Origin of the sequence: Streptomyces sp. NPDC051976, from assembly GCF_040680795.1 — a bacterium.
GTDB lineage: Bacteria > Actinomycetota > Actinomycetes > Streptomycetales > Streptomycetaceae > Actinacidiphila.
Genome location: NZ_JBFAXL010000034.1, coordinates 1 through 54,321, shown reverse-complemented (window position 1 = coordinate 54,321; position 54,321 = coordinate 1). Strand labels below are relative to the sequence as shown.

Below are 54,321 nucleotides of genomic sequence, written 5' to 3'. Positions count from 1 at the left end.
GAGATGATCCGCGCCCGCAGAGCCGGCATCATCACCGGACTGCCCGACGCCTACGGCCGGGGCCGGATCATCGGCGACTACCGGCGCGTCGCGCTCTACGGCACCGCGCGCCTCATCGAGGCCAAGCACGCCGACCGCGCGCTGCTCGACGGGGCGCCGTCCTCCGAAGACGTCATCCGCGACCGCGAGGAACTGGCCGAACAGATCCGGGCGCTGGGCGAACTGGAGCAGATGGCCGCCTCGTACGGCTGCGACGTCTCCCGCCCGGCGGCAACCGCGCGCGAGGCCGTGCAGTGGCTCTACCTCGGCTATCTGGCCGCGGTGAAGGAGCAGAACGGCGCCGCGATGTCGCTGGGCCGCACTTCGACGTTCCTCGACGTCTACCTCCAGCGCGATCTCGACCGGGGCGCCATCGACGAGAGCCGCGCCCAGGAGCTGATCGACGACTTCGTCATCAAGCTGCGGATCGTCCGGTTCCTGCGCACCCCGGAGTACGACGCCCTGTTCTCCGGCGACCCCACTTGGGTGACCGAGTCCATCGGCGGCATCGGCACGGACGGCCGCACCCTGGTCACCCGCACCTCCTTCCGTTTCCTGCAGACCCTGTACAACCTCGGCCCGGCACCCGAGCCGAACCTGACCGTCCTGTGGTCGCCGCACCTGCCCGACGGGTTCAAGCACTTCTGCGCGCAGGTCTCCGTCGACACCAGCTCGATCCAGTACGAGTCGGACGAGCTGCTGCGGCCGCGCACCGGTGACGACACCGCCATCGCCTGCTGTGTCTCGGCGATGGCGGTCGGCAAGCAGATGCAGTTCTTCGGCGCCCGCGTCAACCTGGCCAAGGCACTGCTGTACGCCATCAACGGCGGCCGGGACGAGATGACCGGAGAGCAGATCGCCCCGCCCAGCACGCCGCTCACCGGCGAGTACCTGGAGTTCGACGAGCTGTCCGTCGCATACGGCCGAATGCTCGACTGGCTGGCCGGGACCTACGTCAACGCCCTCAACGTCATCCACTACATGCACGACAAGTACGCGTACGAGCGGCTGGAGATGGCCCTGCACGACTACCCCGTGCACCGCTTCATGGCCTGCGGCGTCGCCGGCCTGTCGGTCGCCGCGGACAGTCTCTCGGCTGTCCGGTACGGCCGGGTGAAGGTGATCCGCGACGCGAGCGGGCTGGCCGTCGACTACGAGACCACCGGCGACTGGCCCGCCTACGGCAACAACGACGACCGCGCCGATGCGCTCGCCCGCGGACTGGTCGAGTCGTTCATGGCCAAGATCGCCCGGCATCCGGCGTACCGGGGCGCCGAGCACACCCAGTCGGTGCTCACGATCACCTCCAACGTCGTGTACGGCAAGCACACCGGCAACACCCCCGACGGCCGTCGGGCAGGCGCCCCCTTCGCCCCCGGTGCCAACCCGATGAACGGCCGTGACCGGCACGGCATGGCGGCCTCCGCGCTGTCCGTGGCGAAGCTGCCCTACGACCAGGCCCGCGACGGCGTCTCCCTCACCTCGACGATCACCCCCGAAGGGCTGGGACACGACCCCGCCGAGCGGGCCGGGAACCTGGTGGGCCTCCTCGACGGCTTCATGACCGCGGGCGGCTTCCACCTCAACGTCAACGTCCTCGACCGGGCCACCCTCGAAGACGCCATGCGGAACCCGGAGAAGTATCCGGACCTGACCATCCGCGTCTCCGGATACGCCGTCAACTTCGTGCGCCTGACCCGCGAGCAGCAGCTCGACGTGATCAGCCGCACCTTCCACGGATCGCGGTGACGCCATGACCACCGCTGTCGGCACCACCGGCCGGGTCCACTCCTGGGATCTGTCCACCGGGGTGGACGGACCGGGAACCCGCTTCGTGCTGTTCCTCAGCGGTTGTCCTCTGCGCTGCCTCTACTGCTCCAACCCGGACACCTGGCACATGCGCGACGGGCGGGCGATGACGGTCGACGAGACCGTCGCGGAGATCGAGAGGTACGCGGACTTCCTGATCGCCGCCGGCGGCGGGGTCACCCTGACCGGCGGCGAGCCGCTACTGCAGCCCGCGTTCACCGCCGAGGTGCTCCACCGCTGCCGTGCGCTGGGGTTGCACACCGCCCTCGACACCTCCGGCTACCTCGGCGCGCGAGCATCCGACGCCCTGCTCGCCGACACCAGCCTCGTACTGCTGGACATCAAGTCCTTCGACGCCCCGACGTACCGGGAACTGACCGGCGCGGCCCTGCCCCCCACCCTCACCTTCGCCACCCGCCTCGCCCGCCTCGGCATCCCGACCCGCATCCGCTACGTACTCGTCCCCGGCTGGACCGACGACGAAGCGGCCGTCGACGGCCTGGCCGCGTTCGTCGCGGGCCTGAGCAACGTCGAGCAGGTCGATGTCCTCCCCTTCCATAAACTCGGCGCCCCCAAGTACGACAAGCTCGGTATCCCCTTCCCGCTGCGGGACACCCCCGTCCCCGATCCGGAACTCACCCGTCGGGTCCGCGAGCAGTTCCGGTCGCACGGCCTGACCGCTCACTGAGCGGCCTTGCCGCCGTTCATCCGGGTACGGCTCTCGGCGATGGCCTCCTGGACCCGCAGCTCGACGTGTTCCGGGTCCAGTCCCAGCGCCCTGCCTATATGAACCGACCACACCTCCGCGCGGAGGTTGGTTTCGAAGTCCAGGTCGGCGCGGACGTTCTCACGGGCCGCCTGCCGGTTCTGGCTGACCATCACGAACGTGGACAGGAAGATGGCCTCCAGGCTCACGATCATCGTGAGCAGCCCGAAAGGGTAGGCGTCGAACACCGCCCGGCGGCCGAACAGCCCCTCGTTCAGGACGATCCAGGCGGTGAACCACAGCGCGTGCAGGTAGACGAACAGCATCGTCCCCGCGAATGCGGTGATGGCGTCGGCGACCCGGTCCTGAGTACCGCGCATGCGCGCGAAGACCACCCGCTCGTGCCGCAGCAGCACGGGCGGGTGGTGGGGCAGCGGGCGGTGGCCCGGAGAGGAGTTCATGCCGCACATGGTGCCTCAGCCCGCATGCGGCTCACGCGGGTGCAGTCGTCGAAGTGGGACCGATCACCGTGCCGGTGGCGCCCTGCAGGATGCCCACGGCGTTGTCCACGGGGCCGATCGCGGCCAGGCCTCCCGTGTGGGCCACGAAGTCCGCGGCTGCCTCGACCCGGGCGCGCACGTCCTGCGGCAGCCGTGCGTCGGGCGTCTGCTCCGCGGGCATCCGCAGCAGCGGCCTGGAGCCGTGCAACCGGTCCTTGGGGGTGAACACGTGCGTGGCGGCGGACAGGAAGAGGAGTGCGTCCGCGTCCACGGCGACGGCCAACGCGGCCGCCGTCGAGGCCGGATCGGCGACGGCGGCCACCGTCCGCAGCCGGTCGGTCCCCCGCTCGCGCACCACGCAGCCGCAGCCGCGCCCAGTCGCGTGACCGGTCCTTTCGTCCTCCGGGGTCATACGGTCGGCGGTACCGCCGCGTGGCGCGGGTCGGTGTCGTGGGTGAAGCTGGATGCACGGACGCGAGGAGAGCGAGGTTCTGCCGTGGGCGCGAGCAGCGAAGACGGCGCGCGGCGGACCGATCCCGGCGTTCTCGCGCGGCGCATCGCCGAACGGCGTGAGCAACTCGGTATGAGCGAGGACGATCTGGCGTCCGCGGCGAGCATGGCGCCGCGGTATCTGCAGTACCTGATGGAGGAAGGTCCCGACTTCGATCCCGGCGGCTTCGTGCGGATCGCCGCCGCTCTGCGGCTGACGTACCGGGAACTTCTCGAAGGGCGCGCCGACCTCCCGCCGGGACAGACCGGGCCCGGGGCCCAGCCGGTCCTGGTCCGCCTCACCGTGGCGGAGTGCTGGGACAAGCTCGGCGTCCGCGGGCTGGGCCGTCTCGCCCTGCCGGTGGAGCCGGGACCCGCGGTGTTCCCGGTGAACTACGGGGTGGACTCCCGGTCGATCGTCTACCGGACGGTGCCCGGCGGCGCCACCGCTCCCGAGCGCGGCGCTCAGGTGTCCTTCCAGGTCGACCGGATCGACGAACACCTGGCCCAGGGCTGGAGCGTCCTGGTGACCGGCACCGCGGAACTGGTGGAGGACCCCGCGGCGGTACGGCATCTCACCCAGGAGCACGCCGCCGAGCCCTGGGCCGGAGGCGAGCGCTCCCAGTGGATCCGCATCCGTCCCGACAGCGTCACCGGCCGCCGGATCTCCACGATCTGAGAGCAGCCGCTCAGCGGTCCCGCGGCGCCGCTCCGCTCGCACGGAAGTGCGTCGACCACACGTGCGCGGGATGGGCGGGGTCGGCGACCGGCGACGAGCCGTGCGGCCACTCCTGGGCGTGCACGATGTGCAACGGGATCCCGCGGGCCGCCGCCTCGTCCGCCGCCCACCGCACCACCTGCGCGTTCACCTCAGGACGGGTGGAGGAGACACCCGCCACCACCGTTCGGCCGGTCTCAGTCATAAGGGACTCCTTCGTCCGGAGGTCACATGCCCTGCCACCTCTCATCCTGGGCGCCGGTTCCGAGGGCCCGACAGGGCTGGCCGGGCCCACCCGTGGCCCTGTCGGCCCTACCGCGTCCGGCCGCGCGGGCCCGAAGGTGGCAGGGAACAGCGCGGCAGTCGCCCCGTCCAGCAGGACCGGGGCACGACGAGATGGTGGCTGGGATGACGAAGCATGTGGTCGTCGGAATCGACGGCTCCCCGGAGAGCATGGCGGCAGCCCGCTGGGCGGGCCGCGAGGCGGCAGTGCGCGGCGTGGGGCTGCAACTGCTCAACGTCTGGCAAGCCCCTGTGGGCAGCGTGCAGTTCGCGCCCGATCCCGAACAGCTCCGCTTCTGGGAGGAGACCAGGCTGCGCGACGCCGCCAACGAGCTCAAGGAACGGCACCCGTCACTGGCCGTCACCATGGAGCAGGTGGCCGGAATCCCGATGAACGTGCTGCTGGAGGCCGCTGCCACCTCCGAGATGGCGGTCCTCGGCTCGCACGGCCTCGGCGGGATCTCGGGATTCCTGTACGGCTCGGCGGCCCTGCACGTGCTGGCCCGTTCCGATCAGCCGGTCGTGCTGGTCCGGGCCGACGACCAGTCAGCCGACCCCGCCGGAGCTGCCGTCGTCGTCGGTGTGGACCTCGTCCGCCCCTGCGACGGCCTGCTGACGTTCGCCTTCGAGGAGGCGGCGGCACGGAACGTCACGCTGCGCGTCGTGCATGTGTGGAACGTGTACAAGGAGTACGGGTACGCGGCGCCCGCGCTGGACCAGCGGCTGGCACACGAACTACGGGCCGAGCGGGCGCGGGACCTGACACGGCTGCTGGCACCCTGGCGCGCCAAGTTCGACGGCGTCGAGGCGACCGAGACGGTGCTCGACGGCCCGGTGACCGCGGGGCTGGTGGAAGAAGCCAGACATGGGGCGGCCCTGCTCGTCGTCGGCCGCCGCAGGCCGCACGGGCCGGCTGCCGTACGTATCGGCCCCGTCGCCCACGGTGTCGTCCATCACGCGCCCTGCCCGGTCGCCGTGGTCTCGCATGCGTGACGGCCCGGCCGTCCGGCGGTGGCGCCGGGCGGGCGGCGGGGTGACGATCGAAGAGGGAACCGGCCCGGGCAGGGGCACGGTGCGTCGGGCTGAGGCCTGCAGGGCGTCGCTGCCCGACGGCGCGCGCTATCGACTGGATCCGAGTGCGGGAGAAGGTGCGGACGATGGAGTTCCCCCTGGTGGTCGGCGTCGACGGCTCGGACTCCAGCCTCGACGCGGTGGACTGGGCGACAGACGAAGCGGGCCGCCACGGGCTGCCGCTGAAGGTGGTGTACGCCTCGCTGTGGGAGCACTACGAGCGGATCAAGCCGTCGTTCAGCCCGGACCGGGCAACGGAGCAGGTCATCGCGGAGAACATCGTCGCCTCGGCCGCGGAACGGGCCGGGCGGCGCGCCCCTGATCTCAAGGTCTCGGCCGACGTGGTGCCGCAGGACGCGGTGACCGCCCTGCTCGACGAAGGCCGGCACGCGTTCGCCGTGGTCACGGGCAGCCGAGGCCGTGGCGAGATCACGGACCGGCTGCTCGGTTCCACCAGCCTGACCGTCGCGGCCCGCGCCCTGTGCCCCGTGATCGTCGTACGCGGGTCGTGGCCCGACCAGGACGCCGCCGCACACCGCGTCGTCCTCGGGGTGGGCGACCAGGGTGAGACGTCCGAGGCGGCCGCCTTCGCCTTCCGGGAAGCCGACCGGCGCGGCGCGGTCCTCGAAGCGGTGCGGGCCTGGCGCCACCCCGAGGGCGCCGTCGACGAGGCCATCGCCGACCGCGAATTCGACGAGGCGTTGCACGCCGGGGCCGCGGAACATCCGAAGGTGGCCGTCGAACGCCGCCTGATCGAGGGCCACGCACGCAAGGCCCTTGTGGCCCAGGCCGCCGACGCCGACCTCCTCGTGGTGGGCGCCCGCCACCGGCACGGCACCTTCGGGCTGCAACTCGGCGCGGTCAACCACGGAGTGCTGCACCACGCCCCCTGCCCGGTGGCTGTCGTCCCCCAGAGCTCCTGACCCGCGTCTCCCGCGACTCACTGCCCCGCAACGTGGCGAAGGGACGGCCGATGGCCCGGCACCGGACCTGGCGGTACCAGGGCTACGACCCCCGCGAGCGGAGGTCCTCCGCCCCGCCGGCGGCCGGCTCGCACTGGACCTGCCCAAGGACCGGCCGCCGCCCGATCCCGGGGACGACCGCGGCGGAACGGGGCCGTTCGGCCCACTCCAGGGACCTGCGGCCCCTGCTGCGGGCGGTTCGTCGGCAGCAGGCTGAGACCGGACACCCCCGAAGGAGAGGCAGCCACCATGCGCCGCACCGTGATCGCCGGTCTCGACGGTTCTCCGGAGAGCCTCGCAGCAGCCGGCTGGGCAGCCCGCGAGGCCGTGCGCCGCGGCGTCAACCTGCGACTGCTGCATGCCGTCGCACCACCGCCCCACGGCCCCCGCACCACCTCGGCCGACCTGGAAGCCCTGGGGGTGACGTCCCTCGCGCGGTCAGCCGAAGCACTGCGCGAGACGTATCCCGACCTGCCGATCACCGTTGACGAGATCCCCGGTCAGCCCCTGCCGGTGCTGTTCGACGCCACGGAGGAAGCCGAGTTGGTGGTGCTCGGCGCGCGAGGTGTGAGCGCCGCGGCCGGATTCCTGCTCGGCTCCGTCGCGCTCACCGTCGCAGGTCAGTCACCCGTCTCCGTGGTGCTCGTGCGAGCGGGTGAAGAGCCGTCCGACGAACACCGGCTGGACACCTCCGGCCAACCGGCCACGGCCACCCCGTACCGCGACGTCGTCCTCGGCCTCGACCTCACCCGGGCCAGTGACAGCGTCATCGCGTTCGCCTTCGACGCGGCCGCCCGCCGTGCCGCGAACCTGCGTGTCATCCACGGAGGGGACGAGACCGCGGCCGGCGGGCTCGCGGGCGTCGCAGCCGACCTGGGCCCCGGGTTCGCCACGCCCGGGAGCGACCGGCTGACGCGGGCCCTGGGCCCCTGGCAGGAGAAGTACCCGCACACCGAGGTGATCACCGAAGCCGTCGTCGGCGCCGCCGACCGCCACCTGATCGACGCGGCCACCGACGCGTCCCTGCTGGTCATCGGCCGACGCACGCACCGGTCCCGGGTCGCACCACACATCGGTTCCGTCGCGCACGCGGTCCTGCGCCACACCCTGGCACCCGTCGCCGTCGTGCCGCACGACTGACGTCAGCCAGCCGCCGTTCCCGCTGAGGAGAGAACCACGATGAAAGCTGCCGTTGTCCGTGCGTTCGGCGAGCCCCTGGTCCTGGAGGACCGCCCTGACCCACAGCCCGGCCCGGGCCAGGTACGTGTCCGGGTCGAGGCATCGGGGCTCTGCCACACCGACATCCACGCCGCCCACGGCGACTGGCCCGTCAAGCCCAGCCTGCCCTTCGTGCCCGGCCACGAAGGAGTCGGCATCGTCGAGGAACTGGGCGAGGGCGTCACCCACCTGTCCCTCGGCCAGCGGGTCGCCGTCCCGTGGCTGGGCAAGGCGTGCGGGCGCTGCGAGCACTGCCTGTCCGGCTGGGAGACCCTTTGCGCGGCCCAGATCAACACCGGGTACGGCTGCGACGGCGGATACGCGCAGAAGATGCTCGCCTGGGCCGACTTCGCGCAGCCCGTCCCCGACGGCATCGACCCGCGGGAGGCGGCTCCGCTGACGTGCGCGGGCGTGACCACGTACAAGGCGCTGAAGGTCGCCGGGGTGCGCCCGTCGCAACTCGTCGCCGTCTCCGGCATCGGTGGTCTCGGCCATCTCGCGGTGCAGTACGCGAAGATCGCGGGCGCCACCGTGGCCGCGATCGACGTCACCGACGAGAAGCTGGCGCTGGCGGCCGAGTTGGGCGCCGACCTGCTCATCGACGCCCGCAAGGACGACCCGTCGCAGGTGCTCAGGCGCCACGGCGGCGCCCATGCCGCACTCGCCCTCGCGGTGAACGAGGCATCGTTCTCCGCCGTCAACGCCGGGCTTCGGCGCGGCGGGAAGCTGGTCATGGTCGCCCTGCCCGCACACGGCACCATCGACATCCCGATCTTCGACACCGTGCTGAACGGCACCTCCGTCATCGGGTCGATCGTCGGGACCCGGCAGGACCTCGCCGAGGTCTATCAGTTGCACGCCGCGGGCCTGACCCGGGTGATCTACCAGACGCGGCCGCTGGCGGCCGTCAACGAGTCGATCGAGGAAGTTCTGCGCGGGCAGGTCAAGGCCCGCATCGTCTTCGAGATGTGAGTCCCGAAGGATCCGCGTGGTGAAAGGGGACGGCCCGTCATGCCGAAGTTCGTGTATGCGTTCGCCGAGGGCGACAGGTCGATGGCCGGGTTGCTCGGCGGCAAGGGAGCCAACCTGGCCGAGATGACCCGCATCGGCCTGCCGGTGCCGCCCGGATTCACCGTCACCACCGAGGCGTGCCGGGCCTACCTCGCCGACGGCGCGGAACCCACGGGGCTGGCGCAGGAGGTCGCCGCCCATCTCACGTCGCTGGAGCGGCGGATGGGACGGCGCCTGGGCGACCCGGACGATCCGCTGCTGGTGTCGGTGCGCTCCGGAGGGCGCTTCTCGATGCCGGGCATGATGGAGACCGTCCTGGATGTGGGGCTCAACGACGTCACCGTGGTCGGTCTGGCCAAGAACTCGGGCAGCGAGAGCTTCGCCTGGGACTCCTACCGGCGGCTCATCCAGATGTTCGGCACCACGGTGATGGGCGTCGACGGGGAGCTGTTCAGCGCCGTGCTCGCGCGGCCCGACGCGCCGCAGGGGCCGCTGCTCGCCGCGGAGTTCCAGGCGATCGTGCGCGACGCGGCGGACGAGGACTTCCCGCAGGACCCCGCCGAGCAGCTCCGCCGCGCGATCGACGCCGTCTTCGGGTCGTGGAACAGCGAGCGTGCCCGCCTCTACCGCAGGCGCGAGCACATCCCCGACGACCTGGGGACCGCGGTCACCGTCCAGGCCATGGTCTACGGCAATCTCGGCGCCGACTCCGGCAGCGGCGTCGCCTTCACCCGCGACCCTGCCACCGGCCTGCCCGGGGTGTACGGGGACTACCTGCCCGACGCCCAGGGCGAGGACGTCGTGTCGGGGGTCCGCAACGCCATGCCGCTGGCGGATCTGGCCGACCTCGACCGGTCCTCCTACGAGAAGTTGCGCACGTACATGCGCACCCTGGAGAACCACTACCGCGACCTGTGCGACATCGAGTTCACCGTCGAACGCGGCACACTGTGGATGCTGCAGACCCGGGTCGGCAAGCGCACCGCCGAGGCCGCGTTCCGGATCGCCGGGCAACTCGCCGACGAGGGCACGCTGTCCGCGGACGAGGCCCTGCTGCGGGTGGACGGCCAACAGCTCGCCCGGCTGATGTTCCCCCGGTTCGACGACTCCGCGGCGGGTACCCCGCTGGCCCGGGGCATCCCGGCCTCACCGGGAGCGGGTGTCGGCGCCGCGGTCTTCGACTCGGCCGAAGCGGTACGCCGGGCCGCCGCGGGAGAGGCCGTCGTGCTCGTACGGCGGGAGACCACCCCCGACGACCTGCCGGGCATGGTCGCCGCCCAGGCCATCGTGACCAGCCGCGGCGGCAAGACCAGCCACGCGGCGGTCGTCGCCCGCGGCATGGGCCGCACCTGCGTGTGCGGCGCCGAGGACCTCACCGTCGAGCAGGGCGCCCGCCGCTTCACCACCTCGGACGGCACCGTCGTCACCGAAGGGACCGTACTGTCCGTGGACGGCAGCGCGGGCACGGTTCATCTCGGCGCGCTGCCGCAGGTCGACTCACCGGTGATGCGCCACTTCGAGGCGGGCGCCACCGCCGGAACGGACGCCGGTACCGAGCCCGTCGCCCGCGCGATGCGGCACGCCGACGCCGTCCGCCGCCTGGAGGTGCGGGCCAACGCCGACACCCCCGAGGACGCGGCCCGCGCCCGCCGGTTCGGCGCGCAGGGCATCGGCCTGTGCCGCACCGAGCACATGTTCCTCGGCGAACGCCGCCCCCTGGTCGAGGCGATGATCCTGGCCCGGACCGACGCCGAACGCGAAGAGGCGCTCGCGGCCCTGCTGCCGCTGCAGCGGGCGGACTTCACCGGCATCCTCGCCGCGATGGACGGCCTGCCGGTCACCATCCGGCTGCTCGACCCCCCACTGCACGAGTTCCTGCCCGACCGCACCGACCTCGCCGTCAAGATCGCTGTCGCCGAGGCCCGGGGCGAGACCCCGGACCCGCGTGACCTGCGGCTGCGGGAGGCCGTCGAGCGCACCCACGAGCAGAATCCGATGCTCGGCCTGCGCGGGGTGCGCCTGGGACTGGTCGTACCGGGCCTGACCGCGATGCAGGTACGCGCGGTAGCGGAGGCCACCGCGGAGCGCCGCCGTGCCGGAGGCGACCCGCGCCCCGAGATCATGGTGCCGCTCACGGCCACGGCGGCCGAACTGCGTATCGTTCGCGACGAGGTGGAGCGGGTGCTCGCCCAGGTCGGCACGGAGACCGGTACCGAGGTGCACTGTCCCATCGGCACCATGATCGAGCTGCCCCGGGCCGCGGTGACCGCCGGACGCATCGCCGAGGCCGCGGAGTTCTTCTCGTTCGGCACGAACGACCTGACCCAGACCGTGTGGGGCTTCTCGCGGGACGATGTCGAGGCGGCGTTCTTCAGCGCGTACCTCGACCGGCACATCTTCGAGACGTCCCCGTTCGAGGTCCTGGACCGCGAAGGCGTCGGCCGGCTCGTCCGGCTGGCCGTGGAGGAAGGTCGCGCGGCCCGTCCCGGTCTGCAGACCGGGGTCTGCGGCGAACACGGCGGCGACCCTGACTCCGTGCACTTCTTCCACGACGCCGGCCTGGACTACGTCTCCTGCTCGCCGTTCCGCGTGCCCGTCGCCCGGCTGGAGGCCGGCCGGGCCGCGCTCCAGGGACAGCGGCCGACCGGCGGGTAGACAGCGGTCAGCGGCGGATCACCGGCGGGTCGCTGGACCCACCGGTGATCCGCCGCATCAGGCGGCGACGATCCGGCGTCCGGTGACGGTCGCGGGCTCGATCCGCAGCCCCCACCACCACAGCACGGCGGCTGGCATGAGCCCGGTGGTCGTGGTGGGCGGTACGTGGCGGGACGCCGGCGACGTCGACGGAGCCGGCGCGAGAGCCGCCGCGCGACTCGCTGTACACGCTCAGCACCGGCAACCTCACCACGCGAGGGGCGGTCGCCCACGGGCGCCCGTGTCAGCCGGCGGTGATGCGGCGCCCAGTGAGGCGCGCCGGCTCGATGCGCAGCCACACCGGGCGGTCGCCGCCCGCCCACGGAGCGGTGTGCGCCCGCGCCTGCAGCTTCAGCTCGGCATCCGCATCGGTGACCTCGACCGCGGGACCGTTGACGAGGACGCTCCAGCCCTCGCTGAGTGCCTCGTCGATCCGGTCGACTTCGAATGCCACCTGACGGCCCGCGGCCAGCGCTGGAGCGGAGCCGGGCGCCGTCCTGAAGACGACCGCCCCGTCCACGACGTCGTAGTTGACAGGCACGACCGCCAGGCCCGCGGCTGTGGTGACCGCGACCCGGCCCACACCGTGGTCCGCCAGCAGCACGAGGCACTCGTCGGGGCCGAGAGCGGTCAGGACGGGCTGGTCTGCGGCCTGGCCCATACCGGGTGGCAGACCGACATCGCCTCCGCGGAGCGCCTGCACGGTGGTCTCCAGCGCCTCGGAGATCTGCTGCAGGAACGCCAGCCCCGGTAGGGCGGTGGGCTGTTCCTCGACGTATTGCAGGTATCCGGGGGCGATACCGGCCCGCTCCGCGGCCTGCTCGCGCGAAAGGCCGAGCTCCTCGCGGCGCAGCCTGAGCCGCCGTCCGATGTCACCCGCCGACGTCGTCTCCTGGGGCATGATCACGCCTCCTCGCCGGTCCGCACGCTCACTGCCTCGTGGAGCGGTTCACCGAGCACGATCTTGAGTGCGCCGGTGTCGGCCGCACGCGCGAAGATGTCGTACGCCTCCTCCATCTGCCCCAGCTCGAAGGTGTGGGTGACCAGCGAGGACGCCGGGAGCCTGCCGTCGATGAGCATGCGCAGCAGCGTCGGGGTGGAGTAGGTGTCGACCAGTCCGGTGCGGATCGTGACGTTCTTGATCCACAGGTCTTCCAGATGCAGGGTGGCGGGCTTGCCGTGCACGCCGATATTGGCGATGCGGCCGCCCGGCCGGACCATGCGCGTACACAGTTCGAAGCTCTCCGGCACGCCGACGGCCTCCATGACCACGTCGGCGCCGAGCCCGTCGGTCAGGTCGGCGACGAGCTGCTCGCTCTCCTCGACGGTGGCGATCGCGTCCGCACCGAGGCGCTTGGCGGCCTCCAGCCGGGTCGCCGCCAGGTCCACGGCGACGATCCGGGCGGGCGAGAACAATCGCGCGGTGGCGACCGCGGCCAGCCCGATCGGCCCGGCGCCGACAACGGCGACGGTGTCACCGGGGCGCACCCGCCCGTTGAGGACGCCCACCTCGTACGCCGTCGGGAAGATGTCAGCCAGCAGGACGGCCTCCCGCGCGTCCACCGACGCGGGCAGCGGGTGCAGCGAGAAGTCCGCGAAGGGCACCCGCACGTACTCGGCCTGCGTGCCGTCGATCAGATGACCGAGCACCCATCCGCCGCCCTCGCGGCACTGCCCGTAGGCGCCCTCCCGGCAGAAGCGGCAGCGGCCGCATCCGCTGATGCACGAGATCAGCACCCGGTCACCGGGACGCACACCGCGCACGGCACCGCCCGTCTCGACGACCTCGCCCACGGCCTCGTGGCCCAGCACCGTGCCCGGTCGCACATCGGGCACATCCCCCTTGAGGATGTGCAGGTCCGTGCCGCAGATCGTGACGGCCTCGACGCGCACGATCGCATCGCCCGCGTCCTGGATTCCGGGGTCCGGTACGTCCTGCCACTTCGACCGGCCAGGACCGTTGAACACGAGCGCCTTCATGTCAGGGCCTCCCTCATCCCGGCGGAGCAGGCGTGGTCCCCGCCCGCCATCTCCAGCCTGGTGACGGGACGACCGCGGCACATGAGCCCTCCGGGCCACGGGCCCGGGGCCACTCGGCCCTCACAAGGGCTCACGCTCGCGCGATTGCCCGTGGCGCATCGCCCGGGTCCTGACCGCCATCGAAGCACGCTCTGGGTGTGCGCCTGGCACGCGCCGGCACCAGCTCTCCGGCGGAGGCGGACGGCCGATCCTGCTCTACCGGGTGGCCTTGCGGATCCCCCCGTAAGCTTGGAGGCGGAACCGCGTTCTCGGCCGTCACCGAACTCACCTCCTCCCCCAGCGAATCTTCCGTTGTCGAGGATCCCGGAGCCCAGTGGCTGTGCGTCGCCGTCGACTGGAGGTTGCCGCCATGGTCCTGATCGTTGTCATCCTGCTCGTCCGGCTCGGCGTGCTGATGGTCACGTGTACGCGCGCTGTCGCAGCTACGGCGCGTGCCAGGCGGCGTGACCGTGCACGTGCGGTGGGGGCCGGCGGCGGCACGGGTGGCGGTCAAGCAGAGGTCTCCGAACGGCAGCTCGTGGCTGACCGGTTGGCGGGGATCCTGGGGCAGCGCCCGTATCAGGAAGCGATGGAGGCCCTGGCCGGTGCGGAGGAGTCACTCGGTGCACTGTGGGTGCCTCAGCTTCGGGACGAATAGCGCCGCGACCCCGCAAGCCGGCGGTCACCGGGCGCAGCGAGGACTGGTGCATTTGCCCAGCACCTGCTCATGGTGATCTTGCTGGGAAATGAGTTCGGCGCAGGTGTCGATTTCGCGGATGGCTCTTCGTGTAGGGGGTGAAGCAGGCCGCGGAAGAGCGGTCCGCAAAAGCAAGGAGCCCGTTATGCGGCAGGTCAACGCCACCTTGTCCATCACTCTCGACGGAGTCGTCCAGGGGCCCGGCCGTGAGGACGAGGACACCCGCGGTGGCTTCACCTACGGGGGCTGGGGCGGCCCGTACAACGACCAGGTCATGGGCATGGAGATGTGCAAGAGCATGTCCAAGCCCACGGACATGCTCTTCGGACACCGGACCTGGACGGACTTCATCACCGCCTGGGGCACCCGCAAGGACGACAACCCGTTCACCACACACATGAACGCCGCGACGAAATACGTCTGCTCCCGGACGCTGGAGAACGCGGACGCCTGGCAGAACTCGATCCTGCTGAAGGGCGACGCCGCCGAGACGGTGGCCAAGCTCAAGGCGGAGGACGGCAAGGACCTCACGATCATCGGCAGCGCCATGCTGGTCCGCGAGCTGCACGCCGCCGACCTGGTCGACAACTACCAACTGCTCATCCACCCGCTCACCCTGGGCACCGGCACGAAGCTGTTCGAGGGCCCCGCCCCGCTCACCGAGTTCCAGCTCACCGACAGTGTCACCACCACCAAGGGCGTGATCATCGCCCGCTACTCCCGCACATAGGGGGAGCGAAACCGTGCGGTGTCCGGCTCGTTCACCGGTACGTGACCGCCTGCCCTTGAGGCGGGTTGACAAGACGACGAAGCCCCGGCCGCCTCATGGGCGCCGGGGCCGTCGTGCTGCTCAGTTCACTCGCTGGCCGGCGAAGCCAGTTCGGTTTCGCTCTCCGGCGCCGCCGTGTCCTCGGCGGTCGTGTCCGCCGCCCCCGGCGCCTCGGTGGCCTCGGTGGTCTCCTCGGCCGTGTTCACGCTGGCGCCGCCCTTGTCAGCGCCGCCACCCGTCCAGTCAGGCATGCGCTTCCCCTTCCGCGTGGCTGTTCAGGACCACGCCGGCGGGGCGTCGGCGTAGGCGGCTCCGCAGCCGCCCACCGGGCCGCCCCAGTCCTGGCCGCCGTACCAGTGGAGGGTTCCCCACTCCCGGCAGTTGTCGTTGTTGATCTCGGCACCGGCGCGCCAGTCGTCTTTCGGCTTCGCGGCGCCGTGGTCGAGATTGGTGCCCCACCAGGTGTCCCACGCATCCCAGGTGTAGACCCTCGCCAGCGCATTGGTAGTAAACGGGGAACCGTAATCTCCGTCGGGTGAGCTGAGGTACAGGTCGACGTAGGATCCGTAGTGGCTGGCTGCCCAGTTCTTGTCCCAGGTCCACTCCACGCCGAGGGTTCCGTCGCACGTGTTGTAGAGCTGTTCCACGTACCCCGCGACGGACGTCCCCTGCCAGCCGTAGACGCCCTCCTGACCGATCTGTTCCAGGCAGCCCGAGCTGCTCGCTGGACTCGCCGAGGACTCCAGCTTGGTCGCGGCGCTCGCGGTGTTGCTGGTGCCGAGTGTGGTGACGCCGGCCAGGGCCAGGGCCGCGGTGGCCATGGCGACGGCCCGCTGGTGCTTCCCAAGTTTCAACATGGGTTCCCCCCCATCGTTGATGCCCCATACAGGGGCAGCTGACTGTTCCCCCTTGCAGGGGCCGAGCGGTGGGATTTCCCAACTCGCGGCGACTCTCTCTCAGCCTCCACCCCACCCTGTTGCCCCCGCCCCACCAGACCGCGACGATACGGTCACGAGTCCTTGACCCGTCCTAGATTCGTCCTAGTGTCAGGTCAGCCAGGACAACACTGCCCGCATCCACGCCAGCCACCGTAACTAGCGGGTTCAACACCTCACCACAATGACCGGCTACTCAAAAAGCCTTGTGTCCAGTGCCTGTTCCTGAACCTCGACCCCGCTTCCAGGCCGGGACCAGCTGGGAAAAGCACTTGCGGCCCTGGGTACGCCGCCATTAGGCATGGGTCCGTGATCAAACACGGCAAGGTGTTGCTACGAGCGCGGCGAGACAGCGATGTGGACCTTCTGCACCGCGAGCTGTACGAGGACGTCGCCACGCGCGTTCGGGGTGACAACCGTCCGTGGAGGCCCTTGCCGACGGGGACTCAGTCGCCCTTTGCCGTCCCGCGACCTGATGATGAGACCCCTTGCTTCACTGTGGAGGACGTGGCCTCGGGAGAAGCAGCGGGCGAGGCGGTCGTGTGGGGCATAGACCTCCATAACCGCTGTGCCCACCTCGGACTGGCCCTACGTCCCGGTTTCCGTGGCCAAGGCCTGGCCACCGATGCAATGGTCGCCCTGTGCACCTACGGCTTCGCCGTCCGAGGCTTCCACAGACTCCAGGCAGAAACCCTCGCGGAGAACGCACCGATGCTCCGCGCCGCACAGCGGGCGGGGTTCACCGTCGAAGGAACACTGCGCCGCAGCTCGTGGGTCCTTGGATCATGGGCCGATGAGGTGATCCTCGGTCTCCTCGCGGACGACTGGGCTCATGAACGCGAAAGCGCACTTGGGTAGTCCGGCGCCCACCAGCGAGGACGTGCCGGACCCGCGTTCGTGTCGGCCAGGTCCACGCCGCGCAGGTGCGCGATGGCCGGATCCGTACGGTCAGGGTTGCGGAGGTCTGTCCTACGGCAACCGGGATGCCCGAAAATATGTCTCTCATCCCGTACTCGATGCTCCGGCGCGGGTGAGGTTCCGGGGCACGGCGGCCTTGGGGGGCGGACATGAGCACATGGGCGGTGCCGGGATACACCGAGTCGCTGGAACTCGGGTCGGGGGCGAGCGGACGGGTCGTGCTCGCCGTTCATGTGGACACCGGGGTTCCGGTCGCGGTGAAGTACCTCAGCGACTCCTTACGCACCCAGCCGGGCTTCATACAGGGGTTCCGCTCGGAAGCGCGGCTGCTGGGCGGGCTGGAGAGTCCGTACGTCGTCGGCTTGTACGAATACGTCGAGAGCCACGACGGGGCCGCGATCGTGATGGAGCTGGTCGACGGCATCTCGCTGCGCACCCTGCTGATCAGGCAGGGCCCGCTGGTGCCGGAGGCGGCGCTCACCGTCCTCAAGGGCTCGCTGCTGGGGCTGGCCGACGCGCACCGGGTCGGTGTCGTCCACCGCGACTACAAGCCCGAGAACGTCCTGGTCGGCACGGACGGGTCCTCCCGCCTCGTCGACTTCGGCATCGCGGTGGACTCCGGCGTCAGCGCGGGCATCGCCGGGACCCCGGCCTATATGGCGCCGGAACAGTGGACCGGCGCGCCCGCCTCGCCCGCCGCCGATGTGTACGCGGCCACGGCCACCTTCTTCGAGTGCCTGACCCGCCGAAAGCCGTACCAGGGCGAGAACTTCGCCGAGCTGGCATTACAGCATCTGGACGCGCCGATTCCGGTGGAACAGGTGCCGGAGGCGGTACGGGGTCTGGTGTCGCGGGGCCTGGCGAAGAACCCGGCCGTACGGCCCACACACGCCGCGGAGTTCGTGCGGGAGCTGGAGGTGGTGGCAGGGACGGCATACGGGCCCGACTGGGAGGAGCGCGGCCGCAGGGCGCTCGCCACGCTGGTTGCGCTGCTGCCCCTGCTGTTGCCGTCGGGGCGTACATCCCCGGCCTCCACGACGGACTTCGCCCGGACGGTGCTGCGTCAGCCCTCCGCGGGAGGCCGGCTGCGGCCGTGGCTGCCGGGCCGGGCAGGACTGCTGCTGTCGGCGGCCCTGGTACTGCTGAGCGCCGTGCTGGCCTACGGTGTCCCACCGGCCCCGACCGCTTCCCCGCGCGAGCCGGCGCGGGCGACGACCAGCGTGGGGCCCGGGGGCGACCCCGTCCCGGAGTTGAGCGAGTCGCCCCCGCCGTCGGTCACCACGACCGCCCGGACGGCCCCCGAGTCGCCCACCGATCCGGCCATGCCGTCGACCTCGCCTCCGCCGGTCATTTCGGCCGCGCCCTCGACCTCGCCTCCGCCGGTCAATTCGGCCGCGCCCTTGACCTCGTCCCCGCCGACCGATCCGGCCACGTCGTCGACCCCGCCCCCGCCGACCGTGAACGGCATCGGGTTGTCGAACCTCCGAAAGACCGGGTGGTCCACGGCCGCGGTGGAGGTGACCATCACCACGGACGGCACCGGACCTCTGTACCTCACGGTCAATTGGCCCTCGCGCCTGGCCCCGGACGAGCCGGGGCCGCCCGACAGGGCGCGCCGGTCATCCGAGCTCGAAGGACGCACCATCACGGTCCGGGACGAGCCGGGGCCGCCCGGCGGGACGTCCCAGCCGATCAAGCTCGAAGGACGCACCTTCTACCAGGGCACCATCGTCCATGACTTCCAGACCCCCCCAAACGCATGCGGCACGTGGTTGTGGACGGTCCAAGCAGAGACCGACCCCGCGAGCGCCGACGGCGGCGCGTCCCAGGAGATCAGCGTCGATTTCGGGCCGTGTGTGCAATGAACACCCCCGAAGACCAGGTTCCCGAGGAGCCCACCCGCGGACTCGGCCCCACCGAGGCCGAATACAGCGCCACAGTGCTGGCCAGCCAATGGTTCACGGGGCCTGAACAGGAGCAGGCCACGGCGACGGTGCCGGACCGCGTGGAGGGTACCGTCCTGCGCTTCGGCCCCGGTGTCCCAGCGGTGACGGCCCACCGTATCCGCACACTGCCCGTCACGCCCCCGCCCGTCCCACGCAGCGGCCCGCGCCGCTACGCGCTCCCGACGCTGGTCTTCGTCTGCGTCCTCGCCTTCCTGGCATGGCAGCGGCTCGGCCCCTCGGTGGAGGTACGCGACGTGTCCGTCACCGCCCGCCCGGCAGAGCTGGGCTGCGGCGAGACGACGCAGATCCTTGCCCAGGTCACGACGAACGGCCGCCCGGGCACGTTCACCTACCGCTGGTTCCGCAGCGACCGTACGTCCTCGCCCGTCCTGCGCGAACGCCTGCCCCGCGGCCAACGTCACACCACTCTCACCCTCCGCTGGACCTTCCAGGGCAAGGGCCACCACACCGGCCGAGCCGAACTCCGCGTCCTCACGCCGTCGATGCACACGGCGGTCACGAGGCTGACCTACGACTGCCGATGACCCGGCGGTGGCCTGTTCGGCCGAAGTGGCCACCGCAGTGGGCTTGTTCGGGGTGTTACCGGTAGGAGTCTGCGATCGGGTGATCTGACCCTTAAGCCTGTCTGTCTGCCTGTAGTCACCGATCGCGGTCGCCGGTGACGCACTTCTTCCAGAAGCTCCTGCCGCGGCGGCGGCCGGACGAACTCCACCACCTGCCCGCCCCAGCGGGTTCCCACCACCGACCCAGGCCGGCCTCCGGGGCAAGCACGCCCGCGTCCCGGCGCGGATCGTCACGAACAACACGCGCACAGTCAACGACAGCGCCGCGCATCGGCGGCAGCGTAGAACCAACCCCATCAAGCCCCAGGGGCACCAGCGCGGCGGGCACACATGGCACGTCTTCCGACGTGCGCAGGCCCCGCCGCGTCAGATCCCACGAGAACCGGAAGGACACGGAGTCTCAGGAGAACCGATGAACGTGAGGCCATTGAAGCGACCGAAACGCCAGGCGGAAATGGCCACGGGCCGAAGCCGAGGTCGTGAACTGCGGCGATAGCGGCTGCGATTCAGCCTTCTGGGGAGAGCACTCCTGTCACGCCCATGGCATTCCCACGCAAAAGGAAGGGTAGAGAATATGCAATTCCGCACCAAGAGAATCAACCTGGTCGCAGGCGTGGTCGGCGCACTGACCGCCGCCACCCTCGGGCTGAGCGCCACGCCGGCTTCCGCTGGCGGGAGCGGCCGGTCCGAAACCGCGCCCAAGACGGTTGCCGCCGAGGTCCATTGCGCCTCCTTCACCTGGGTGGCTATTGGTGGAGGGCTGTACCTCCACAGGCCGTCGACAAGCGCGAACTCAGGAAACTTCAACTGCGTCGTGGTCCGGGGGGACCACAACTACGCCGTGCTGGCCTTGCAGGAGAGCCTGAACGCCTGCTACACGCAGTCCCTCAAGGAGGATTCGGACTTCGGCCTCCTCACCGAGCAGGCGGTGAAGAACGCCCAGACAAGAATCAACTCGATCCATGGCCCGGTGCTGAGCGTGGACGGCCGTTTCGGCCCCATCACCAGCTCCTACTTCTCCTTCGAGATGTACAGGCAGGACGGCAGCCACACGGGCTTCTGCGTCTGAGTGCGCGCCTGGAACGCCCAGAACCTGCTTTCGAGCCCTCCGGCCTGGCGGGCACGGTAGCCCGGTATCAGGTGGGCTTCAGGGCAAGTCGGTGGCCACCAGCTTGAGAACGATCATGGCCGGTCGGTGCGCCGACCGGGTTCGCCGGCCTCCGGGGCACGGTCCCCAAGAGGATCGTGCCCCGGAGAACCTGCGCTGTTGCCCTCGGAGACCACCGGGCCGTGCTTGCCCAAGTCCGGCAGCGCGTTGCGGACCGGTCAGGCTGCCCGTCGTCGCCCCGGGCACTGACAACACGACCCTCGTCAGCCACCCGGGAGAGTCAGGAGCAACAGGAACTGCAGGCCCGTGCAGGCCGGGGTGAGGGCGCAGAAGATGATGCGGGCGCGTCGGAACGACAGTTGGCGGGGCAGGAGCCAGGAGGCGAGGACGGGGATGGGGGTGGCCAGGAACAGTGCGTTGCACGCGGTGAAGCGGTGGGCAAGTCCGGGCGGGCAGGCCTCGATACCGCACCTGGCGAGTACGGTGTGAGCCATCGCGAGCAGGGCCGCGCCCATGAGCAGGGGCAGCAACGCGGACACCGCCGCAGGCGCGAAGAACCAGTGGCGGTCCCTGTCCGGGTCCGCGAACGCAGGGCGACCCGGGCTTCCGGCTCCAGAACGCGTCGCTGTCATGGTTCCACTGCGCCACGACCGAGGTACGGCTGGAAGGGCACAAGTACTCAGGCGGTAGGTGTTGACGTACTCATGTCTCCTGGCGGCCTGCCGTTAGCGAAAGCGTCGCGGTGACGGCATCCCGAACGGACGGACGTCTTCCCGTACCAGCCGCTCAGGCCATGACCACCGCCGAACGGTTTCGAAAGCTGGCTCATGGATACTTCATCGCGGCCCGGCGCCGATGCCCAGGACGCGCATGAGGTGACACTGTGCTCTGCGGAGAGTCGCCCGTCCCGCGGCGGCCACGATGCTGGCGTCCGCGACACTCACCGCGGTTGCGGCCGGGCTTCCACGCCTGGCTACCGCGCCGAACAGGTGAGTGTGGATGTCATCGCCTATGCCGGTGGGATGGGCCGCAATCCGAGTCGTGGTGTGGTGACCAGGCGGTGGCGGGCGGAGGCGGCTTCGTTGAGGGGGTTGTTGAGGACTGCGGCGAAGTCGGGTCGGCCCGGACCGTGGTCGGTGGTGATCGATCGGTGTTGAGCGTCGAGTGCTTCTCTGATGAGCCGGTCGGTCAGGATCCGTGCGGTGGCGTCGGTGGCTTCTCGTAGGTCGGGCAGTCCGCTGATGACATCGGCGAACGCGCGGTCGGAGGCCGCGTCGTCGCGTCGTGTGGCGGTGCCGTGAATGAGCCGGTCGGAGGTGCGGAAGAAGCCGTCTTGGCCGATGTACCGCTCATACATGACGCTGACCAGGGCGAACAGCCGCGTGTAGGCGCGGCGGAAGGTGTGTTCGAAGAATCCCAGCGCTTCGGGCTCGGTGACTTCGCCCCGGTGCAGGGAGGCGACGCAGGCGGCTGCGGTGAAGGCGCTGAACAGGGCCAGGTGCACTCCGGTCGACAGCAGCGGGTCCAGGAAGCAGGCCGCGTCTCCCACGGTGAGGTACCCGGGGCCGCTGAACTCGTCGGCGATGTAGGAGTAGTCGGTCTCCACACGCACCGGGCCCAGGTGGCGCGCGGAAGCGGTGAGGCCGTTGATGAGAGGGGAGGCGCGGATGAGGTGGTGGTAGATCGCGTCGGTGGCGGTGTGGCGGCGGCGGTGGCGGGCGAAGGCGTCCTTGCTCGTGACGTATCCGATGCCGGAACGCCCCTGTGCAAGGGGGATGACCCAGTACCAGCCTTCGGGTGACGAGATGACGTTGATGCCGCCCGTCGGCGTGCCGGGCAGCAGATCCGCGTCTGCCCAGTAGCTCCACGCCGCGATGTTGCGGAGGTTCTCCAGCGGCCGGCGATTGCGCAGGGTGCGTGCGCTGAGCAGCCCGGTCCGTCCGGTGGCGTCGATGAGGAAGTCGAAGTCGTCGATGACGTACGACTTGCCGCCGCTGGGAACGCACCGGACGGACACGGGCCGTCCCCCGGTGAACGACACGTCGGTGACGGCAACCTCCGTCGTCACGTCGACGCCGTTGTCGCGGGCGTGCTCCAGCAGCAGGTGGTCGAATGCGGCACGGTCCACCTGCCAGGCCCGCGAGCCGACCTGCGTGCCCCAGTCGACGTTCCAGGTGTCGGCGTCCCAGTGGAAGGTGGCGCCGTGCTTGGGAAGGAACCCGTGGCGATCGAGCTTGTCCGCCACCCCGATGGCGTCGAGTATCGCGAAACACGACGGGGTCAGGGATTCCCCGACGTGGTAGCGGGGGAAGCGGGCCTTCTCCACTAGCACGACGTCGAGCCCTTCGCGGGCCAGCGCGGTCGCGGCAACCGACCCGGCCGGTCCTCCGCCGACGACCAGGACCTTCGTCACTGTGTGCTTTCCCATCAACCGCCCTCTCCTTGAGCTTCGGACACATCCGGCTCGCCCGGCGCGAAGGCCGCGGGCCGAGCCGCCGTGTACTGCTAGGGCACGCCGCATCGCGCTGCCGGCCGCCCGGCATGCCCGGAGCGTTCGCAGGCTGCCGGGGCGGATGACATGAGAGTGCCCGACCACGACCGGGAGGGATTTGGCCGGCAGCGCACAACACTTGGCCGTCAGCGAGGTGTCAGCGACTACGCCGGTTCCTGGGCCGCCGGGCGCCGCACCTGGCAGGCGGACTTGCGGAAGTCGCGGGGCGCCGTTCCGTACACGTCTCGGAAGGCGCGGCTGAGCGTGGCCTGCTCGGTGAAGCCCCAGCGTCTGGCCACCGTGTGGATCGGCACGTGGCCGAGAGCGGGATCAGCCAGATCGTTGCGGATGTTCTCGAGCCTCAGGCGGCGGATGTGGGCGGCGACGGTGGTGTCGCGCCGCTCGAAGAGGTGGTGCAGGTAGCGGATGGATATGTGGTGGGCGGCGGCCACCATGCGGGGGTTCAGCTGAGGGTCGCCGAGATGCCGGGCGATGAAGTCCTCAACGGCGAGCAGCACCACTTCGGCGTGCGACCCGAACGGCAGTGCGCTGTCGGCATCGAGGTGATGGCAGGCCAGAGTCGACAGCAGATGGACGAGAACAGTGCTGAGACGGCCGGTGTCGGTGGCCGTGAACCGCGGCATCTGCGTTCTTACGGTCAGCAGCGTCTGGGCCGTCAGCGCTCCGATCCCCCCGCTGCCGGATAATCGCATGGTCAGCAGGGGCTTCAGTCTGTCCGCGCTCGTCGGCAACAAGCTTCTCGGGACCTGGAGGGCCAGCAGTTCGGTCAGTCCGGGAGCGCCGGCGCCCGGCTGGAAGTAGAACGGCTGGGAGCTGTCGTAGAGCACCAAATCCCCAGCGCCGACGAGGTCTTCGTGCCTGTCGTGCCCGATGCCCAGGCAACCCCGCACCACCAGGGCGACGGTGCACACCTCGGGATCGCTGCGCCGGATGAGGGCGGGGGTCCGGATTCCCCGGTGGGAGCAGAACGAGAAGTTCAGCAGCGCGGCGGAGCCCAGCTCGCCGGCGCCGAGCTGCCCGATGAAGGACCGCGGTTCGTCCGTCCTGAGAGCCAGCGGCATCACCGCCTGCGAGCACATGTTCTCCCAAGCATCGAACCGCTCGGGCGCCTCCACGTCCTGTGCGCGGAACACCGTCATGACCATCGCTCACACCCCCACAAGCCTGTGCACGTCTCTTCCCGGCTCACCCTTGCCCCGTGCCAGTGCGTCACTGCAACGGCTCCCTTCACCATGGGAAACCACTGTCGCCAATATGTCGTGCTTCCTGTCGGTGTTCCTTCTCAAAGAATGCACTGTTCTTGGCACGATGCGCCCTGCTGGCACGGACCTGCATGGGCGTTGGCTGGCCACGGACTCCAAGGGGCGACCGGAGAAACCACCGAACTGGGGGCCCCGCTCGGGAATCCTCACCGGGCCCCAATCGCATCGACAGGCCGGGAGCCAGACCCGGTTCCGAGAGGCCCTGTCGGCACCGCTCCAGACGCCGGTGCCGGACCCATGAGCCGACAGCCCGGGATCAGACTTCCGGATCAGAGCGGCGGTACGGCGCGTGTGGAGTGCCGGGAACGACAGTTCGCACACCGGGAGCGGCCCCACATTCAGAAACACCCCTTCCGCACGGAGGTCATCCGTGTGCTCGGAGGTGAAGTGGTTCGGCGCCGGGCGACTGCTGACCATCTCAGACCAGTAGGCGAACCGCTCCGCGGCCGGAATGTCCTCGCTGCGAACGACGGTAGAAATCACTGCCACCCTCCCCAGGCGTGGGATCCACCAGGCCCATGCCGCCCTTTCCTTACGCGCCACCACGGCGCCACGTCAATGAAGGCTCCCCAGCCACCGCAGTGGCCGAAAGCCCCTTGCCTCCCGGCGCATCGCCGCGTAAGCGGCGGAGCGGACGCCCAGCAGGCCGCATCGACACAACATCAGCCGACGCCAACCGAAACACCCGGGTTAGCCTGACAGAGCCAACCCGTGAGCGGGTCCCGCCAGGTTGCGCGTCCGGAGGTGACGTGCGATCTACGGTGACAGGCACACAGTCACCATGCGACCGAAGGGGCGCGATCATGGCGTTCGGCATCATTCACCACTTCCCCGGCGGGACCGAAGAGCAATACGACGCGACCATCGCCGCGGTGCACCCGAGCCGTGACACCCTGCCGGAGGGTCAGCTCTTCCACGCCGCCGGCGCGTCCGGCGACGGCTGGACGATCATGGCCGTCCACGAGTCGAAGGCCAGTTGGGAGAGCTTTCGCGACAGCACCCTGCTCCCCCGCATGGAGGCCGGCATCACCGGCGGCTTCCAGAACCCTCCGCAGCAAACGGAAGTCGACATCTACAACCTTCAGCCCTGAGACTTCCCCGGATGAGGCAGTGAGCTGGGAGATCGACCGGCGGTACCGTCGGTCGATGGAATCCCAGACGCCGAACGGGTGCCCGTTTCATGGCGGTGGGGCGGCTGCGCAGCGTCTCGTGGGCCGCCCCCTTCCGCTACTTCTGCGTCACCGGCACCGTGCCTGCCGTCAACTCCCGTACCGCCGCCAGGATCTGCCGACACGGCACGTCGACAATATTGGGGTCGATCACGAGCACGCGGCCGTACGCCCTGGCGAACCTGGCGTTGGCCGCGTCGCGCGGGTTACTGCGGGCAGGACGAGGGAACAGCGGCAGGTCCTGGCCGGTCGGCGCGAAGAACATCACGCAGTTAGGACGAGCCCGCACTTCGGCCACTTCCGTCCAGGGCACGAGGGCGTGTCCGTGCACAGTGATCCCCGTCGCATCCAGCCGGACCAGGTATGCCGGCTTCCGCCACTCGCGCGCGTTGCAGATTCTCAACACGGTCCCCAGCGACAAGATAGTCGCCATGAAGGTCCACAGCGCGACCTGAATTTTACCCTCCGCCGTGACCACGCCGTCGCAGAACGAGACAGCTACGAGAAATTCGAGTAAAAGCGTCCCATAGCCGGGCCCCCTCAACTCCATCGCCCCGTCGGTCAAATCCTTTTCTTTCCGCACGGTTATCCCCCCTCAAAACCGCTCCCCCGGCTGAGACACACCGTCCCCAGAGAAGGTTGCAATCCGGTTAGCGCGTGTGCCGACGAGGAGACGCGCGAACTCGGCAGGCTTGGTGAACTTCGGTCAGTGACCGGAGTCGATGTCGACGAACCCGACGTGCGCGGCCCGTGCGAGTTCCGGCAGCCTGATGCGCTGAACTCCAGTCAGGTGTCATGCGCTGCCGTCATTGCCGGTCGAGGACTGCAGCGGCCCGGTCGAGGATGTGTCGCCAGTGCGCCCGCTGCTGTTCGCGCTCTTCGGCGCTCGCCAGGTGCTCTTGGTGGAAGCGGAGCATCGTCCGGGTCCCGTCGGCGGTGGGGGTGAGTGCGACCTGGACCGTGGTGGTGCCGTGGGTGACGCGGATGCGGTCTTCCGGGCGGTAGCCGCGCACCTCACCCGTCACCCCTGAGGCCGTCCGGTAGGGGGCGCCGCGTTCCGGAGTGAGGACCGCGCCGGCGCCGAGCCAGAGGGCGAGCCCTTCGGAGCTGCTGATGAAGTCCCAGACGACGGGCACTGGGTGGGGCAGCGTGCGGGACACGCCGATCTGCCAGCCTGCCTCTTTGGTGAGTCCGGTAGGCATCAGGGTCATCCTTCCTCGGAGTGGCGCGCGCGCAGCGCCCTCACCTTGTGGCGGTTGCCGCAGTGCTCCATGGAGCACCAGCGGCGGCGGCCGGGGCGTGAGGTGTCGACGTAGACAAGGTGGCAGTCCTCGGCGGCGCAGGTGCGGATGCGGTGCGCGAACGGGCCTGTCAGCAACTCGACGGCGTCCCGAGCGACGGCGGCCACCAGGTCGGTGCCGGTAGGGGTTCCGGCCCACTGCCGCTTCCCGGTCGGCGCGATAGCGGGTGCCAGGTCTGGACAGGCCGCTGCCTCGTTGATGGTCTCCAGGTCACCGGGCGGATGCGGCTCGCCGCGCGTGTGGGCGATGACCACCCGAAACAGTGCGTCGCGCAGCCTCCGGGCGTGCACCACCTCGGCTTCGGAGATCTCCAGCACGGGCGTCGGCGTCAGCCGCGACCGGTCCGCCCAGGCAGCCAGGTCGGCGGACTCGTGCAGGACCTCGTACCGGCGGAAGGGGCCGGGACCGCCGGTGGTCAGCAGTTCCAGGCACAGCGCGCCGGGGTCGAACCGGTAGGCGACGCCGGTATGGGAGTGCAGCGTCAGCCCCTTGGTTGCAGGGGAGTCCATGTAACCAATATAACTGGTTACATGGCAGTGAGTTGGAAGTTGGTCATCGACAGCACGAACGCGTCCGCCCTCGCGGACTTCTGGGCCGCGGCCCTGGAGTACGAGGTGGAGGACCCCAGCGCTCTCATCGAGCAGCTGCTGGCCGCCGGCCAGATCGGCGAGGAGGCGGTCGTCGAACATCGCGGCCGCAAGACCTTCCGCGGCTACGCCGCGATACGCCACCCCGACGACCCGTTCGATCAGACCAGCGGCGTCGGCCGCGGCCGGCGGCTGCTCTTCCAGGACGTGCCCGAGAGCAAAGTGGGCAAGAACCGCCTGCACCTCGACGTCCACAGCGAGCCCAGCGGCCTCGGCGAGCTGGTTGCCCGGCTGGAAGAACTGGGGCAACCGCGTCCGTGAGGTCGACAAGGGACCTGCCGGGCACTGGTGGATCATGCAGGACCCGGAAGGCAACGAGTTCTGCGCGGCGTAGGCCGGGCGTGATCGCCCTCGACATCTTTCAGGATGGCAGAACGGCAGCCCCGCCCACCTCAACGCCCCACCAGGCCCGTGTTCCGCTCAGCGGAACGTTGACTCCCATTGCCTCCCGGGTGCGGTGGCCGACCTCGTTCTGCCTGGCGCTGTCGGCCGGGCCAGAGGGACGGCCTCGCGGCGGTACCGGCTGTAAGTACCCCGTGGGGGTGACGGCATGACGCTGGATCACGCCTGGCGATCCGTTGCGACACCGATAGCCACGCCGAGGCGGCGCCGAGACCGACGACCGCTGCGGATCTCAGGCCAGAACAGCCGGCCTGAGTACCTCCTCGCACCACTGGCGGAAACCGGTCGGGGAGGGCTGCGCGCCCTGGTGCTCGGTGTCGTACGCGCCGTCGATCTGGGCCGCAGCCATGTCGACCAGGCCCTGTGCCCAGGCCTCGCTGGCCCCGCGCTGCAGGGCCATCTCCTTGTACGCGTCGAGGGGGACCTGTCGGCAGCGGACCGGCAGCTCCAGCACCTCGGAGATGATCTGCGCCATGTCGTCGGGGGATATGCGGTCGGGGCTGACCAGCGGGACGCCTTCCTGCCCCGTCCAGGAGTCGTCGAGCAGCAGTCGTGCGGCCGTCGCGGCGATGTCGCGGGTGGCGATCGTGGCCAGTACCCGGTCCGCCGCGGACGGGAGGAAGAACTCGCCCTGGCTCCTCATCGTCTCGGCCTGCCCGAGCAGGTTCTCCATGAAGGCGCCCGCCCGCAGGGCCCGGAAACCGACCCCCGTGGACCTGAGCAGCTCGTCCTTGGCCACGGACGCCGTCAGGTGCCCGGCGTTCTTCTCGATCCCGGTGCCCAGGGTCGATACGGCGACGACGCGCTTGACGCCGTGGCGGGTGATCGCCTCGCAGGCGGGGCGGGTCCAGTTCAGGTAGTGGTCTTCGACGTTGTCGGTCCGGGAGTCCGGCGGCACCAACCAGAACACGCTGTCCGCGCCCGCGAACGCCTCCATGACGACGTCAGGGTCGCCGTGTGAGCCGGTGAGGACGTCGACCCGCTCGCGCGCCCGGGCGGGAAGCCGGGAAGGGTCACGGGCTATCACGCGGACGGGCTGGTCACCGTCGAGCAGGGCCTCGAGGACTTGTCGGCCTATCTGGCCGGTAGGAGTGGTGATGACAATCATGGAAGAAGCATCTGATCCGGCCCGGCGGGACGGAAGGATCGCAGGGGTCGCGGTTGTTACCCTCAGGGACATACCAAATGGAGGTGCCAGACCGTGGAGTCCCGCCCGCTGCGCTACTTCGTCGCCGTCGCCGAACAACTCAACTTCGCCCGCGCGGCAGAACAACTCGGCATCTCCGCCCCGCCCTTGTCGCGCGCCATCCGAAACCTGGAATCGGAACTGGGCGTCACCCTCTTCGAACGCACCACGCACAGCGTCACGCTGACCCCGGCCGGCACCGTACTGCTCGCGCAGGCGCGCACCGCACTGGACGCCCTGGAGGCGGCCGGGCGCCGGGCACAACGCGCGGCCGAGCCGAAGCTGGTTCTCGCCGTGAAGGCCGACGGCGACGGGGGCCTGCTGGAGTCCATCCTCGTCCGGTACGCCGCCGAACCTGCGGCCGAGCCGGTCGCCATCCGCCTCTCCGGCTGGCGCGACCAGCCCGGCCTGCTGCGCCGGGGCGAAGCCGACGCGGCCCTGATCTACGAACCGTTCGACCGTACCGGCCTCGATACGGAGCCGGTGGCTGTCGAACGCCGCCGGGCCGCTCTCCCGGCCAACCACCCGCTGACCGCCAGGGACCACCTCGCTCTGGCCGACCTCGGTCTCCCGCGCACCGAGCACGACGCTCAGGGATGCCTGGCCCGCCACCTCGACACCATCGTCGACCGGTACGCGATCCAGGACCTCGCCCAACTGCTGAAGCTCGTCGAACTCGGAGACATCGTCACCCTGCTCCCGGAATCCGTGTGCACCCGATACCCGCGTCCGGGCATCGCGTACCGTGACGTCCCGGACGCACCTCCGGCCACCTTGTCGATCGCCTGGCCCCAACAGTCCCGTTCCAGGGCGACTGCGGCGCTGGTCCGCGTAGCGACGTCGGTGGGCGCAGCGCACACATAGTGGTGCAAGCCATCGAGGGCTGGAAGCGTTGCTGGGCCCGCGGCAGTGGGTTGCGGGGGGCCTGCCCTATATGTATCGCCGCGGGGGCCCGGCGGCGATACCCGTCGGGTCCCACCGTCAGGCCGCCGCACCCATAGTGGTGCCAGAGGTCCGGGGCCTGGGCAGCCGTGGTGTGCACCCGGCCCATCCTGGCGGCCGCCGGTCCCCACCCGTGCCGGTACCAAACCGCACCCGGATCGAGTCAACACCCGTCAGCACCTCCCCCTCCCCCAGGGCTGCCGCCTTGTGAGACTCACATGGCCGTGGAAAGTGCGACGTCGCGCCATTGGTCGAGTTCACGTCGCACCAGCTCCAGCTTCGCCTCGACGCGCTCGACCGCGTCCGAGCCCAACTGCAGGCGCAGCGGCGGCTCGGCGACCTCGGTGACGTCGACGATGGCTTTGGCTGCCTTCACCGGATCGCCTGGCTGGTGGCCGTCGCCTTGGGCCAGTGCCTCGCGTACCGGCCCCGCTCCGGCGACGTAGTCGACGATGGCGGCTGGTTCGACCTGGAGGCTGGAGCCGTTGAGGAAGTCGGTGCGAAAGCCGCCCGGCTCTATGATCGTGACGCGGATCCCCAGTGGGGCCAGCTCGCCGTGCAGTGCCTCGGAGATGCCCTCGAGGGCGAATTTCGACGCACCGTACAGGCCCGCCGCCGGAACGGTGGCGAAGCCGCCCACGGAGCCGATGTTCAGCACATGCCCGGATCGCTGCGCACGCAACGTCGGCAGAGTCGCCCGCAACGTGTTGAGCACGCCGAACACGTTGACGTCGAACAGATCCCGGACCGCCTTGTCAGAGGTCTCCTCGATCGCGCCCACGAGGCCGTAACCGGCGTTGTTGGCCACGATGTCGAGCCGGCCGAACTCCGCCAGGCCGGCCTCCACCGCAGCCGTCAACTGTCCCGGTTCGGTCACGTCCGCGTTCACCGCCAGCAGCCCGTCCGGCTTGTGCGGATGCGCTTCGAGGACCGCCGACGCGTCCCTCGCCGTAGCGATGACGCCATGTCCCCGATGCAGCGCCTCACGGGTGATCTCCGCGCCGAGCCCACGCGATGCCCCAGTGACAAACCAAACGCTCATGTTCTCCCCGATTCCGATCGCCGATTGGCCAACGCCTCCACGCTAGAAACTAGAGTCGGGTCTAGATCAAGAGCTGTGTGACGGGAGTCGCTCATGGACCTGAGTATCGGTGAGGTGGCGGAGCGCAGTGGGCTGAGCGTTCACGCGCTGCGCTTCTATGAGCGGGAGGGCCTGTTCCCCAACCCGGTCCGCCGCCTGTCCAACGGCCGTCGGATCTACCACGAGGAGGATCTGGAGTGGCTGGCGATCTGCACGAAGTTGCGCTCCTCCGGCATGTCACTGGCGACGATCCGGCAATACATGGAGCTGGTCGGTCAGGGCCCGGGAAACGAACATGAGCGCCTGGAATTACTGCGCCGGCACGAGCACCGTGTGGAGGCGCAGATCCGAGAGCTGCAAGAGACCCTGGACGTGATGCGGCACAAGGTCAGGATCTACGAGGACCACGTTCACCGCGGCGACGCCGACAGGCTCTGGAACCCGTCCCATCCGGACACGGAAGCTCAGAGCACCACTCACCAGGAGTGCCATCCGCGAGAGGGTCGGAGGTGAGCTGATGTCGCTCCCCCGACCACCCCCGCGTCTTCGGAGTACCCCTCGTGTTGAGGGATAGGAGTAGTGGGACGAAGGCGGCGGTAGTGATGGACGCGGTGCCGACGAGCGACGGGGGCTCGACGGATGACGCCCATACGTTGCGGGCCTCTGTTGCCCTGGACGGGGGCGGGGCCTGCATCGCCCAGGCCCGCCGATTCGCCACCGACTTCCTGTCCCAGGCACAGGACACCTTTGGGGTACCGGTGGCCGCCCGCACCTCGGAGCTGACACCGCTGATGGTCAGCGAACTGGTCACCAACGCCTGCAAGTACGCTCCCGGCCCCGTACTGATGGACTTGCAGATCACCGGCGGCTTCCTGGAGATCACGGTCTGGGACTCGGACCCGGTGCTGCCGGCGGCCCGGGCTGCGGATGCGCAGCGGGTCGGCCAGCATGGCCTGGAGATCGTGATGGCCGTCGCCGTCGGCTTCGAGGTGCAGCGCGAGGTGGTCGGCAAACGCATCACCGCTCGCCTGCCCCTGACCGAGCCCGGCCCGAAAGCCGGCGCCCAGGCCGCGGACAGCGGCAGGCCACCGGGTGCGGTCCCCACCAGAAACGGGACACAACCCACTTGACCTCATCCGGCGGTCGGTGTCCACAACAGTCCACTCCGCCCACCGATCCCGTACCGACGACGCCACCCCCGACCGGCGCACCAGGTGCCGGTACAGCGGCTCAGTCCTGCCGGGACCTACACGCGCGTGCACGCGCTCGGGCCCGGGCACGTCGCCGGGGTACCGCTGATACGCCTGGCGCTCGCGGCGGACGCGCGGCGCGGCCGGGCCGCCGTCAAACTGCTCGTCATCGGGTGGTCACTCCGCTCCTGTGCCGTCTCCCGCTACCCCTCGCCCGAGGGCGGCGTCCCGTTCAGGCGGCGGCATCGCCGCTGGCTTCCCTGGGCGCGACGAGAGCGAGCAGGCCGTTCAGACCGCCTTCGGCAAGGGCCTTCCGCTGCCGGGCGGCGCCCGTCCCGCTGTCGAGCAGCCGGTGGGCGCCCTCGGTGATCCGGTCCAGGTCGCCCAGGTCCTCCAGTGCCGGGCCGATGTGGTCCAGCAGGGCGCCGATCACGTCCGCTGCCGGGGCCGGAATGCCGCTGGGCGGGTGGACCAGGGTGCCGCCCAGACCGTGCCGGGCTGCGTGCCACCCCGCGGCGCGCAGCACGCTGCCCGCCGGGTCGAGCGGCGGTGTTTCGGCGCGGGCCTCGCGCAGCCCGGTCATCACCAGGCCGCGGGCGATCCCGGCGAGGGTCACCGTGCTCGCGGTGTCGAGCTGCACGTCGGGTGCGCGCACCTCAAGCGTCGGATAGGTCTCGGAGAGCCGCGCGTGCCAGTAGATCTGCCGTCGGTCCGGTATGACTCCGGTGGCCAGCAGCGCGTCGACCCGCTGCTCGTACTGCTTCTCGTCGGCGGTGAAGGGCGGTGAGCCGCTGACCGGCCAGCGGCCGAAGATCACGGTACGCCAGCCCGCGAACCCGGTGTCGCGGCCCTCCCAGAAGGGCGAGTTGACGCCCATCGCGACCAGCACCGGCAGCCAGGGCCGTACCCTGGCCAGCGCGGCGGCCCCGGCCGAGCGGTCCGGCACGGCAACATGGATGTGCATGCCGTTGATCAACTGCTCATCCACCAGCCGGGCGGCGTCCACCCGCATCTCCCGGTAGCGGGCCTTCTGCGTCACCGGCACGACCTCGTCCGAGGCCAGCGGCGCGCCGCCGGTGGCCGCGAGGCGGCATCCGGCGGTCTCCGCCGCGGCGGCCACGGACTGCCGGAACCGGTCCAGATGGGCGGTGACGTCCGCCAGGTCCACGCAGATCGGTGTGGCGGCCTCGACCTGCGCCTGGAGGAGTTCGTTGTCGACCTCCCCGCGGTCCAGTACGGGTTCCAGACGAACAGCGGCCTGAACGCGCGCGGCCCAGGGCGCGGGCAGACCGGCCTCGTCGAGCAGGAGGTACTCCTCCTCCACGCCGAGGGTCAGTGGGGAATCCGTAGGAGTCATGGTTCCCTCCTACCCCCCGCCCGCTGATGTACCTCGGCGGCCACCACCGAGCCGCCTTCCCTGGTCACAAGCCGTATAGAGGCCACCGCACCCAACAAGCGGGGCCGCCTCGCTCACCCTGATGGCCTAGTGTTCGAGGGTGGGATCGATTGATCCCCGCTGAGGAGGATGCCCCGTGGCCGGCAAGAGCGTTTCCGAGCGATTGATCGATCTGCTGTCGGTCCGGGGTGAGGATCTGGGCGCCCAGTGGGCGCAGAAGGTCACCGGCTCGCTGGGCGGGCGGGTCAGCCGTTCCGAGGTCGAGCGGGAGCTGCAGGAGATATACACCGCGTTGGTGGCCGCGCTCGGCGCGGGCACGGTGGACGGGCATGATGAGGCGTTCGGTGAGGTGCGTGCTCTGCTGACGGAGCTGTCGCGCAACCGGGCGATGCAGGGCTTTTCTCCTACCGAGACCGCGGTGAGCGTGTTCTCCCTCAAGCAGGTCCTGGAGCCGGAGCTGGCCGGCAAGGACACAGACGTGCAGGCGTACGTGCGGTTCGCCGCGCTGCTGGACACGCTCGGTCTGTTCACCATCGAGGTCTACACCCGTACCCGCGAGGAGCTGATCGCGGCTCAGGCCGAGCAGCTGCTGGAGCTGTCCACTCCGGTGGTCAAGTTGTGGGACGGGGTGATCGGTGTCCCGCTGGTCGGCACGCTGGATTCGGCGCGGACCATGGTGGTGATGGAGAAGATGCTCCAGGCGCTCATCGACACCGGCTCCGAGCAGGCCATCATCGACATCACCGGTGTGCCCGCGGTGGACACCGAGGTGGCCCAGCATCTGCTGAAGACTGTGGTGGCGGCCCGGCTGATGGGTGCCGAGTGCACGATCTCCGGCATCCGTCCGCAGATCGCGCAGACCATCGTGGCTCTGGGGATCGACTTCGGTGACATCGTCACCAAGGCCACGCTCGCCGATGCTCTGCGGCACGCGCTGCGCCGCTCCGGTGTCGCCCTGTCCCGTACGGCGCCTCAGGCCGCTGCCCTGTGAGCGGGCAGGTCCCCGTTCTGCGGATCGGGCAGGTACTGCTGGTTTCCATCCAGACCGACTTGGATGACCAGGACGTGATGCGACTCCAGGACGACCTGGCCGCCGCGGTGGTGAACAGCGGTGCTCACGGAGTGGTCATCGACATCACCGCCGTGGAGATCGTCGACTCGTTCGTGGGGCGGATGCTGTCCACCATCGCCTCCCTGTCCCGGTTGCTGGACGCGCAGACCGTCGTGGTGGGCATGCGGCCGGCCGTCGCCATCACCCTGGTCGAGCTCGGCCTGTCCCTCGGCGGCGTACGGACAGCCCTGACCTTGGACAAGGGCCTGCGGATGCTGGGACACGACAGTGCCGGGCACGGCTTGGAGGGAACTGTGCCGGATGCCGCAGCGGACGCATGAGCGGCCCCTCCCGTACCCCGGAGGTACTGGAGATCACGTCCACCGCAGGGGTGGTGCAGGCCCGTCAGCTGGTGCGCGGACTGGCCCAGGAGTGCCGGTTCTCCCTCGTGGAGCAGACCAAGCTGATCACCGCTGCCAGCGAACTGGCCCGCAACACCCTCGTCCACGGCGGTGGCGGCACCCTGACCGCCTCCGTAGTGGAGAAGACCGGGCGGCGCGGCGTACGGCTGGTCTTCGCCGACCGCGGGCCCGGTATCGCGGATCTGGAGCTGGCACTGACCGACGGATGGACCTCGGGCGGCGGCATGGGGCTGGGGCTTTCCGGATCCAAGCGACTGGTCGACGACTTCGTCGTGGACACCGCCGTCGGTGAAGGCACCACCGTCACCGTCACCAAATGGGCCCGATGATGACCGCCCGCCCGCTCCCGCTGGCGGACTGCGAGGACGTGGTCTGGTTCCGTGACGGTCCAGGCGCCGCTCGCGGCACGGCCGCCACGCTGGGCCGGCGCATAGGGCTGGGCGACCAGCGCACCGCCGAACTGGTCCTGGCCGTCGCCGAACTGGCGGCCAACCTCACCAAACACGCCACCGACAGCTCTATCCTGCTGCGCGTTCTGCGTCGGCGTCCTGAACCCGGAGCCGACGTGGTGGCCGGTGTGGAGGTGATCACCGTCGACGGCGGCCCCGGCATGGCCGATGTCACGGCCGCTCTGCGGGACGGCATGTCGACCACCGGCACCCTGGGTATCGGCCTGGGCGCGGTCCAGCGGTTGGCCGACACCTTCGACATCCACTCCCAGCCGGGCACCGGCACCATTCAGCTGGCCCGCTTCTGGCCACGCTCTGCTCCACCCGCATCGACCATCGAACCGGCCGTCGGGGGCATCACCAGACCGATCAGTGGCGAGCAGGTCTGCGGTGACGCCTGGGCCGCACGCGCCGACAGCGGCAGCGGCGATAGGGCAGCCCATCCCCCGCGCACATCACCCGCCGATCCGGGCCCGTCCGCCACAGGCGGCCCCGACTGGTCCGCTCTGACCGGCACAAGGAAGCCGCGGACGTACACAGGCGTACGTCCCGGCGCCAGCGCGCCGGTGGACGCCGCCGTACCGGGGCCGGGTGAAGGTCTGCTCGTCATGTCCTGCGACGGGCTGGGCCACGGCCCCCTGGCCGCCCTGGCGGCGCAGGCGGCCGTGAACGCCTTCCGTACCGGGACCGGACGCACACCCGAGCAGGTGATGGAGGAGGTGCACCGGGCGCTGCGCGGCACCCGCGGCGCCGCCGTGGCCATCGCCCGCCTGGAGCCCGACGGACGGGTCCTGTTCTGCGGCGTCGGGAACATCACCGCCGCCCTGGTCAACTCGACCGGCCGCGTGAACCTGCTGTCCCATCCAGGAATCGCCGGCCACAAGATGCACCGGCTGCGCACCCAGGAGTACCGCATGCCGGCCCAAGGGAATCTCGTGATGCACTCCGACGGGCTCAGCGACCGCTGGGGCGCCGCAGACCTGGCCGGCCTGCTGGACCACCCGCCCGCGGTGATCGCCACGGGCCTGCTGCGCGAGGCAGGAACCCGCCGCGACGACGCCAGCGCGGTGATCGCCAGGGCGCCCCGGTGAACCCGCCTGCCCCAGGGAACCGCGCCGCCCCGGCGTCCCTCCTGGCCACCTCGATCAGGACCCAGCAGGACGTGTTCGCGCTGCGCCGCCACGCCAAGACCGTCACCGAAGCCCTCGGCCTCGACAACCGCGACCAGGTACGGCTGGCCACCGCACTGAGCGAACTGGGACGGGACTTGCTGCGCCCCGCAGCAATGACCGCGCTCTTCAGCGTGCAGCAGGAGCCGGCCGTCCTCCGCACCGTGCTGTGGTGGGACGACGACCGCGCCCCCAGCCAGGAGTCACTGACGGCCGTCACCCGGCTGCTGCCCCAGACCCGCTACGAACCAGCCTCCGCGCGGCCCGGAGCCGCCTCCGGCGGGCGCATCGAGATCACCTGCCCGATCCCCGCGCTCGTGGCCCGGGACCTGAAAGTCGAACAGGTCCGCTCCCTCCTGGAAGCCGCCAGCCCGGCCAGCGCGTTCGACGATCTCCAGGCCCAAACCCGTGACCTGATCGCGTCACTGCAGGAAGCTCACACCCAGCGCGACGAACTGGAACGTCTCAACGAGGAACTGACCGAGACCAACGCCGGAGTCATGGCGATGTACGCGGAACTCACCGTCGAACACAAAGACGTCGTGGAACGCTTCAGCCAGGAACACGAACTCGCCCTGACCTTGCAGCGCACCTTCCTGCCCACCACTCTCCCCCAGACCCCCGGCGCCGAACTCGCCGTGCGCTACCTGCCCGCCGCGGCCACCGCCGAGATCGGCGGCGACTTCTACGAAGCCGTCACCACCCGCCAAGGGCTCCTTCTCGCCGTCGGCGACGTGGTCGGCCACTCCCTGCAAGCCGCCGTGGTCATGGGCGAACTCCGCCACGCCCTGCGCGCCTACGCCGCCCAGGACCACCCCCCGCACACCCTGCTGCAGCACCTGGACCACCTGCTGGGCCTGCACCAGCCCGGATGGACCGCCACCGTCTGCATCGTCCTCGTCGAACCCGGCAACACGCGCCTCCACATCGCGAACGCCGGCCACCTCCCCCCACTCCTGCTCACCCCCGACGGCACACATCGCTATCTGAACGAACACGGCCCCCTGCTGGGCCTGGGCCTGCCCCAACCCCCAGCAACCGTTCACCTCGTGGAACCGGGCAGCCGACTCCTCATGATCACCGACGGGCTCATCGAGACCCGCGACACCACTCTGGACGATCGCCTCGCGCTCCTGGCGGCCACCGCCGCAGCCGGCCCCGGAGAACCGGAGGCCCTGTGCGACGAACTCCTCGACGCCTTCGGTACCGAGCCCGAAGACGACATCATCATCTTCACCGCTCGTCTCAACCCACCCCGCCAGCCCTGAACCAAGCGACCCCGGCAGGACGTCGTGCGCCCGCCTACCGACGGAGACGGACCGCGGCGGTAGCAACACACTGGCCCCGCACCCCCGGGCGGGGAGGCGGGGCCGGTGAGGCGACGGGCGGGCGGGTCAGACCTGGCCGCGCCAGGCGCCGTCCGCGGTGCCGCGGGACTCGATATACGTCTTGAAACGCCCCAGGTCGCCCTTGGCCTGGCGACGGACGAACCCGAGCTTGTCAGCCACGGTGTCCGCGATGCCCTGAGGGTCGTGCTCGAGCTGCAGCATGACCTTGGTGCGGGTCGCGCCCAGACGGTGGAAGGTCACGACCCCGGCCTGCCGGACCTCCCCGGCCACAGTGGTCCACGCCACCCGCTCGTCAGGGATCTGCTCGGTGATCTGCGCGTCGAACTCCCGGCGCGCGCCGTCGACCGACGTGACCCAGTGGGTCAGGGTCGGTGTCCGCTGCTCGATCCGCTCCACCCCCTCCATGAACTGGGGGAACTGCTCGAACTGCGTCCACTGGTTGTACGCCGTGGTCACCGGCACCTCGACCTCTACGGACTCCTCCACTGAGGACATGATCCAACTCCTCCGGTACTGCTCGGGAACTGCGTACCCCAGTTCGCGTGCCCGCCCAGCAAACATCGACACACCTGTCCCGCGCCGGAGCCGACAACAGCGAAGATGGAGCACGCGGGGCGACGGGCACCGGGGCACCGGGGCACCGGGGCACCCAAGCGATCCGATCGTTCTAGGGGTGCGGGATCTGGTCGGAGTCGAGCGTCTGGTCGATGATCTGGCGGGCGCAGTGCGAAACCCGCAGCTGCTGGTCGCGAGCGTAGGCGCGCAGAGCTTTGTAAGCCGCCTCGGGACTGCCCGTCCAGCGCTCGGCGAGAATCCCCTTGGCCTGTTCGATGACGATACGGGTGGAGAGTGCGTGCTGAAGCTGCGTCTTTTCCCGCTGCTCCTGGCCGAGGTCGCGTTGTTGGAGTAGGGCGATGGTGGCGACGTCGGCCAGAGCTTGGGCGAGTGATGCGTCCTGCGGGCTCAGCGACTGCCGGCTGGTGTGGAAGAGGTTCATGGCCCCGACAGCGCGGTCACGCAGGCGAAGCGGGAAGACATGACTGGTCTGGAATCCGCTCCCACGGGCGTGTTCGGCGAACGCGCGCCACGCCCCGGTGGAGACGGTATCGCGCAGATCGATGTTGTGGCGCGCCGTGCGCGTGCGGTAGCAGTCCAAGCAGGGACCCTGGTCGTGCTGGACGGCAAAGAGCTCCAGCAGATGGGTGTTCTCGTCGGATGCCGCGACGGTGTGCAGGAGCCCCTGCTCGTTGGCGAGGAGGATGCCTGCCGCAGACACGTCGAGCAGGCTGACACAGTGGGCGCACAGTTCCTCGAGGAACTCGATGAGGTCGAAGTCATCGATCAGGGAGTCCGCGACCTGCACGAAGACATCTGACACTTGCTGCTCGCGGGACATGGCTGTCATCCTCTCGGCTCCTTGGGTGGATCGGGCTCGGCACTGTCGTCGTCCAGGCGAAGCCGGCGGGACACGACGTCCTGGGCGGCATCGATGATGGACCGGTCATGACCGTAGGCGTAGGCGCGCAGCCGGAGCAGCGCTTTGCCGAGGGGTAGCGCGAGCTGCACGCTGATCATGCCGGTGGCCTGGTGGACGACGGCGCGGTGGAGCTCGCCGTCCGACTGCTGGTCCAGCCAGTCGTCGAATCGCCTGCCCTCGCCGCCGAGGAACTGGACGGTCAGAGCCGCTGCGAGACCGAGTGCGTCGTCCATTTCCTGGCCGGTCATGGGGCCCGGGCGAGCACGCACGGCGGTGAGGACGCCGACCGTGATACCACCGAGGGCCAGGGGAAGGCAGAAGACCGCCTGGATCGGCAGGTGGGCCATCGCCGGGATGAGGGCGGGCCATCTCCCCGGACCTACCGCCGCCACATCGTGTTCCAGCACCGACTGCCCTGTGCGCAACGCGTCCGGCCCCGGGCCCTCGCCCAAGGCGAACTGGAGATCATCGAAGGAGGTACCCGTTTCGCCCGACGACCACAGCTGCTCGGTGATCTGGCCTTCGACCGCCAGGGACACCACGAGATGATCCATACCGAGCAGCGATACGCACCCGCCGTGGAGCCCTGACCCGCGTTCCGAATGCAGGACCCTCAGGATCTCGGTCATCTCAGAGCTGAGCACCGGCGGCCACCCTTCGTCCTCATCGTATCGGCCGAGGCGTCCGTCGATGCTCACACGGCGTCCTTGCACTGTCGCTGTTCGATTGTGCGGGACCGATGGCGCAGGAGAACGCTCCCACTCCGGGCGAGCAGGCAGGCGGGGCGGGCATGCGGGCCGAGCGTGGATTCGGTCGTTCAGCCGCGACGACGGCCCGATCGCAGGTCGCACCTGCGGGCGGCCCGCTCGGGCACAGCTACGCGATGGCGGCGGTGCCCTTGGGGCGCCGCAGGGGAGCTCCGGCCTGGTGGAGGCTGGCGAGCGCCTGTCGGTAGGAGGTGAGGAGGCCGGTCTCCAGGTACGTCACACCCAGCTCCTCGCAGTAGCGGCGGACGATGGTCTGGGCCTTGCGCAGGTGGGGGGTGGGCATGCTGGGGAACAGGTGGTGCTCGATCTGGTAGTTCAACCCGCCGAGCGCGATGTCGGTGAACCATCCGCCGCGCACGTTGCGGGAGGTGAGCACCTGGCGGCGCAGGAAGTCCGGGCGGTCCTTGCCTGTGAGGATGGGCATGCCCTTGTGGTTGGGGGCGAAGATCGATCCGAGGTAGAGGCCGAACAGGCACTGGTGGACGGCGAGGAAAGCGACGGCCGTCAAAGGCGGCAGGGCCAGGAACAGAGCGGTCAGATAGACCGCGCAGTGCCCGACCAGCAGCGTGCCCTCCAGTCGGCGGGCCTTCAGGGACCGGTTGGCCAGGGCTCGCAGCCCGGAGACGTGCAGGTTGAAGCCTTCGAGCATGAGCAGCGGGAAGAACAGGTACGCCTGCGAGCGCCCGAGCACCCGGGGCAGTCCGGTGGCGACGCGCGCCTGCTTCTGGGACCACACCAGCAGATCGGGGATGAGATCCGGGTCCAGTTCCTCGTGGTTGGGGTTGGCGTGATGGCGGGTGTGCTTGTCCTGCCACCATCCGTAGCCCATGCCGATGCCCGCGTTGCCGGCGATCCGCCCGGACATCTCGCTGGCCTTGCGCAGCCGGAACACCTGGCGGTGGGCGACATCGTGGGCGACCAGGGCGACCTGTCCGAAGACCACGGCCAGAAACGCGGCCACCGCCAGCGTCCACCAGCTCGCGCCGAGCAGTACGAACGCGGTCCAGCTACCCGCGTACAGGGCGCCCACCGCGGTGATCCGGGCGGCGTAGTAGCCGGGGCGGCGGGCCATCAGGCCGTGGTCGGCGATCTGCTTCGACAGCCGTGCGAAGTCACTCCCGGTCGTCTGCTCGGGACTGACGGAGGTATCTGCAATCACGGACGCGAACCTTTCGGTGGACGGCACCGGGGCATTCGGCTCCGGGCTCACTCCACGCAGCCGTCAACGCGGGGTCACGGCGAGGGCCGCCGCGTTGGAGGACGACGGCCCTTGAAGGTTGCGAGAGTGCCAATGCTACTCCCCGAGGACACGACGTGATGGGCGACCTGCCCCAGGTGAGCGTCGAAGTGGCCTGATCGCGCGGTGTATCAGTGCGTCGTCCGGGCGGTCGTGCGTTCTTCCCCATGGCGTGAGGCTGCTGTCGCCTGGCCTCTACCAGCGGTACCAGCGGGACCTGCCGGAGCCGGACCTGTCTCGGAACAGAAACCCGAGCAGCCACAGGACCAGCGCGGCCACAGCAATCCACCACAGGATGTGAAGGGCGAATCCGGCGCCGAAGAGCACCACGATGATGAGCAGGACGAGCAATAGAGCGAGCATGGCGTTCACCTTCCCGAAATGCGGCTTCCCCGGTTCGCGCCGACCATGCACGTCTCCGATGCGATTGTGCAGGTCGGGCGCCTCCGGGCAACCGATCCGCACTGCGCCGGGCCCCTTCCGCAAGCCCACGCGGACGAGGCGCACGAGCGTCCAAGGAAGCCATCCGGAGTGAGGACCGGCGCTGAAGCTGGCAGGATCCGGGGGCGCCACGCCGTACACCGGTCGACGTGTGGGGCGCGGGCGAATGCCCGTCGACGGTGGTGACTTCGTTCAACCGGCCAGCAGGTCGGTGAGGTCGTCGGCGTGCTCTTCCTCCTCTTCGAGGATGGTTTCGATCAAGCGACGGGTGGTGGGATCGTGGTCGCCGAGCCAGCGAGCGATCTCCTGGTCAGGTGGAGATCACGATCCGTTCGGCGAGCAGGTTGTGCTCCAACATCGCCTTCAGATCGGTGTCATCCGGCGTGGTGTAGTCGGTGTGGGCACGCTGGGCGAGTGTGGCAGGGTCGAAGTCGGGCTCGCCGCCGAGCTGCGAGATGCGTTCGGCGGCGCGCAGGCCGTGCTGCATCTCCTGAGCGGCGTGCTCGGTGAACTCGGCGGCGACTTGCGCGCGGTCGATACCGCTGGCGCTGATGGCGTGGCGGGTGTAGCGCAGCCAGCACACCACCTCGGTGGCGACGACGTCGTTCAGGACCTCGATCACCTTGGCCGTATCCAGACCGTAGGTGCCGGTGACAGCCCCGTCGGTCATCTTCTGACGGGCCTCGTCGCGGATTCGCGTCACGTCGATGACGAAATCGTCGGCCACCGGGCACTCCCTGCTCTCGGGTCGGCATGCTCTCCCGCACGTCTTCCCGAACCGACTTCCCGCTAACGTTGCCGCGGCCGGGGCCACCTGTTCGCAGTAGACCGCAGGAAGCCGACCGGTGCCGATCTGCCACCCCAGGGCATGCCGCCAAGGGGTCAGTTCGCCGCGTAGGGGGCTCCGCGCAGACAGCGCGCGAGGTGGGGCGCGGCTGGCTGCCCGGGTGGACGTCATCGAGGCCATCGAGTCCGGGGGGCTTCCCCGACCCAGTACGTGACCACGCCGGGAGCCAGCGAGAAACCCACGTCGTTGGGGGCCTAGAACAGATCGGCGCTCACCTTGTGCGCGCCGTACTCGTTGCCGACCACGCAGACGGCGGCGACCTTGCCGTACGTCAGCGGGCGGCCCTCGTCGTCGGACTGCGACAGTTCGCCGTCGAGCCGTACCAGAATGCGCTGGGCCATCCTGGAGGGATGGCCCAACCAGATCGCGGTGGACAGGGCCAGGATGTCGGCGGCCATGACCTTCTCGTGGATGGCCGGCCAGGCGTCGCCCTCACCCATGTCGATCTGCACGCCAGGACGTACGTCGTGAAGGTGCGAGCTGGAGCGGCGGGGGGACGGGTTGATGGCAGGAGTGGACATGATGACCAGGCCCGCCACCGATCCGTGAGTGGGAGACCTGCTGCACGTCCAGGTGCAGGGCCGCCGCGCCATCGTCGCCGACGGTACCGCGACAACACGTACATCCCCCGGCCACCCAACGGGTCCCGGCAGTGGCCTGTCGATTCGGAACCGCCCACGATCCACGAGCGCCTGGAGAACCGGCCCTCGTGGGCGCCCATGGACGTCCGCCCGCATACGGGTACCTGGAGGAGCTGCTGGAGTGAGATGATCAGCCCCTTCGGCGAGACTCCGCTGTTCGGCTGTCGCGTCTGGGCAGCCAACCTGATCTGCAGACACGACCAGGGCCCACGAGACCCCTGGACGCTAGTACACGCCTATCCCTTGTCGTCCTGCGTGGCCCATACGGCGGTTTCGCGCCACCGTTCCGCTTGCACTTCGTGGCGATGCCGCCGGACAAGCCGGGGACCACGACCGGCTGGGTCTCCGTGTCGAGCTGGAAGAACGATGCGTGCGGGCCGTCCCATCGCACGACATAGATTGCGTATCCCGTATGGACGCCGAACCCGCCCACCTCGCGGCCTGGCCAGTGGCCGAATGATCGACCCGCAGTCGGTGTGCGGCAAACGTCGCTCGGGTACCGGTCGGATCTTGCTCAAGTCGCTTCTTCGTCTTCCTCGTCCGGCTCTTCCTCGTACTCGTCGTATTCGCCTTCGTCCTCCAGTTCCTCTCCCTCCTCCGGCTCCTCGCCCTCTTCCAGCTCTTCCTCAGGTTGGTCGTCCTCGAGCCCTTCCTCATGGCTCCGGACGACTTCCCCGTCGCGGATCTCGCCGCGCCAGCCTTCGACGTCCTCGTCGTCGGTGAGGGTGGCGTACCGCTGGAAGTGCTTGAGGTCCAGGCGAAGTCGGCGTCCCTGGGCACGCCAGATGTTGCCGGTCTTCTCGAAGAATCCGGCCGGCGTGTATTCCACGACAGCGACAATCCGGGTCAGGCTGGGGGCAAGCTCGTGGAAGGTAATGGCGCCGCGCGTCGACCCTTTGGCACCTTCGGATGTCCAGAGGATGCGGTCGTCGGGGACCTGCTCCTGCACTGTCGCCTTCCAACTGCGGTTGGAAAAGGCGACCTTGAGCTTCCAGTCGCTCTCGATCTCATCCGACTTGGACACACTGTTGACGCCCTTGGTAAAGGAGCTGAACTCCTCTATCTCGGTCCAGCGGTCGTAGACCTTACGCAGGGGTTTGCCCACGTCAATGACTTCCACAATGTTGATGACCTTGGTGCTGCCTGATGTGCCGCCCCCGCCGCCGAAGGCGCTCTTGACCGTGTCCACGGCCTTGTCCTTCATCGCACCGGCCTTCTCGCCCACGAATGCCTTCGCCGGACTCTCGCCGCCGAGCACCCGCTTCCCGATGCCCAGGAGACCCCCGCCGTCCCCGTCATCCGAGTCCCCAAGACCCTCCGCGAGATCCGAGAGCTTCCCGCCAGCGGAATCCAACATCCGCTGCCCCCGGGCACCGACGTAGGCGGACAGTTGCTCCTTGACCTGATCGAGACCGGACGCGCTCTTCTCGGTGGCGCCGCTCTTCTCCTTGCCCATGAGAGCTACCTCCTCCGCCCGTCACGGCGCGCCGGCTTCTTCGCAGCAGCCTTCTTCGGCGGCGGCTTTTGGGCTGCGGTCTTCTTGGCTGCGCTCTTCTTCGCGGGCGCCTTCTTGTCCGCAGTCTTCTTCGCAGGCGCCTTCTTAGCGGGTGTCTTCTTCGCAGGTGCCTTCTTCGCCCCCGGGCGTTTCGCCGGACGACGGCGAGGACGCTCCTCTTCCGCGGGCTCCTCCTCGTACTCCTCTTCTTCGGGCTCCTCCTCGTCCTCGGGCTCGTACTCCTCGTCCTCGTCCTCGGGCTCGTACTCCCCCTCGGGTTCCTCTTCCTCGTCCTCTTCGTCCGACCCTTCAAGCAGGGCCTCGGTCCGTCGCTGGAGGGCATCGGCGAAGGCTTCGAGGCGACGATTCGCCGTCGCCGAAAGCGCTGCGCGCCCTACCTCAAGTACTTCACCCCGCGCCTGCTTCACCAGAGGCGCTATCGCAGGGTTCTCCGCCAACTTGCGGGTGCCCAGCGCGAGGGCTGCCCGTGGGTTGAGAGGCAACTGCTGCCCCGCGACGAGTGAAGCGACCCCCAGGGCGAACTTGCCCTTCTTGGTCCGGCCAAGGACATAGCCCACGGCCACGGCTGCGCCAAGTGCGACCTTCTTGCTGTTTTCCATGAGTGCCTCGAAGTGCTAGGAAAAAGGGGGCGTTCCCTTGGACGCGGCGAGAACGGTGCTACGAGACCTTCTCGCTCCGGTCACCGTCGGCCGCGTCGTCGCGTTCGTCATCCGAGCCGGGCAGGTAAACGTCGAGCAACTTGATGTTGATCTCTACGACCTCCAGACCGGTGATCGTCTCCACCGCGTCCGTCGCCCGCGAGTGAATCTCCTTCGCAGCGTCAGCGATGAGTTCGCCGTATTCCACGATCACGTCCAGATCGATCGCGGCCTGTTTTCTCGCCGACTACGACCTTGACTCCCCTGCTGAGATCCGACGACCTGGACATCCTGTCCCGTACCGATCCCAGCGCCCGCGAGGCGCTGCCGCCCAGCGCATAGATTCCCTCGGTCTCACGGGCCGCAATGCCTGCGATGGTGGCGACGACGTTGTCCGCGATGGTGGTCGTGCCGCGTTGTCCCCCGCCGTTGCCCGTGCCGAGAGCGGTACTGGCGCTGATGTCGGTGCTGGCCATCGAAGCTCCTCCAGCGAAGAGGGGGAAGTGTCCGCGAGCGGCAAGAGGCAGCTCAGCGAGCGCTGACAGGCATCGCGGCTTGCCTTCTCCTTCCAATGTCCTCCAGCCCGGAGCAAGCCGCCATTCGGGTGGTCGCCAACCGCAACCCGTTCGGTCCATCACCGCATGCGGTGCGCCTGCACCGTCAACAGACTGGCGACCATGGCAGAGCAGCGTGCCGGGCAAGCCCGGTCCTCCCGATCCACCCGTACCTCCGCGGGCAAGGAGCAGGTGAAGGGGGCGGAGGAGGCGGCCGAACGCGCGGCCCAGAGCCTGAGAAGGCTGATCAGGCACAGGACCGAAGGCGTCTCCGCTGTCTCGCGGACCGACGAAGGCTGGCACGTCGATGTGGATGTGCTCGAACTGCCGCGCATCCCCGACACCACCAGTCTGCTCGCCACATACGAAGTGGACATCGATGAGGACGGCTCGCTGCTGGAATACCGAAGAGTCCGTCGCTACCGCCGCGGTCAGGCGGACACATGACCTCCGGCACCGAAGCCAATCCCGAGAGACGGTCATCCCATGAGTACATACAGTGAGGAGGTTGTCCGCGTTCCGCGCGCCGGCAGCCTCTATGACGTCCTGGAACTCATTCTCGACCGCGGCATGGTCATCGACATCTTCGTGCGGGTGTCGCTGGTCGGCATCGAGATCCTGAAGATCGACGCACGGATCGTCGTCGCCAGTGTCGACACCTACCTGCGGTTCGCCGAAGCGTGCAATCGGCTGGACCTGGAGAACGATACGAGCAGCAGGACAGTGCCCGAACTGTTCGGCGGTGGCTCCCTGGCGAAGAGTGCCGGGAAGGCCGGGGCGAAGAAGGCCGCGCATTCCGTGGGCGACAAGATCAAGAAGGCTGTCGGCGCCGGCGGGGACGACGATGACGAGCAGGTGGAGGAAGAGGAGGAGCGCCCGCGCAGGTCAAGGGCCTCCCGCTCCGGGAGCTCCGAAAGCACACGAACCCGCCGCCGCAAGGAGGAGCGCTAGTCCATGTCTGCTGCAGGCATCTATGTGTATGGCATCGTGGGCGGCGCCCACCCGCTCCCTCCCGGTACCTGTGGTGTCGGCGACCCGCCGGCGCCGGCGCGGCTGCTGGCCGCTGAGGACCTCGCCGTCGTGGTCAGCACCGCGCATCCGGGACTCAGGGCCCGGCGACGCGACCTGATGGCACATCAGGGCCTGCTCCTGGCACTGGCCGAAGCCGGACCCGTGCTGCCGATGCGCTTCGGCATGGTGGCACCTGACGAGGCCACGGTGCTGGCGAGCGTCGCCCCGCGCCGAAGCGAGCACGTCGCGGTTCTGGAACGATTGGACTCCCGTATCGAGATGAATATCAAGATCACACCGGTGCAGGACAACCTGGCCGCACTGGTCCGTGAGGACCCGGTGGTCCGGGGGATTCGCGAGGAGACGCGCCGTCACCCCAGTTACGAAGCCAACGTCCGGCTCGGCGAGGCCGTGGCAGCAGGCCTGCGACGCAGAGCCGCGCAGGCAGCGGCCCTGCTGCCTGCCCAGCTCGCCGGGACCGCCGACGACATGTGTCCGGGGCCGGACGTGGAAGGCTGCGTCATGAACGCCTCCTTCCTCGTTCCGCGCCACAAGGAGCGACGTTTCCGCGACGTCGCCGAGCGGTTCGCCGCTGACCATGTGGACCGCCTCGACCTGCGGGTGACCGGACCGCTCCCCTGCTACAGCTTCGTGGCTCCGGAATCCGTCACGGTCAGGACCTGAGATGGGTCTGCTCTCCGGTGTGCTGCTCCTTCCCCTGGCACCGGTACGCGGCGTGGTCTGGATCTCCGATCGGCTCATCGACGCGGCCGAGGCGGAGCTCTACGATCCGGCGGTGATCCGCGAGCAGCTCGCCGAACTGAGCCGCGCCTTGGACGACGGTGAGATCGACCTCGCGCGGTTCGAGCGCGAGGAGGACAGGCTCCTCGACATTCTCGAGAGGAAGTCCCCGCTACCTGGAGTGATGCTGTGACGGATCTGGACAGCTGGAGTGCGGAGCCCCGGTCTCACGCGCCCGCCACGGCCAACCTGGCCGAGATCCTGGAACGGGTGCTGGACAAAGGCATCGTGATCGCCGGGGACATCAAGATCGACCTGCTGGACATCGAGTTGCTGACCATCCGCCTGCGGCTGTTCATCTCGTCGGTAGAGACCGCGAAGAAGGCCGGCATCGACTGGTGGGAGACCGATCCCGCACTCTCCTCGCGCGCCGCTCACGACGCATTGGCCGAGGAGAACCGCCGGCTGCACGAGCGGATCGAGGCGCTGGAAGGCGACGACTCCCAGGAGGCCCACAGCTCGCGCCAGCCCGGCGCCAGAGGGGAACTGCGCCGCCGATGACCTCGACCCCGCACCACTCGCACACAGCCGACGCCAACGGCTCCTTCGTCACCTACGCCTTCGCCGTGTGCCGGTCGGATCACCCAGGCAACCTCACCTCCGTCCACGGGCACGCCGAAGGTGGTCCGCTACGCCTGCTGGCGATCGGCCCACTGTGCGCCGTGGTTCAGGACGTCCCGGCGGCGCGGTTCTCCGAAGGAGCCCTGCGCGAGCGGCTCGGCGACGCGGCCGAACTCGAACGGTGCGCACGCACCCACCATGATGTCGTCACCGCCGCTGCCGCGAGCGGCCCCGCCGTGCCGATGCCGCTGGCCACCCTCTACTTCGGCGACGAACGGGCGCGCGCCGCCATCGGGGAGAGCCGGGAACGCTTCAGCACTGCGCTGGAACACATCACGGATCGGACCGAATGGGCCGTCAAGGTCCACCTGACACAGGGCTTCACGACGGTCCCGGAGTCGGCCGCACCGGGGCCGGGGCCTCGGCAGACCTCAGGCCGTGCCTACCTGGACCGCCTGCGCAACCGCCACCGCCTACGCGAGCAGCACCGGCAGAACGCCCTGGCCGCGGCCGAGCAAGTGGACATCGCGGTGCGGGAACTCGCAGTCGGTACGGTACGTCGCCGACCGCACGGCTCCGAGGTCACCGGCAAGGACCGCACCCAGATCATGAACGCCGCCTACCTGATCGACAAGGACAGGACCCAGGAACTGGCGGCCACAATCGAGCGGCTGCGTGCGTCCGCAGAATTCCATGGCATCGAGATCTGTGTCTCCGGCCCCTGGGCCCCCTACTCGTTCACGGACGGAGGAGACCTTGCCAGCCACCCGTGACCCCGTTCCCTGGCAGGACCCGGAAGCGGTGGCCCCCATCGGCGTTCCCCTGGTCGACCTGCTCGACAGGGTGCTCGGTACGGGTGTCGTCATCAGCGGAGATCTCGTGATCGCCATCGCGGATGTGCCTCTGATCCGCCTCTCCCTGCACGCCCTGTTGGCATCCGTCAGCGAGCGCGTCCCTGCCCCGTGGGCCGACAGCGGGCCCCTGTGAACGACACACGGCTGGACATCGACCCACACAGCGCGAGCCGGGATCTGGCCTCGCTGGTGCTGACCGTTGTGGAACTGCTCAGGCAACTGATGGAACGCCAAGCGATCCGGCGCTTCGACAGCGGCGAGCTGACGGAGGAACAGGAAGAGCGCGTGGGGACCACCCTGATGCTTCTCGACCAACGGATGACGGAACTCTGTGAGCTGCACGGTCTGCGCCGCGAGGACCTCAACCTGGACCTCGGCCCCCTCGGGACCCTGCTGTCGCACGAAAGGCGGTGACTGGCGAGTGCCCCCATCAGTCCGCCTGGCCGTCGCCGCTGTGGCTGCGGACGAACTCCTTCATCTTGGCGACGGCGAAGCCCCAGCCTTGTTCGACGGTGGGCTTGGCGGGAACGGCCACTTCGTCGGGGTTGGTGAGCACGTCGAGGAGGACGGGACCCGGGGTGGCGAAGGCGGTTCTTACGGCGTCCTCCACCTTTGCCGGGTCGGTGACTCGGATGCCGGTGATGCCCATGGCGGTGGCGACCGCGGCGAAGTCGGGGTTGTCCAGGACGGTGCCGAACTCGGGAAGACCGGCCTGCTCCTGTTCGAGCTTGACCATGCCCAGGCGCCGGTTGTCGAAGACCACGAGCTTGACGGGCAGAGAGTGCGTCTTGAGCGTCAGCAGGTCGCCGAGCAGCATGCTCAGGCCGCCGTCGCCGCAGAACGCCACGACCTGCCGGTCCAGGTCGAGACACTGGGCGCCCAGGGCGTGGGGCATGGCATTGGCCATCGAGCCGAGGTTGAACGAGCCCAGCAGCCGACGCGAGCCACGCATCTCGACGAACCGTGACAGCCACACGGTGGCCATCCCGGTGTCGGAGGTGAAGATCGCGTCCTCGGCGGCGGCCCGGTCCACCGCAGCGGCCAGCGCCTCGGGCCGGATGCCGTGTTCGCGGTTGTCCAGTGCCGAACGCAGCCGTCCGGTCAGCCCCTTGTCGTGCCCCGGAGAGGCGAGCCGGGCCTGTCCCTCGCGCCAGGAATCGAAGCGGGCGCGAGCCTGCTCCAGGTGGGCGCGGTCGCGGGCGCCGTCCGACCCGGGTTCCCTGGCGGTCAGTTGGGTGAGCAGTTCACCCACGGTGGCGCCCACGTCGCCGACCAGCCCGATCTCCACCGGGACGCGGCGTCCGATGTGCGTGGCTTCGGTGTCCACCTGAATGACGGTGCGGCCTTTCGGATACCAGTCCCGGTACGGGAAGTCGGTGCCCAGCAGGAGGAGAACGTCGGCGTCCTCCAGGGCCGAAGCCGCCGCGGGGTTGCCGATCAGGCCGGTCTGGCCGACCTGGAAGGGGTTGTCACCTTCCAGGCCCTCCTTGGCCTTCAACGTGAGCACCATGGGTGCCGCGAGACGGTCGGCCAGCGCCAGGACGTCCTCGCGCGCCGCGCGGGAACCCTTACCGACCAGCAGGGTGACGCGGTCGGCCCGGTCCAGCAGCGCGGCGGCTCTGCGGACGGCGCCCACCTCGGGCCGGGTGGTCGGGGAGGTGAGGGAGAACCGGGCCGGGCGGTCGTCTGCCAGTTCGCGGTCGCCGATGTCGCCGGGAACGGTGAGGACCGCGACACCCTTGCGTCCCAGGGCGTTGCGTACCGCGGTCTCCAGCAGGAGAGGGAGCTGGTCCGGTGAGGTGAGGGTCGCGCGGAAGACCGCGACGTCGCTGAAGAGCGCGTCGTTGTCGACCTCCTGGAAGGTGTCGCTGCCCAGGTCGGTCAGCGGCACCTGGCCGGCGATGGCGAGGACCGGCGTACGGCTCTTCGCCGCGTCGTACAGCCCGTTGAGCAGGTGGATGGAACCGGGGCCGACGGTGCCCATGCACACCCCGAGACGCCCGGTCAGCTGGGACTGGGCACTGGCGGCGAAAGCCGCGGCCTCCTCGTGCCGGCAGCCCACCCACTGCACGTCGTCGGTGGTGCGGATGGCGTCGGTCAGCGGGTTGAGGGCGTCTCCGACGACACCGAACACCTGGCTGACGCCGAGTTCGCTCAGTGCGTCCACGATGACGCGGGCTACGGTTCGGGCCACGAGGTCCTCCGGCTCAGATGGTGAAACGGTCGGGGTCGGCGGCTGCCCAGTCGGCGGCCCATGACGCGGGCGGCTCGGCCAGCAGCTCGCCGGGAGACAGCCAGTCGTACAGCTCGTCGTAGGCGCGCACGGTCTGCGGGTCGGTGCGTCGCCGAAGCATGTGCGGGCTCAACTCGGCGGGATCGGTGACCCCCATCGCCGCCATGATCTGCAGGGCGCTGGCGACGGTCGACTCCTGGAGGCGCCGGACCCGCTCCGTCTTGTCCGGCACGTCCAGGGCCCGCGCACGGCGCGGATCCTGCGTCGTGACGCCGACGGGACAGGTGTTGGTGTGGCAGCGCTGGGCCTGAATGCAGCCGACGGCGAACATCATGGCCCGGGCGGCGTTGCCGTAGTCGGCACCCTGCAGCAGCCGCTTGACCAGGTCACTGCCGGTGGCGATCTTGCCGCTGGCGCCGATCTTGATGCGATCACGCAGCCCGGCGCCCACCAGAGCGTTGTGCACGGTGATGAGGCCCTCTGTGAGCGGTGTTCCCACGTTGTCGGCGAATTCGAGTGGTGCCGCGCCGGTTCCGCCCTCCGCGCCGTCCACGATGATGAAGTCGGGCGCGGTGCCCTCTTCGATCATCGCCTTGCACACCGACAGGAACTGGCCCCGCGAGCCCAGACAGAGCTTGAAACCGGTCGGCTTCCCGCCCGACAGCTCCCGCATCCGGGCGATGAACCGTACGAGTTCGCGGGGTGTGGAGAACACCCGGTGGTAGGGCGGTGAGACGACGGTCTGCCCCTGGGGGACGTCCCGTACCCGGGCGATCTCCGCGTTGACCTTGGCACCGGGCAGCACTCCGCCGATACCCGGCTTGGCGCCCTGCGAGAGCTTGAGCGACACGCACTTGACGTTCGCGTGGGCCGCCTTCTCCGCGAACTCCCCGGCATCGAAATCCCCGTCGCGGGTGCGGCAGCCGAAGTATCCCGTACCGACCTCCCAGACCAGGTCGCCGCCCGGTCGCAGGTGGTACTCGGAGATACCGCCCTCGCCCGTGTCGTGCGCGAACCCGCCGGCCGCGGCTCCACCGTTGAGAGCGAGGATCGCGTTCGAGGACAGCGAACCGAAACTCATCGCTGAAACGTTCAGCAGCGCCATGTCGTAGGGCTGCGTGCAGTCGGGACCGCCGATCCGCACCCGCGGCGGCTGCTCCGGCACCGGCCGCGGCGCCATCGACGGCACCAGGAACTCGTGGCCGGGCACATACACGTCGACCTCGGTGCCGTAGGGCTCCTCCGCGGCCGTGCCCTTCGCCCGCTCGTACACGATGCTGCGCACGTCACGATCGAAGGGCCGCCCGTCGAAGTTCCGCTCGATGAAGTACTGCTGCAGTTCCGGCCGGATCCTCTCCAGCAGGAAACGGGCATGCCCGATGACCGGGTAGTTGCGCAGCACCGAGTGGCGCCGCTGTACGAGGTCCCATACCCCCAGCAGGGCCAGCGCCAGGAAGGGCACCGCCCCGACCCACCACCATGGCGAGACCGCCAGCGCGGCGCCCACCGCCCCCGCTGCCACCAGCACTCCCGCGGCGACCAATCCGGTTCTCATCACGCTCCGCGTCTAACCCAGGCAGGCGTTTCCATGCCCGATGGGCGGGCCACGGCCAGGCAACCCGCCTAGCGGTCGGTGAGCAGTCCTGTCCTGAGTTTGGCGAGCGCTGTGTTCAACAGACGTGAGACGTGCATCTGGGAGCAGCCGAGCCGGGCGCCGATCTCGCTCTGAGTCATGTCTTCGCCGAAGCGAAGCTGGAGGATGCGACGCTCACGGGTGTCGAGTTCTTTGAGCAGCGGAACGAGTGCCTGGATGTCCTCGACCAGTTCCATGCGGGGATCACAGGCGCCGAGAACATCGGCATAGGAGCGGCCTTCCCGCTCCTCGCTGTCGCCCGCGGTGGCGACGTCGAGGGAGCCGGCCATGTAGCCGTTGGCGGCGACCATGCACTCGATGACGGCGTCCTGGCTGATCTCCAGATAAGCCGCGTACTCCGCGATGGTGGGCGTGGTATCGGAGGCGGTGGTGAGGTGGTCGCGGGCCTTGGCCAACTCCAGCCTCAGCTCCTGCAGACGCCGGGGTACGTGAACGGCCCAGGTGGTGTCGCGGAAGTGACGCTTCATCTCGCCGAGGATGTACGGAATGGCGAAGGTGGTGAACTCGGGCCCGCGGCCTACGTCGAATCGGTCGATGGCTTTGATCAGTCCGACCATACCGACCTGGACGACGTCCTCCATCTCCTGCTGGCCGCGACTGCGGAAGCGCCGGGCGCTGAACCGCACCAGGGACATGTTCATCTCGACCAGCGTTCCGCGCGCGTAGCTGTACTCCGCGGTGCCCTCTTCGAGACTCCGCAACCGTTCGAAGAACAGCTTCGACAACTGGCGTGCGTCCTTCGGAGTAACCCTTGCCGCGCTTTCGATCAGGGGCAGATCGCCGTTTGCGTGGTGGGCCTGAGCGGAGGGTGCGGCGACCATTGACAACATGGACACGTCAGGTGCCTGCTTCGATTCGATCTGATCAGGAGGTTCGTGTGACAAGGCCTTCACCCGCTCAAGCCGTACGGTCAGTGACCGCCGGGGGCAGGGGCGTCTCCACAAGCGTAGACCTCCCCTCTACCTGATAGCTAGGCCCGGCAAGGGGCACGGGGCGTCGGAGACGTGACGTCCCCTGCGGGCGGAGCGGCGAGGCGAAACTCATCGGGCGTCCCGCCGGGGGTGGAGCCGGCGGGGCGCCCGGGGT

Annotated in this window: 57 protein-coding genes and 4 pseudogenes (1 of these 61 only partly in view); 32 read left to right on the top strand and 29 right to left on the bottom strand. The window is 69.6% G+C overall.

Features of this window, described 5'->3' with window-relative positions; genetic code table 11:
• Both pflB and pflA read left to right on the top strand, forming a co-directional pair.
• On the top strand, window positions 1-1,788 hold the 3' portion of the coding sequence (gene pflB, locus AB0M29_RS28620; protein WP_365387683.1) for a formate C-acetyltransferase. 474 nt of this gene lie to the left of the window's left edge; 1,788 of the gene's 2,262 nt are visible here — the last part of the coding sequence; its start codon lies off the left edge, out of view; its stop codon occupies window positions 1,786-1,788.
• A gap of 4 nt (window positions 1,789-1,792) precedes the next feature.
• Complete coding sequence (pflA, locus tag AB0M29_RS28615) at window positions 1,793-2,536, top strand: pyruvate formate-lyase-activating protein (protein WP_365387681.1); 744 nt, start codon at window positions 1,793-1,795, stop codon at window positions 2,534-2,536.
• On the opposite strand, the gene AB0M29_RS28610 is transcribed toward pflA, so the two are convergent.
• Window positions 2,530-3,015, bottom strand: coding sequence for a DUF1003 domain-containing protein (locus tag AB0M29_RS28610; RefSeq protein WP_365387678.1), 486 nt, complete (start codon window positions 3,013-3,015; stop codon window positions 2,530-2,532). The two genes, pflA and AB0M29_RS28610, sit on opposite strands and share 7 nt — an antisense overlap.
• A gap of 31 nt (window positions 3,016-3,046) precedes the next feature.
• Window positions 3,047-3,466 carry a hypothetical protein gene (locus AB0M29_RS28605; RefSeq protein ID WP_365387676.1) on the bottom strand — a complete coding sequence of 140 codons (420 nt, stop codon included), beginning with the start codon at window positions 3,464-3,466 and terminating at the stop codon, window positions 3,047-3,049.
• 84 nt (window positions 3,467-3,550) lie between these two features.
• Between AB0M29_RS28605 and AB0M29_RS28600 the strand changes: the two genes are divergently transcribed.
• Window positions 3,551-4,222 (top strand): pyridoxamine 5'-phosphate oxidase family protein, encoded by a 672-nt coding sequence (locus tag AB0M29_RS28600; RefSeq protein WP_365387674.1) that lies wholly within the window; start codon window positions 3,551-3,553, stop codon window positions 4,220-4,222.
• A gap of 10 nt (window positions 4,223-4,232) precedes the next feature.
• On the opposite strand, the gene AB0M29_RS28595 is transcribed toward AB0M29_RS28600, so the two are convergent.
• Entirely contained in the window at window positions 4,233-4,466 is a 234-nt protein-coding gene (locus AB0M29_RS28595) for a hypothetical protein (RefSeq protein WP_365387672.1), read from the bottom strand.
• A 203-nt stretch (window positions 4,467-4,669) separates the two neighbouring features.
• Between AB0M29_RS28595 and AB0M29_RS28590 the strand changes: the two genes are divergently transcribed.
• The 5 genes from AB0M29_RS28590 (at window position 4,670) to ppdK (ending at window position 11,460) form a co-directional block, all read left to right on the top strand.
• Complete coding sequence (locus AB0M29_RS28590; protein WP_365387670.1) at window positions 4,670-5,536, top strand: universal stress protein; 867 nt, start codon at window positions 4,670-4,672, stop codon at window positions 5,534-5,536.
• A gap of 164 nt (window positions 5,537-5,700) precedes the next feature.
• Window positions 5,701-6,537 carry a universal stress protein gene (locus tag AB0M29_RS28585; RefSeq protein ID WP_365387667.1) on the top strand — a complete coding sequence of 279 codons (837 nt, stop codon included), beginning with the start codon at window positions 5,701-5,703 and terminating at the stop codon, window positions 6,535-6,537.
• Between the two features lie 288 nt (window positions 6,538-6,825).
• Entirely contained in the window at window positions 6,826-7,716 is an 891-nt protein-coding gene (locus AB0M29_RS28580; protein WP_365387665.1) for a universal stress protein, read from the top strand.
• A 39-nt stretch (window positions 7,717-7,755) separates the two neighbouring features.
• Complete coding sequence (locus AB0M29_RS28575) at window positions 7,756-8,766, top strand: zinc-dependent alcohol dehydrogenase (RefSeq protein ID WP_365387663.1); 1,011 nt, start codon at window positions 7,756-7,758, stop codon at window positions 8,764-8,766.
• Between the two features lie 39 nt (window positions 8,767-8,805).
• Window positions 8,806-11,460: a pyruvate, phosphate dikinase gene (ppdK, locus tag AB0M29_RS28570; RefSeq protein ID WP_365387661.1), complete on the top strand. Its 2,655-nt coding sequence runs from the start codon at window positions 8,806-8,808 to the stop codon at window positions 11,458-11,460.
• Window positions 11,461-11,743: 283 nt separating this feature from the next.
• On the opposite strand, the gene AB0M29_RS28565 is transcribed toward ppdK, so the two are convergent.
• A complete protein-coding gene (locus AB0M29_RS28565; protein ID WP_365387658.1) occupies window positions 11,744-12,400 on the bottom strand; it encodes a pyridoxamine 5'-phosphate oxidase family protein in 657 nt (218 codons plus the stop codon).
• A 2-nt stretch (window positions 12,401-12,402) separates the two neighbouring features.
• Window positions 12,403-13,479 (bottom strand): zinc-dependent alcohol dehydrogenase family protein, encoded by a 1,077-nt coding sequence (locus AB0M29_RS28560; protein WP_365387656.1) that lies wholly within the window; start codon window positions 13,477-13,479, stop codon window positions 12,403-12,405.
• A gap of 409 nt (window positions 13,480-13,888) precedes the next feature.
• Here AB0M29_RS28560 and AB0M29_RS28555 point away from each other — a divergent pair, with 409 nt between their 5' ends.
• Both AB0M29_RS28555 and AB0M29_RS28550 read left to right on the top strand, forming a co-directional pair.
• Window positions 13,889-14,176, top strand: coding sequence for a hypothetical protein (locus AB0M29_RS28555; RefSeq protein ID WP_365387652.1), 288 nt, complete (start codon window positions 13,889-13,891; stop codon window positions 14,174-14,176).
• A 184-nt stretch (window positions 14,177-14,360) separates the two neighbouring features.
• Window positions 14,361-14,945 (top strand): dihydrofolate reductase family protein, encoded by a 585-nt coding sequence (locus tag AB0M29_RS28550; protein WP_365387650.1) that lies wholly within the window; start codon window positions 14,361-14,363, stop codon window positions 14,943-14,945.
• Between the two features lie 125 nt (window positions 14,946-15,070).
• Here the strand turns inward: AB0M29_RS28550 and AB0M29_RS28545 are convergent, their stop codons facing one another.
• Together AB0M29_RS28545 and AB0M29_RS28540 are read right to left on the bottom strand one after the other, a co-directional pair.
• A complete protein-coding gene (locus AB0M29_RS28545; RefSeq protein WP_365387647.1) occupies window positions 15,071-15,235 on the bottom strand; it encodes a hypothetical protein in 165 nt (54 codons plus the stop codon).
• 24 nt (window positions 15,236-15,259) lie between these two features.
• Complete coding sequence (locus tag AB0M29_RS28540; RefSeq protein ID WP_365387645.1) at window positions 15,260-15,841, bottom strand: hypothetical protein; 582 nt, start codon at window positions 15,839-15,841, stop codon at window positions 15,260-15,262.
• 387 nt (window positions 15,842-16,228) lie between these two features.
• On the opposite strand from AB0M29_RS28540, the gene AB0M29_RS28535 reads away from it, so the two are divergent.
• The 4 genes from AB0M29_RS28535 to AB0M29_RS28520 all read left to right on the top strand — a co-directional run bounded on the left by AB0M29_RS28535 (window position 16,229) and on the right by AB0M29_RS28520 (window position 20,436).
• A complete protein-coding gene (locus AB0M29_RS28535) occupies window positions 16,229-16,777 on the top strand; it encodes a GNAT family protein (protein ID WP_365387643.1) in 549 nt (182 codons plus the stop codon).
• A 209-nt stretch (window positions 16,778-16,986) separates the two neighbouring features.
• Window positions 16,987-18,702, top strand: coding sequence for a protein kinase (locus tag AB0M29_RS28530; RefSeq protein ID WP_365387641.1), 1,716 nt, complete (start codon window positions 16,987-16,989; stop codon window positions 18,700-18,702).
• Window positions 18,699-19,328 carry a hypothetical protein gene (locus AB0M29_RS28525; RefSeq protein WP_365387639.1) on the top strand — a complete coding sequence of 210 codons (630 nt, stop codon included), beginning with the start codon at window positions 18,699-18,701 and terminating at the stop codon, window positions 19,326-19,328. The genes AB0M29_RS28530 and AB0M29_RS28525 overlap by 4 nt, the downstream gene beginning before the upstream one ends.
• 613 nt (window positions 19,329-19,941) lie before the next feature.
• Window positions 19,942-20,436 carry a peptidoglycan-binding domain-containing protein gene (locus tag AB0M29_RS28520; protein ID WP_365387636.1) on the top strand — a complete coding sequence of 165 codons (495 nt, stop codon included), beginning with the start codon at window positions 19,942-19,944 and terminating at the stop codon, window positions 20,434-20,436.
• A 302-nt stretch (window positions 20,437-20,738) separates the two neighbouring features.
• On the opposite strand, the gene AB0M29_RS28515 is transcribed toward AB0M29_RS28520, so the two are convergent.
• The 3 genes from AB0M29_RS28515 to AB0M29_RS28505 all read right to left on the bottom strand — a co-directional run bounded on the left by AB0M29_RS28515 (window position 20,739) and on the right by AB0M29_RS28505 (window position 24,132).
• Window positions 20,739-21,014 (bottom strand): hypothetical protein, encoded by a 276-nt coding sequence (locus tag AB0M29_RS28515; protein WP_365387634.1) that lies wholly within the window; start codon window positions 21,012-21,014, stop codon window positions 20,739-20,741.
• Window positions 21,015-21,484: 470 nt separating this feature from the next.
• Window positions 21,485-22,903, bottom strand: coding sequence for an NAD(P)/FAD-dependent oxidoreductase (locus tag AB0M29_RS28510; protein WP_365387632.1), 1,419 nt, complete (start codon window positions 22,901-22,903; stop codon window positions 21,485-21,487).
• A 227-nt stretch (window positions 22,904-23,130) separates the two neighbouring features.
• Window positions 23,131-24,132 (bottom strand): helix-turn-helix domain-containing protein, encoded by a 1,002-nt coding sequence (locus AB0M29_RS28505; protein WP_365387630.1) that lies wholly within the window; start codon window positions 24,130-24,132, stop codon window positions 23,131-23,133.
• A 920-nt stretch (window positions 24,133-25,052) separates the two neighbouring features.
• Between AB0M29_RS28505 and AB0M29_RS28500 the strand changes: the two genes are divergently transcribed.
• Window positions 25,053-25,340 (top strand): hypothetical protein, encoded by a 288-nt coding sequence (locus tag AB0M29_RS28500; RefSeq protein ID WP_365387627.1) that lies wholly within the window; start codon window positions 25,053-25,055, stop codon window positions 25,338-25,340.
• Window positions 25,341-25,476: 136 nt separating this feature from the next.
• Here AB0M29_RS28500 and AB0M29_RS28495 read toward each other — a convergent pair whose 3' ends face one another.
• The 3 genes from AB0M29_RS28495 to AB0M29_RS28485 all read right to left on the bottom strand — a co-directional run bounded on the left by AB0M29_RS28495 (window position 25,477) and on the right by AB0M29_RS28485 (window position 27,228).
• The gene (locus tag AB0M29_RS28495) at window positions 25,477-26,001 is read right to left on the bottom strand and encodes a hypothetical protein (RefSeq protein WP_365387625.1); all 525 of its coding nucleotides are present in this window, start codon (window positions 25,999-26,001) and stop codon (window positions 25,477-25,479) included.
• Window positions 26,002-26,224: 223 nt separating this feature from the next.
• The gene (locus AB0M29_RS28490) at window positions 26,225-26,620 is read right to left on the bottom strand and encodes an SRPBCC domain-containing protein (RefSeq protein WP_365387623.1); all 396 of its coding nucleotides are present in this window, start codon (window positions 26,618-26,620) and stop codon (window positions 26,225-26,227) included.
• A gap of 5 nt (window positions 26,621-26,625) precedes the next feature.
• Window positions 26,626-27,228 (bottom strand): CGNR zinc finger domain-containing protein, encoded by a 603-nt coding sequence (locus AB0M29_RS28485; RefSeq protein ID WP_365387620.1) that lies wholly within the window; start codon window positions 27,226-27,228, stop codon window positions 26,626-26,628.
• A 21-nt stretch (window positions 27,229-27,249) separates the two neighbouring features.
• On the opposite strand from AB0M29_RS28485, the pseudogene AB0M29_RS28480 reads away from it, so the two are divergent.
• A pseudogene (locus tag AB0M29_RS28480) lies at window positions 27,250-27,700 on the top strand (VOC family protein).
• Window positions 27,701-28,000: 300 nt separating this feature from the next.
• On the opposite strand, the gene AB0M29_RS28475 reads toward AB0M29_RS28480, so the two are convergent.
• A complete protein-coding gene (locus AB0M29_RS28475) occupies window positions 28,001-28,876 on the bottom strand; it encodes an NAD(P)H-binding protein (RefSeq protein ID WP_365387618.1) in 876 nt (291 codons plus the stop codon).
• A gap of 93 nt (window positions 28,877-28,969) precedes the next feature.
• Between AB0M29_RS28475 and AB0M29_RS28470 the strand changes: the two genes are divergently transcribed.
• Window positions 28,970-29,818: a LysR family transcriptional regulator gene (locus tag AB0M29_RS28470; protein WP_365387615.1), complete on the top strand. Its 849-nt coding sequence runs from the start codon at window positions 28,970-28,972 to the stop codon at window positions 29,816-29,818.
• Between the two features lie 292 nt (window positions 29,819-30,110).
• Here the strand turns inward: AB0M29_RS28470 and AB0M29_RS28465 are convergent, their stop codons facing one another.
• The gene (locus tag AB0M29_RS28465) at window positions 30,111-30,938 is read right to left on the bottom strand and encodes an oxidoreductase (RefSeq protein ID WP_365387613.1); all 828 of its coding nucleotides are present in this window, start codon (window positions 30,936-30,938) and stop codon (window positions 30,111-30,113) included.
• Window positions 30,939-31,031: 93 nt separating this feature from the next.
• Between AB0M29_RS28465 and AB0M29_RS28460 the strand changes: the two genes are divergently transcribed.
• A complete protein-coding gene (locus AB0M29_RS28460; RefSeq protein ID WP_365387611.1) occupies window positions 31,032-31,490 on the top strand; it encodes a MerR family transcriptional regulator in 459 nt (152 codons plus the stop codon).
• An 89-nt stretch (window positions 31,491-31,579) separates the two neighbouring features.
• Window positions 31,580-32,107: an ATP-binding protein gene (locus tag AB0M29_RS28455; RefSeq protein ID WP_365387608.1), complete on the top strand. Its 528-nt coding sequence runs from the start codon at window positions 31,580-31,582 to the stop codon at window positions 32,105-32,107.
• Window positions 32,108-32,399: 292 nt separating this feature from the next.
• On the opposite strand, the gene AB0M29_RS28450 is transcribed toward AB0M29_RS28455, so the two are convergent.
• Window positions 32,400-33,524: a glutamate--cysteine ligase gene (locus tag AB0M29_RS28450; protein ID WP_365387605.1), complete on the bottom strand. Its 1,125-nt coding sequence runs from the start codon at window positions 33,522-33,524 to the stop codon at window positions 32,400-32,402.
• Between the two features lie 175 nt (window positions 33,525-33,699).
• On the opposite strand from AB0M29_RS28450, the gene AB0M29_RS28445 reads away from it, so the two are divergent.
• From AB0M29_RS28445 to AB0M29_RS28425, 5 genes are read left to right on the top strand one after another with little or no spacing between them, the layout of a single operon-like run.
• Window positions 33,700-34,554 (top strand): STAS domain-containing protein, encoded by an 855-nt coding sequence (locus AB0M29_RS28445; RefSeq protein ID WP_365387602.1) that lies wholly within the window; start codon window positions 33,700-33,702, stop codon window positions 34,552-34,554.
• Entirely contained in the window at window positions 34,551-34,955 is a 405-nt protein-coding gene (locus tag AB0M29_RS28440; protein ID WP_365387598.1) for an STAS domain-containing protein, read from the top strand. The genes AB0M29_RS28445 and AB0M29_RS28440 overlap by 4 nt, the downstream gene beginning before the upstream one ends.
• On the top strand, window positions 34,952-35,365 hold the full coding sequence (locus tag AB0M29_RS28435; RefSeq protein WP_365387595.1) for an ATP-binding protein: 414 nt from the start codon (window positions 34,952-34,954) through the stop codon (window positions 35,363-35,365). Before AB0M29_RS28440 ends, AB0M29_RS28435 begins: the two co-directional genes overlap by 4 nt.
• Window positions 35,353-36,576, top strand: coding sequence for an ATP-binding SpoIIE family protein phosphatase (locus tag AB0M29_RS28430; protein WP_365387593.1), 1,224 nt, complete (start codon window positions 35,353-35,355; stop codon window positions 36,574-36,576). Before AB0M29_RS28435 ends, AB0M29_RS28430 begins: the two co-directional genes overlap by 13 nt.
• Window positions 36,573-37,922, top strand: coding sequence for a SpoIIE family protein phosphatase (locus tag AB0M29_RS28425; RefSeq protein ID WP_365387591.1), 1,350 nt, complete (start codon window positions 36,573-36,575; stop codon window positions 37,920-37,922). Before AB0M29_RS28430 ends, AB0M29_RS28425 begins: the two co-directional genes overlap by 4 nt.
• Before the next feature lie 126 nt (window positions 37,923-38,048).
• Here the strand turns inward: AB0M29_RS28425 and AB0M29_RS28420 are convergent, their stop codons facing one another.
• The 10 genes and pseudogenes from AB0M29_RS28420 to AB0M29_RS28375 all read right to left on the bottom strand — a co-directional run bounded on the left by AB0M29_RS28420 (window position 38,049) and on the right by AB0M29_RS28375 (window position 46,043).
• The gene (locus tag AB0M29_RS28420) at window positions 38,049-38,498 is read right to left on the bottom strand and encodes an SRPBCC family protein (protein ID WP_365387589.1); all 450 of its coding nucleotides are present in this window, start codon (window positions 38,496-38,498) and stop codon (window positions 38,049-38,051) included.
• Between the two features lie 172 nt (window positions 38,499-38,670).
• On the bottom strand, window positions 38,671-39,408 hold the full coding sequence (locus AB0M29_RS28415; RefSeq protein WP_365387586.1) for a GAF and ANTAR domain-containing protein: 738 nt from the start codon (window positions 39,406-39,408) through the stop codon (window positions 38,671-38,673).
• Window positions 39,405-40,178, bottom strand: coding sequence for a GAF and ANTAR domain-containing protein (locus AB0M29_RS28410; protein WP_365387584.1), 774 nt, complete (start codon window positions 40,176-40,178; stop codon window positions 39,405-39,407). Before AB0M29_RS28410 ends, AB0M29_RS28415 begins: the two co-directional genes overlap by 4 nt.
• Window positions 40,179-40,356: 178 nt before the next feature.
• Window positions 40,357-41,406: an acyl-CoA desaturase gene (locus tag AB0M29_RS28405; RefSeq protein WP_365387581.1), complete on the bottom strand. Its 1,050-nt coding sequence runs from the start codon at window positions 41,404-41,406 to the stop codon at window positions 40,357-40,359.
• Between the two features lie 273 nt (window positions 41,407-41,679).
• Window positions 41,680-41,847 carry a hydrophobic protein gene (locus tag AB0M29_RS28400; protein ID WP_365387579.1) on the bottom strand — a complete coding sequence of 56 codons (168 nt, stop codon included), beginning with the start codon at window positions 41,845-41,847 and terminating at the stop codon, window positions 41,680-41,682.
• 270 nt (window positions 41,848-42,117) lie between these two features.
• Window positions 42,118-42,652 (bottom strand): annotated as a pseudogene (locus AB0M29_RS28395) (ferritin-like domain-containing protein).
• 155 nt (window positions 42,653-42,807) lie between these two features.
• A pseudogene (locus tag AB0M29_RS28390) lies at window positions 42,808-43,293 on the bottom strand (NADPH-dependent oxidoreductase).
• 634 nt (window positions 43,294-43,927) lie between these two features.
• Complete coding sequence (locus AB0M29_RS28385) at window positions 43,928-44,869, bottom strand: SRPBCC family protein (RefSeq protein WP_365387577.1); 942 nt, start codon at window positions 44,867-44,869, stop codon at window positions 43,928-43,930.
• Window positions 44,870-44,874: 5 nt separating this feature from the next.
• Window positions 44,875-45,528, bottom strand: a complete 654-nt coding sequence (locus AB0M29_RS28380) for a histone protein (protein WP_365387574.1) — start codon at window positions 45,526-45,528, stop codon at window positions 44,875-44,877.
• A gap of 58 nt (window positions 45,529-45,586) precedes the next feature.
• Window positions 45,587-46,043 (bottom strand): annotated as a pseudogene (locus AB0M29_RS28375) (Asp23/Gls24 family envelope stress response protein).
• Window positions 46,044-46,244: 201 nt separating this feature from the next.
• Here AB0M29_RS28375 and gvpO point away from each other — a divergent pair.
• From gvpO to AB0M29_RS28335, 8 genes are read left to right on the top strand one after another with little or no spacing between them, the layout of a single operon-like run.
• Entirely contained in the window at window positions 46,245-46,568 is a 324-nt protein-coding gene (gene gvpO, locus AB0M29_RS28370) for a gas vesicle protein GvpO (protein WP_365387572.1), read from the top strand.
• Window positions 46,569-46,607: 39 nt separating this feature from the next.
• A complete protein-coding gene (gvpJ, locus tag AB0M29_RS28365) occupies window positions 46,608-47,072 on the top strand; it encodes a gas vesicle protein GvpJ (RefSeq protein WP_365387569.1) in 465 nt (154 codons plus the stop codon).
• A gap of 3 nt (window positions 47,073-47,075) precedes the next feature.
• Window positions 47,076-47,816: a GvpL/GvpF family gas vesicle protein gene (locus tag AB0M29_RS28360; protein ID WP_365387567.1), complete on the top strand. Its 741-nt coding sequence runs from the start codon at window positions 47,076-47,078 to the stop codon at window positions 47,814-47,816.
• Between the two features lies 1 nt (window position 47,817).
• The gene (locus AB0M29_RS28355; RefSeq protein WP_365387565.1) at window positions 47,818-48,066 is read left to right on the top strand and encodes a gas vesicle protein GvpG; all 249 of its coding nucleotides are present in this window, start codon (window positions 47,818-47,820) and stop codon (window positions 48,064-48,066) included.
• Window positions 48,063-48,434, top strand: a complete 372-nt coding sequence (locus AB0M29_RS28350) for a gas vesicle protein (RefSeq protein WP_365387563.1) — start codon at window positions 48,063-48,065, stop codon at window positions 48,432-48,434. The genes AB0M29_RS28355 and AB0M29_RS28350 overlap by 4 nt, the downstream gene beginning before the upstream one ends.
• A complete protein-coding gene (locus AB0M29_RS28345; RefSeq protein WP_365387562.1) occupies window positions 48,431-49,267 on the top strand; it encodes a GvpL/GvpF family gas vesicle protein in 837 nt (278 codons plus the stop codon). The genes AB0M29_RS28350 and AB0M29_RS28345 overlap by 4 nt, the downstream gene beginning before the upstream one ends.
• Window positions 49,251-49,481 carry a gas vesicle protein gene (locus AB0M29_RS28340; protein ID WP_365387560.1) on the top strand — a complete coding sequence of 77 codons (231 nt, stop codon included), beginning with the start codon at window positions 49,251-49,253 and terminating at the stop codon, window positions 49,479-49,481. Before AB0M29_RS28345 ends, AB0M29_RS28340 begins: the two co-directional genes overlap by 17 nt.
• Window positions 49,478-49,762 carry a gas vesicle protein K gene (locus AB0M29_RS28335; protein ID WP_365387558.1) on the top strand — a complete coding sequence of 95 codons (285 nt, stop codon included), beginning with the start codon at window positions 49,478-49,480 and terminating at the stop codon, window positions 49,760-49,762. Before AB0M29_RS28340 ends, AB0M29_RS28335 begins: the two co-directional genes overlap by 4 nt.
• A 16-nt stretch (window positions 49,763-49,778) precedes the next feature.
• Here AB0M29_RS28335 and AB0M29_RS28330 read toward each other — a convergent pair whose 3' ends face one another.
• The 3 genes from AB0M29_RS28330 to AB0M29_RS28320 form a co-directional block, all read right to left on the bottom strand.
• Window positions 49,779-51,542, bottom strand: coding sequence for a thiamine pyrophosphate-dependent enzyme (locus AB0M29_RS28330; protein ID WP_365387557.1), 1,764 nt, complete (start codon window positions 51,540-51,542; stop codon window positions 49,779-49,781).
• Window positions 51,543-51,555: 13 nt separating this feature from the next.
• On the bottom strand, window positions 51,556-53,136 hold the full coding sequence (locus AB0M29_RS28325; RefSeq protein ID WP_365387556.1) for an FMN-binding glutamate synthase family protein: 1,581 nt from the start codon (window positions 53,134-53,136) through the stop codon (window positions 51,556-51,558).
• Between the two features lie 68 nt (window positions 53,137-53,204).
• On the bottom strand, window positions 53,205-54,056 hold the full coding sequence (locus AB0M29_RS28320; protein ID WP_365387554.1) for a SigB/SigF/SigG family RNA polymerase sigma factor: 852 nt from the start codon (window positions 54,054-54,056) through the stop codon (window positions 53,205-53,207).
• Between the last annotated feature and the right edge of the window lie 265 nt (window positions 54,057-54,321).

Bases quoted from the DNA above. Each gene is read 5' to 3' on its own strand.
- AB0M29_RS28540 (WP_365387645.1), bottom strand. From the start codon at position 15,841: ATGTTGAAACTTGGGAAGCACCAGCGGGCCGTCGCCATGGCCACCGCG.
- AB0M29_RS28325 (WP_365387556.1), bottom strand. From the start codon at position 53,136: ATGAGAACCGGATTGGTCGCCGCGGGAGTGCTGGTGGCAGCGGGGGCG.
- AB0M29_RS28385 (WP_365387577.1), bottom strand. From the start codon at position 44,869: ATGGGCAAGGAGAAGAGCGGCGCCACCGAGAAGAGCGCGTCCGGTCTC.
- AB0M29_RS28320 (WP_365387554.1), bottom strand. From the start codon at position 54,056: ATGGTCGCCGCACCCTCCGCTCAGGCCCACCACGCAAACGGCGATCTG.
- AB0M29_RS28435 (WP_365387595.1), top strand. From the start codon at position 34,952: ATGAGCGGCCCCTCCCGTACCCCGGAGGTACTGGAGATCACGTCCACC.
- AB0M29_RS28610 (WP_365387678.1), bottom strand. From the start codon at position 3,015: ATGAACTCCTCTCCGGGCCACCGCCCGCTGCCCCACCACCCGCCCGTG.
- AB0M29_RS28530 (WP_365387641.1), top strand. From the start codon at position 16,987: ATGAGCACATGGGCGGTGCCGGGATACACCGAGTCGCTGGAACTCGGG.
- pflA (WP_365387681.1), top strand. From the start codon at position 1,793: ATGACCACCGCTGTCGGCACCACCGGCCGGGTCCACTCCTGGGATCTG.
- AB0M29_RS28520 (WP_365387636.1), top strand. From the start codon at position 19,942: ATGCAATTCCGCACCAAGAGAATCAACCTGGTCGCAGGCGTGGTCGGC.
- AB0M29_RS28555 (WP_365387652.1), top strand. From the start codon at position 13,889: ATGGTCCTGATCGTTGTCATCCTGCTCGTCCGGCTCGGCGTGCTGATG.
- AB0M29_RS28525 (WP_365387639.1), top strand. From the start codon at position 18,699: ATGAACACCCCCGAAGACCAGGTTCCCGAGGAGCCCACCCGCGGACTC.
- AB0M29_RS28360 (WP_365387567.1), top strand. From the start codon at position 47,076: ATGTCTGCTGCAGGCATCTATGTGTATGGCATCGTGGGCGGCGCCCAC.
- gvpJ (WP_365387569.1), top strand. From the start codon at position 46,608: ATGAGTACATACAGTGAGGAGGTTGTCCGCGTTCCGCGCGCCGGCAGC.
- AB0M29_RS28560 (WP_365387656.1), bottom strand. From the start codon at position 13,479: ATGAAGGCGCTCGTGTTCAACGGTCCTGGCCGGTCGAAGTGGCAGGAC.
- AB0M29_RS28415 (WP_365387586.1), bottom strand. From the start codon at position 39,408: ATGACAGCCATGTCCCGCGAGCAGCAAGTGTCAGATGTCTTCGTGCAG.
- AB0M29_RS28430 (WP_365387593.1), top strand. From the start codon at position 35,353: ATGGGCCCGATGATGACCGCCCGCCCGCTCCCGCTGGCGGACTGCGAG.
- AB0M29_RS28605 (WP_365387676.1), bottom strand. From the start codon at position 3,466: ATGACCCCGGAGGACGAAAGGACCGGTCACGCGACTGGGCGCGGCTGC.
- AB0M29_RS28460 (WP_365387611.1), top strand. From the start codon at position 31,032: ATGGACCTGAGTATCGGTGAGGTGGCGGAGCGCAGTGGGCTGAGCGTT.
- AB0M29_RS28465 (WP_365387613.1), bottom strand. From the start codon at position 30,938: ATGAGCGTTTGGTTTGTCACTGGGGCATCGCGTGGGCTCGGCGCGGAG.
- AB0M29_RS28545 (WP_365387647.1), bottom strand. From the start codon at position 15,235: ATGCCTGACTGGACGGGTGGCGGCGCTGACAAGGGCGGCGCCAGCGTG.
- AB0M29_RS28580 (WP_365387665.1), top strand. From the start codon at position 6,826: ATGCGCCGCACCGTGATCGCCGGTCTCGACGGTTCTCCGGAGAGCCTC.
- AB0M29_RS28590 (WP_365387670.1), top strand. From the start codon at position 4,670: ATGACGAAGCATGTGGTCGTCGGAATCGACGGCTCCCCGGAGAGCATG.
- AB0M29_RS28400 (WP_365387579.1), bottom strand. From the start codon at position 41,847: ATGCTCGCTCTATTGCTCGTCCTGCTCATCATCGTGGTGCTCTTCGGC.
- AB0M29_RS28550 (WP_365387650.1), top strand. From the start codon at position 14,361: ATGCGGCAGGTCAACGCCACCTTGTCCATCACTCTCGACGGAGTCGTC.
- AB0M29_RS28420 (WP_365387589.1), bottom strand. From the start codon at position 38,498: ATGTCCTCAGTGGAGGAGTCCGTAGAGGTCGAGGTGCCGGTGACCACG.
- AB0M29_RS28475 (WP_365387618.1), bottom strand. From the start codon at position 28,876: ATGATTGTCATCACCACTCCTACCGGCCAGATAGGCCGACAAGTCCTC.
- AB0M29_RS28380 (WP_365387574.1), bottom strand. From the start codon at position 45,528: ATGGAAAACAGCAAGAAGGTCGCACTTGGCGCAGCCGTGGCCGTGGGC.
- AB0M29_RS28595 (WP_365387672.1), bottom strand. From the start codon at position 4,466: ATGACTGAGACCGGCCGAACGGTGGTGGCGGGTGTCTCCTCCACCCGT.
- AB0M29_RS28455 (WP_365387608.1), top strand. From the start codon at position 31,580: ATGGACGCGGTGCCGACGAGCGACGGGGGCTCGACGGATGACGCCCAT.
- gvpO (WP_365387572.1), top strand. From the start codon at position 46,245: ATGGCAGAGCAGCGTGCCGGGCAAGCCCGGTCCTCCCGATCCACCCGT.
- AB0M29_RS28490 (WP_365387623.1), bottom strand. From the start codon at position 26,620: ATGCCTACCGGACTCACCAAAGAGGCAGGCTGGCAGATCGGCGTGTCC.
- AB0M29_RS28345 (WP_365387562.1), top strand. From the start codon at position 48,431: ATGACCTCGACCCCGCACCACTCGCACACAGCCGACGCCAACGGCTCC.
- AB0M29_RS28355 (WP_365387565.1), top strand. From the start codon at position 47,818: ATGGGTCTGCTCTCCGGTGTGCTGCTCCTTCCCCTGGCACCGGTACGC.
- AB0M29_RS28485 (WP_365387620.1), bottom strand. From the start codon at position 27,228: ATGGACTCCCCTGCAACCAAGGGGCTGACGCTGCACTCCCATACCGGC.
- AB0M29_RS28500 (WP_365387627.1), top strand. From the start codon at position 25,053: ATGGCGTTCGGCATCATTCACCACTTCCCCGGCGGGACCGAAGAGCAA.
- AB0M29_RS28510 (WP_365387632.1), bottom strand. From the start codon at position 22,903: ATGGGAAAGCACACAGTGACGAAGGTCCTGGTCGTCGGCGGAGGACCG.
- AB0M29_RS28575 (WP_365387663.1), top strand. From the start codon at position 7,756: ATGAAAGCTGCCGTTGTCCGTGCGTTCGGCGAGCCCCTGGTCCTGGAG.
- AB0M29_RS28450 (WP_365387605.1), bottom strand. From the start codon at position 33,524: ATGACTCCTACGGATTCCCCACTGACCCTCGGCGTGGAGGAGGAGTAC.
- AB0M29_RS28505 (WP_365387630.1), bottom strand. From the start codon at position 24,132: ATGGTCATGACGGTGTTCCGCGCACAGGACGTGGAGGCGCCCGAGCGG.
- ppdK (WP_365387661.1), top strand. From the start codon at position 8,806: ATGCCGAAGTTCGTGTATGCGTTCGCCGAGGGCGACAGGTCGATGGCC.
- AB0M29_RS28565 (WP_365387658.1), bottom strand. From the start codon at position 12,400: ATGCCCCAGGAGACGACGTCGGCGGGTGACATCGGACGGCGGCTCAGG.
- AB0M29_RS28585 (WP_365387667.1), top strand. From the start codon at position 5,701: ATGGAGTTCCCCCTGGTGGTCGGCGTCGACGGCTCGGACTCCAGCCTC.